Annotated in this window: 42 protein-coding genes, 3 tRNA genes and 1 pseudogene; 22 read left to right on the top strand and 24 right to left on the bottom strand. The window is 64.1% G+C overall.

All coding sequences use genetic code 11. The features are described from left to right. Window positions 1-150 precede the first annotated feature (150 nt). Window positions 151-1329: an IS1249 family transposase gene (locus ACX1NL_RS00230; protein ID WP_458898303.1), complete on the top strand. Its 1179-nt coding sequence runs from the start codon at window positions 151-153 to the stop codon at window positions 1327-1329. A 125-nt stretch (window positions 1330-1454) separates the two neighbouring features. Here the strand turns inward: ACX1NL_RS00230 and ACX1NL_RS00225 are convergent. Further along, window positions 1455-1538 (bottom strand) — tRNA-Leu (locus ACX1NL_RS00225). Between the two features lie 179 nt (window positions 1539-1717). Between ACX1NL_RS00225 and ACX1NL_RS00220 the strand changes: the two genes are divergently transcribed. The 9 genes from ACX1NL_RS00220 (at window position 1718) to ACX1NL_RS00180 (ending at window position 12976) form a co-directional block, all read left to right on the top strand. Then, a complete protein-coding gene (locus ACX1NL_RS00220; protein ID WP_458898302.1) occupies window positions 1718-2611 on the top strand; it encodes a DUF3662 and FHA domain-containing protein in 894 nt (297 codons plus the stop codon). Window positions 2612-2623: 12 nt separating this feature from the next. Beyond that, window positions 2624-3073, top strand: coding sequence for an FHA domain-containing protein FhaB/FipA (locus ACX1NL_RS00215; RefSeq protein WP_034996765.1), 450 nt, complete (start codon window positions 2624-2626; stop codon window positions 3071-3073). Next, window positions 3070-4425 carry a PP2C family protein-serine/threonine phosphatase gene (locus ACX1NL_RS00210; RefSeq protein ID WP_458898301.1) on the top strand — a complete coding sequence of 452 codons (1356 nt, stop codon included), beginning with the start codon at window positions 3070-3072 and terminating at the stop codon, window positions 4423-4425. Before ACX1NL_RS00215 ends, ACX1NL_RS00210 begins: the two co-directional genes overlap by 4 nt. Then, window positions 4422-5774, top strand: a complete 1353-nt coding sequence (locus ACX1NL_RS00205; RefSeq protein WP_458898300.1) for an FtsW/RodA/SpoVE family cell cycle protein — start codon at window positions 4422-4424, stop codon at window positions 5772-5774. Before ACX1NL_RS00210 ends, ACX1NL_RS00205 begins: the two co-directional genes overlap by 4 nt. Beyond that, a complete protein-coding gene (locus ACX1NL_RS00200) occupies window positions 5771-7225 on the top strand; it encodes a penicillin-binding transpeptidase domain-containing protein (protein ID WP_458898299.1) in 1455 nt (484 codons plus the stop codon). The genes ACX1NL_RS00205 and ACX1NL_RS00200 overlap by 4 nt, the downstream gene beginning before the upstream one ends. Then, on the top strand, window positions 7226-8773 hold the full coding sequence (locus ACX1NL_RS00195) for a serine/threonine-protein kinase (RefSeq protein WP_458898298.1): 1548 nt from the start codon (window positions 7226-7228) through the stop codon (window positions 8771-8773). Beyond that, a complete protein-coding gene (pknB, locus tag ACX1NL_RS00190) occupies window positions 8774-10849 on the top strand; it encodes a Stk1 family PASTA domain-containing Ser/Thr kinase (RefSeq protein WP_458898297.1) in 2076 nt (691 codons plus the stop codon). A 48-nt stretch (window positions 10850-10897) separates the two neighbouring features. Beyond that, a complete protein-coding gene (gene crgA, locus ACX1NL_RS00185; protein ID WP_269508860.1) occupies window positions 10898-11173 on the top strand; it encodes a cell division protein CrgA in 276 nt (91 codons plus the stop codon). Between the two features lie 393 nt (window positions 11174-11566). Further along, window positions 11567-12976, top strand: a complete 1410-nt coding sequence (locus tag ACX1NL_RS00180) for a hypothetical protein (RefSeq protein ID WP_239306516.1) — start codon at window positions 11567-11569, stop codon at window positions 12974-12976. 70 nt (window positions 12977-13046) lie between these two features. On the opposite strand, the gene ACX1NL_RS00175 is transcribed toward ACX1NL_RS00180, so the two are convergent. The 7 genes from ACX1NL_RS00175 to ACX1NL_RS00145 all read right to left on the bottom strand — a co-directional run bounded on the left by ACX1NL_RS00175 (window position 13047) and on the right by ACX1NL_RS00145 (window position 21281). Then, complete coding sequence (locus ACX1NL_RS00175) at window positions 13047-14612, bottom strand: catalase (protein WP_458898296.1); 1566 nt, start codon at window positions 14610-14612, stop codon at window positions 13047-13049. Window positions 14613-14698: 86 nt separating this feature from the next. Further along, window positions 14699-14905, bottom strand: coding sequence for a hypothetical protein (locus ACX1NL_RS00170; protein ID WP_181889433.1), 207 nt, complete (start codon window positions 14903-14905; stop codon window positions 14699-14701). A 578-nt stretch (window positions 14906-15483) separates the two neighbouring features. After that, entirely contained in the window at window positions 15484-16152 is a 669-nt protein-coding gene (locus ACX1NL_RS00165) for a rhomboid family intramembrane serine protease (RefSeq protein WP_458898295.1), read from the bottom strand. 67 nt (window positions 16153-16219) lie between these two features. Next, window positions 16220-16741, bottom strand: coding sequence for a peptidylprolyl isomerase (locus ACX1NL_RS00160; RefSeq protein WP_269508850.1), 522 nt, complete (start codon window positions 16739-16741; stop codon window positions 16220-16222). Between the two features lie 154 nt (window positions 16742-16895). Continuing rightward, a complete protein-coding gene (locus ACX1NL_RS00155; protein ID WP_458898294.1) occupies window positions 16896-17861 on the bottom strand; it encodes an endonuclease domain-containing protein in 966 nt (321 codons plus the stop codon). A 214-nt stretch (window positions 17862-18075) separates the two neighbouring features. Further along, window positions 18076-20334, bottom strand: a complete 2259-nt coding sequence (metE, locus tag ACX1NL_RS00150) for a 5-methyltetrahydropteroyltriglutamate--homocysteine S-methyltransferase (RefSeq protein ID WP_458898293.1) — start codon at window positions 20332-20334, stop codon at window positions 18076-18078. Next, entirely contained in the window at window positions 20331-21281 is a 951-nt protein-coding gene (locus tag ACX1NL_RS00145) for a methylenetetrahydrofolate reductase (RefSeq protein ID WP_458898292.1), read from the bottom strand. Before ACX1NL_RS00145 ends, metE begins: the two co-directional genes overlap by 4 nt. Window positions 21282-21583: 302 nt before the next feature. Here ACX1NL_RS00145 and ACX1NL_RS00140 point away from each other — a divergent pair, with 302 nt between their 5' ends. Continuing rightward, window positions 21584-22354 carry a hypothetical protein gene (locus ACX1NL_RS00140; RefSeq protein ID WP_458898291.1) on the top strand — a complete coding sequence of 257 codons (771 nt, stop codon included), beginning with the start codon at window positions 21584-21586 and terminating at the stop codon, window positions 22352-22354. Between the two features lies 1 nt (window position 22355). Here the strand turns inward: ACX1NL_RS00140 and ACX1NL_RS00135 are convergent, their stop codons facing one another. Further along, window positions 22356-22538, bottom strand: coding sequence for a hypothetical protein (locus ACX1NL_RS00135; protein ID WP_458898290.1), 183 nt, complete (start codon window positions 22536-22538; stop codon window positions 22356-22358). A gap of 62 nt (window positions 22539-22600) precedes the next feature. Here ACX1NL_RS00135 and ACX1NL_RS00130 point away from each other — a divergent pair, with 62 nt between their 5' ends. The 3 genes from ACX1NL_RS00130 to ACX1NL_RS00120 are packed head-to-tail and all read left to right on the top strand — an operon-like array spanning window position 22601 to window position 24923. After that, a complete protein-coding gene (locus tag ACX1NL_RS00130; RefSeq protein ID WP_181889425.1) occupies window positions 22601-22918 on the top strand; it encodes a hypothetical protein in 318 nt (105 codons plus the stop codon). A gap of 53 nt (window positions 22919-22971) precedes the next feature. Further along, window positions 22972-23409 (top strand): hypothetical protein, encoded by a 438-nt coding sequence (locus ACX1NL_RS00125; protein WP_181889424.1) that lies wholly within the window; start codon window positions 22972-22974, stop codon window positions 23407-23409. Window positions 23410-23411: 2 nt separating this feature from the next. Then, on the top strand, window positions 23412-24923 hold the full coding sequence (locus ACX1NL_RS00120; RefSeq protein WP_458898289.1) for a cutinase family protein: 1512 nt from the start codon (window positions 23412-23414) through the stop codon (window positions 24921-24923). A gap of 53 nt (window positions 24924-24976) precedes the next feature. Here ACX1NL_RS00120 and ACX1NL_RS00115 read toward each other — a convergent pair whose 3' ends face one another. The 7 genes from ACX1NL_RS00115 to ACX1NL_RS00085 form a co-directional block, all read right to left on the bottom strand. Continuing rightward, window positions 24977-29467 (bottom strand): hypothetical protein, encoded by a 4491-nt coding sequence (locus ACX1NL_RS00115; protein ID WP_458898288.1) that lies wholly within the window; start codon window positions 29465-29467, stop codon window positions 24977-24979. A 324-nt stretch (window positions 29468-29791) separates the two neighbouring features. Continuing rightward, window positions 29792-34201, bottom strand: coding sequence for a hypothetical protein (locus ACX1NL_RS00110; protein ID WP_458898287.1), 4410 nt, complete (start codon window positions 34199-34201; stop codon window positions 29792-29794). A 265-nt stretch (window positions 34202-34466) separates the two neighbouring features. Further along, complete coding sequence (gene crtI / locus ACX1NL_RS00105) at window positions 34467-35996, bottom strand: phytoene desaturase family protein (RefSeq protein ID WP_458898286.1); 1530 nt, start codon at window positions 35994-35996, stop codon at window positions 34467-34469. Continuing rightward, a complete protein-coding gene (locus ACX1NL_RS00100) occupies window positions 35993-36802 on the bottom strand; it encodes a phytoene/squalene synthase family protein (protein WP_458898938.1) in 810 nt (269 codons plus the stop codon). The genes crtI and ACX1NL_RS00100 overlap by 4 nt, the downstream gene beginning before the upstream one ends. A gap of 149 nt (window positions 36803-36951) precedes the next feature. Then, on the bottom strand, window positions 36952-38670 hold the full coding sequence (locus tag ACX1NL_RS00095; protein ID WP_458898285.1) for an ATP-binding protein: 1719 nt from the start codon (window positions 38668-38670) through the stop codon (window positions 36952-36954). A gap of 149 nt (window positions 38671-38819) precedes the next feature. Next, window positions 38820-38892, bottom strand: a tRNA-Ala gene (locus ACX1NL_RS00090). Between the two features lie 18 nt (window positions 38893-38910). Continuing rightward, window positions 38911-38984 (bottom strand) — tRNA-Ile (locus ACX1NL_RS00085). Between the two features lie 390 nt (window positions 38985-39374). Between ACX1NL_RS00085 and ACX1NL_RS00080 the strand changes: the two genes are divergently transcribed. Further along, on the top strand, window positions 39375-40499 hold the full coding sequence (locus tag ACX1NL_RS00080; RefSeq protein WP_269951722.1) for a zinc-dependent metalloprotease: 1125 nt from the start codon (window positions 39375-39377) through the stop codon (window positions 40497-40499). A 254-nt stretch (window positions 40500-40753) separates the two neighbouring features. Here the strand turns inward: ACX1NL_RS00080 and ACX1NL_RS00075 are convergent, their stop codons facing one another. Then, window positions 40754-41098, bottom strand: coding sequence for a DUF3566 domain-containing protein (locus ACX1NL_RS00075; RefSeq protein WP_181889417.1), 345 nt, complete (start codon window positions 41096-41098; stop codon window positions 40754-40756). Window positions 41099-41101: 3 nt separating this feature from the next. Next, window positions 41102-43669 (bottom strand): DNA gyrase subunit A, encoded by a 2568-nt coding sequence (gyrA, locus tag ACX1NL_RS00070; protein ID WP_458898284.1) that lies wholly within the window; start codon window positions 43667-43669, stop codon window positions 41102-41104. 60 nt (window positions 43670-43729) lie between these two features. Here gyrA and ACX1NL_RS00065 point away from each other — a divergent pair, with 60 nt between their 5' ends. Together ACX1NL_RS00065 and ACX1NL_RS00060 are read left to right on the top strand one after the other, a co-directional pair. Beyond that, window positions 43730-43942: a CopG family transcriptional regulator gene (locus ACX1NL_RS00065; protein WP_458898283.1), complete on the top strand. Its 213-nt coding sequence runs from the start codon at window positions 43730-43732 to the stop codon at window positions 43940-43942. Next, window positions 43939-44202 (top strand): TetR family transcriptional regulator, encoded by a 264-nt coding sequence (locus tag ACX1NL_RS00060; protein ID WP_239307563.1) that lies wholly within the window; start codon window positions 43939-43941, stop codon window positions 44200-44202. The genes ACX1NL_RS00065 and ACX1NL_RS00060 overlap by 4 nt, the downstream gene beginning before the upstream one ends. A gap of 84 nt (window positions 44203-44286) precedes the next feature. Here the strand turns inward: ACX1NL_RS00060 and ACX1NL_RS00055 are convergent, their stop codons facing one another. After that, window positions 44287-45255, bottom strand: a complete 969-nt coding sequence (locus ACX1NL_RS00055; RefSeq protein WP_181889413.1) for a hypothetical protein — start codon at window positions 45253-45255, stop codon at window positions 44287-44289. Between the two features lie 190 nt (window positions 45256-45445). Between ACX1NL_RS00055 and ACX1NL_RS00050 the strand changes: the two genes are divergently transcribed. Both ACX1NL_RS00050 and ACX1NL_RS00045 read left to right on the top strand, forming a co-directional pair. Next, window positions 45446-45862: a hypothetical protein gene (locus ACX1NL_RS00050; RefSeq protein ID WP_239356588.1), complete on the top strand. Its 417-nt coding sequence runs from the start codon at window positions 45446-45448 to the stop codon at window positions 45860-45862. 159 nt (window positions 45863-46021) lie between these two features. Next, entirely contained in the window at window positions 46022-46456 is a 435-nt protein-coding gene (locus ACX1NL_RS00045; RefSeq protein WP_239356587.1) for a DUF6918 family protein, read from the top strand. A 62-nt stretch (window positions 46457-46518) separates the two neighbouring features. Here the strand turns inward: ACX1NL_RS00045 and gyrB are convergent, their stop codons facing one another. The 4 genes from gyrB to dnaN form a co-directional block, all read right to left on the bottom strand. Next, a complete protein-coding gene (gene gyrB / locus ACX1NL_RS00040) occupies window positions 46519-48618 on the bottom strand; it encodes a DNA topoisomerase (ATP-hydrolyzing) subunit B (RefSeq protein WP_458898282.1) in 2100 nt (699 codons plus the stop codon). Window positions 48619-48764: 146 nt separating this feature from the next. Next, a complete protein-coding gene (locus tag ACX1NL_RS00035) occupies window positions 48765-49361 on the bottom strand; it encodes a DciA family protein (RefSeq protein ID WP_458898281.1) in 597 nt (198 codons plus the stop codon). Further along, window positions 49345-50526, bottom strand: coding sequence for a DNA replication/repair protein RecF (recF, locus tag ACX1NL_RS00030; RefSeq protein ID WP_458898280.1), 1182 nt, complete (start codon window positions 50524-50526; stop codon window positions 49345-49347). The genes ACX1NL_RS00035 and recF overlap by 17 nt, the downstream gene beginning before the upstream one ends. Before the next feature lie 3 nt (window positions 50527-50529). Continuing rightward, window positions 50530-51714: a DNA polymerase III subunit beta gene (gene dnaN, locus ACX1NL_RS00025; RefSeq protein WP_301614110.1), complete on the bottom strand. Its 1185-nt coding sequence runs from the start codon at window positions 51712-51714 to the stop codon at window positions 50530-50532. Window positions 51715-52304: 590 nt separating this feature from the next. Between dnaN and ACX1NL_RS00020 the strand changes: the two are divergent. From ACX1NL_RS00020 to ACX1NL_RS00010, 3 genes and pseudogenes are all read left to right on the top strand, one after another. Then, window positions 52305-52730, top strand: a pseudogene (locus ACX1NL_RS00020) (transposase); the annotation flags it as partial. A gap of 153 nt (window positions 52731-52883) precedes the next feature. After that, window positions 52884-53996 carry an IS30 family transposase gene (locus ACX1NL_RS00015; RefSeq protein WP_458898937.1) on the top strand — a complete coding sequence of 371 codons (1113 nt, stop codon included), beginning with the start codon at window positions 52884-52886 and terminating at the stop codon, window positions 53994-53996. A gap of 314 nt (window positions 53997-54310) precedes the next feature. Further along, the gene (locus tag ACX1NL_RS00010) at window positions 54311-55951 is read left to right on the top strand and encodes an IS3 family transposase (RefSeq protein ID WP_458898279.1); all 1641 of its coding nucleotides are present in this window, start codon (window positions 54311-54313) and stop codon (window positions 55949-55951) included. A 157-nt stretch (window positions 55952-56108) separates the two neighbouring features. On the opposite strand, the gene dnaA is transcribed toward ACX1NL_RS00010, so the two are convergent. Next, on the bottom strand, window positions 56109-57671 hold the full coding sequence (gene dnaA / locus ACX1NL_RS00005) for a chromosomal replication initiator protein DnaA (RefSeq protein WP_239356580.1): 1563 nt from the start codon (window positions 57669-57671) through the stop codon (window positions 56109-56111).

Below are 57671 nucleotides of genomic sequence, written 5' to 3'. Positions count from 1 at the left end.
AAAAAGTGTGTCCAGAATCGCGGATTTTTAGGGATTGACCTGTAGGTTTCAGGAAAGTATATGCTCCCGGGGCATATATCTGGGTCTCGAGCGTTCAATCCTCGGTGTGGCAGCGTTGGTGTGCTATGCGCGGCGTGGTGTGGTGTCGCAATGTCAAAGAACCAACCTCGCTGCTACTGCGGCGGTGAAATGAAACGCAACGGCACCACTAGCAAAGGCACCACCAGATGGCGCTGCAAACAATGCGGCGCCTCCAGCGTGAAACGCCGAAGCGACATCACCAACGCGGCGGCGTTCACCGTCTTCATCGACCACCTCACCACCGGTGCCAGCCTCGATACTGTCGCCCGCCGTGTGGGATGCTCACCACGCACGCTGCAGCGCCGCTTCGAACCGTTCTGGCTCGTTGATGTGCCTGACCCCACCGTCGGCCACGACAAACGGGTCTACGACCAGATCTTCCTTGACGGCACCTACACCGCCGGCGGCTGCTTGATCGTCGCAGCGACCATCGACCACGTCATCGCTTGGCACTGGTGCACACACGAAACTACCCGCGACTACCAACTGTTGCTTGAACGCATCGAAGCCCCACTTATCGCCGTCATCGACGGCGGCCAGGGAGCCTACAGCGCGATCAAAAAGTGCTGGCCCACCACGAAAATCCAACGCTGCCTCGTCCACGCCCAACGCGTGGTGCGCCGCTACACCACCAGCAACCCACGCACCGATGCCGGGCGCACCATCTACCGACTTGCGCTGAAACTGACCCGGATCACCACCCTGGACGAAGCAGCCGCATGGGGTGCGCAACTGCACGAATTCTCCACGATCTACCGGTCATGGATGGACGAGAAAACCCTGATCAAAGACCCCAAAACCGGTGCGCTCACCCGCGTGTGGACACACCACAACGTGCGCAAGGCCTACAACAGCCTCAACCACCTCTTCCGGTCCGAGATGCTGTTTGTCTACCTCACCCCACCAGCAGCAGTCCTTCAGCCTGACCGGATCAAATCCACCACCAACAGCCTGGAAGGCGGCATCAACGCCCAGCTCAAACTGCTCGCCAGAACCCACCGCGGCAGATCCGGCGAACGACAACGCCGCATGCTGGATTGGTGGCTCTACCTCAAAACGGAGCTGCCTGACGATTCAATACGAATCGCCAGGCAGTCCGACTGGGGCCAGGGCCAACTCGCCAAAGTATCCACCCTGACCCGAAACGAGAACCAAGCCGACCACGAAACTGGACGCCCAGCCCTCTACGACAACGCTATCGACACCGACTACACACACTCAATCGGCATCCAAAAAGGCCACATCTAACCCCGCGACACGCCGGAGCCAGACACACATTTTGTCGTTTAACCCGAAAACACCCCACCCCGTCCCACACCACAAAAGAAAAATCTCGAGACACCGTAGGAACGGTGCCTCGAGACAACACATTGTGCCCGGGGGGGGACTTGAACCCCCACGTTCTTGCGAACACTGGCACCTGAAGCCAGCGCGTCTGCCAATTCCGCCACCCGGGCGGGCGACTTGATTAATATAGAACGCAGCTCACAAAAACTACAAATCGCCAGCGCACACCGCCTTTTACCCCGCGTCTGCAACGGGGCCGACACGCTGCGCGGATAGGTGGTGTCGGGTGCGGCACCTATACTGTCCGGGTTACTTAAATTCTGATGTGAAGAAAGGAGGTACGCAGGAAATGGCAGTGATGGACAGGCTGGCAAAGCTGGACAGTTCTCTGCAGCGCGGCTTGGACAATTCCATGGCGGCGCTGTTCGGCGGCAAGGTTGTGCCTGAAGAAATTGAGGAGCTGGTCAAGCAGGAAGCCCAGGACTCGCTGGTGGTCACGGATAAGGACGAGTACGTCGCCCCGAACGTGTACGCGGTGGGTGTGTCTTCGAAGGACTTGGAGAACCTGTCGCAGAACCGCGATCTTCCTGTGGACCTCGCCGATCAACTCATGCGCTACGTGCGCAACAAACAATGGTTTTTGGATGGCCCTGTTGTTGTGCGTATCGCGGAGGAGTCGGGTCTGCGCACTGGCCAGCTCCGGGTGTCTTCATACATCGACACCATGCCGGATGTGGTCAGCGGCTTCGACGCCATTGTGGCGGAGCCGAAGAAGCGCAAGGCCTCGCGCTCGCAATTGAAGGAGGATGCAATGTCCGAACCTAACGCCAACCAGCCGCAGGACCCGCAGGCTGCCGCCAACCCTGAGGCAACCACGGTGAGCCTGCTGCTTCAGGACGGCTCGTCGCGCACGTACCTGGTCCACGAGGGCTCCAACATCCTGGGCCGCTCCAACGATTCGGACTTCCGCCTGCCGGACACCGGCGTGTCCCGCCAGCACGCGGAGATCACGTGGGATGGCCAGGTGGCGGTGCTGGTGGATTTGCAGTCCACCAACGGCACTACGGTCAACGACGAGCCGGTGGAGAACTGGATGCTGGCGGACGGCGACGTGATCACGCTGGGGCACTCCAATATTGAGGTGCGCATCGTCGGCGGCGAGGACAAGCCGCAGGCCAGCGCCAACCAGCCGGAGTTCACGGACTCGGTGGCGCACCCCAGCACCGAATACTTCCGCCCGTAAGAGGGGTTTGCCATGGATTCGACCATGATCCTCAGCGCCCGCTTTGGCCTTCTGGCCTTGCTCTGGGTGTTCATTTTCCTGGTGATGTGGACGCAGAGGAAGGATGTGGTGTCGGCGGGCGGCACGATGCGTCGTAAGGCAAGTGCGTCTGCTCCTGCCCCCAGGGAGAAAGCGCGCACCCTTGCGGTAGTTGAGGGGCCGCTGAAAGGCTCCCACATGGAAATTGCCAGCTTAGAAGACTTGACTGTCGGTAGAGCTGGAGACAACGATTTCCAGCTGGGCGACGACTTCGCCTCCTCGCGCCACGCGCGCCTGTTCCGCAGGGGCAGCGACTGGTTCGTGGAGGACTTGGATTCGCGCAACGGCACCTTCGTCAACGGGGTGCGTATTGATCAGCCTGAGCGGGTGACCGTGGGCACGGACATGAAGATGGGACGCACGATTGTGAGGCTGATGCCGTGAAGCTCGCGCTAGATTTCGTGGCCGTGTCCGACCGCGGCCTGGTCCGCGCCAACAACGAGGACTCCGCCTACGCAGGCCCCAACCTGCTGGTGCTTGCGGACGGCATGGGCGGCCACGCCGCCGGCGAGGTGGCCAGCCAGCTCATGGTCGAGCACCTCGAGCACCTGGACCGCGACCCCGAGGACGCGGACATGCTCGCTCTTTTGGGCGCGGCGGCCGAGGACGGCAACGCCTCCATCGAGGCGTCCGTGGCCGAGCACCCCGAGCAGGCCGGCATGGGCACCACCCTGACCGCGACGATGTTCAACGGCCGCGAGCTCGGCCTGATCCATGTGGGCGACTCCCGGGGCTATTTGCTTCGCGACGGCGAGCTCCGCCAGCTCACCGTCGACGACACCTTCGTCCAGTCGCTGGTCAACGACGGCAAACTCGCACCCGAGGACGTCTCGTCGCACCCGCAGAAGTCCCTGATTTTGAAGGCGTACACCGGCCGGGCCGTGGAGCCGCACCTGGAGCTGATCCAGGTCCAGCCGGGCGATCGGATCCTGCTGTGCTCCGACGGGTTGAGCGACCCGGTGACCCAGCAGACCATCCAACTCGCGCTCGGCGACGGCACCCCGGAGATGGCGGCGAACCGCCTGATCGAGCTGGCGCTGCGCTCCGGCGGGCCCGACAACGTCACCGTCGTGGTGGCGGAGGTCGTCGAGGCTGCGGAGAACAACGCCCGGGAAACCCGCGCCGTGGTCAGGGCCGGCGCGCTGGACCCGGGCTACGAGTCCTCCCACCCGGACTCGGCCGCCTCCCGCGCCGCAGCGCTGTTGCGCAAGTCCGAGACCATCACCCCGGACCACAACCGGGCGAAGCTCCAAGACGCGGACGCTTCTGACGACGAGGAGGGCCACACTAGCGCCGCCGGGAAGAAGCAGCCGTCGTCGGTGTGGCCTTGGGTCGTCGCAACGCTGGTGCTTCTGCTGGTGCTCGCGGTGGCAGGTGTGATTTGGTCGCAGTCCCGCGCCACCGACGAGTACACGCTGAAGGTGCAGGACTCCGGCGAGTTCGTGGTGCAGCACACCACCCGCGACAACCTGTTCGCGGACGCGAAAACCGAGGACATCCAGCGCGCCTGCCTGAACACCAAGGGCGACCTGCGCGTGATTTCCAAGGACAGCAAGCCGGGCGATTGCAGCATCTTCACCACCTCCGACCTGCCCAAGGACAAGCGCGAGGTCGAAGACGTCACCGGCTCCTACGACGACGTATTAGCCAAGCTGAATGAGTTGGCGGACCAGGCGCTGCCGGCCTGCACGGACAAGAAGAGCGCCGACGAGGGCAAGTGCCGGGAGGTGCGATGAGCCGCCTAGTATCCCGCAGCCGCGAGCTGCTCCTCCTGCTGTTCACCACAGGCCTGCTAGCCCTCATGCTCTTTGGCTTAGAGACGAGCCAAGGGCGCACCCTGTCCACCGAGATGCTCTACATCATCGGCGGGTTCATGGGCGTCTACGCCATCGCACACGTAGCCATCGCGTTCTTGGCACCGCACGCGGACCAGGTGATGCTGCCCGTGGTGGCGCTGCTCAACGCCGTGGGCCTGGTGGTGATCTACCGCCTCGACCTGGCTGAACGCCCCGGCTACGGGCCGCTGGCGGAGCGCCAGATGCTGTGGTCCTTAGTCGGCGTGGGCCTGATGGTGCTCACGCTCATTGTCATCCGCGACCACAAGTCCCTGTCGCGCTACTCCTACCTGCTGGGCCTGGTGGGCCTGATCCTGTTGGCCCTGCCCTTGGTCTGGCCGCAGCCCCCGGGCTACGAGGAAGCGCGCATCTGGCTGTGGCTCGGGCCGTTTTCCATCCAGCCCGGCGAGTTTTCCAAGATCCTGCTGTTGATCTTCTTCGCCCAGCTGCTGGCCCAGAAGCGCGCCCTGTTCACCGTCGCCGGCAAGCGCTTCTTGGGCATGACCTTCCCCCGCCTGCGCGACCTCGCGCCGATCCTCATGGTGTGGGCCATCGCCATTTTGATCATGGGCATCTCCAACGACTTCGGCCCGGCGCTGTTGCTGTTCGCCACCGTGCTGGGCATGGTCTACTTCGCCACCAGCCGCGCCTCCTGGCTGTTCATCGGCGTCGGCCTGGTGGCCGTCGGCGGCTACGCCGTCTACCAGGTCAGCTCCAAGATCCAGGAGCGCGTGTCCAACTTCATCGACCCGTTCGCGGACTTCGACGGCATTGGCAACCAGCCCGCCAACGCGCTGATCGGCCTGAGCTGGGGCGGCATCACCGGCACCGGCTTGGGCTACGGCCACCCGGAGCTGGTGCCGGTGGCGCACTCCGACTACATCCTGGCCGCCCTCGGCGAGGAGCTGGGGTTTGTGGGCATCGCCGCGGTGCTGTGCCTGTTCGCGGTGTTTATCACCCGCGGGTTCCGCACCGCCATGCAGGCGCGCGACTCCTACGGCAAGCTGCTCGCCTCCGGGTTGGCGCTGACGATCGTGATCCAGATCTTCGTGGTCGCCGGTGGAGTGTCCGCGATGATGCCCATGACGGGCCTGACCACGCCGTTCATGTCCGCCGGCGGCTCGTCCGTGATGGCCAACTACATCCTGCTGGGGCTGCTGCTGCGCATCTCCAACAGCGCGAACCGCCCCGCGGACTACGACGCCGTCGCCGCGGGCACCGCGCGCCCTGAGGTGGTGGGCGCCCGATGAACAAGTCCATCCGCTACGGCGCCGTGGTCGCGCTGCTGATGATCGCGGCGCTTCTAGTCAACTTCACCGTGGTCCAGGGCCTGCGCGAAGACGAGTACGCGCAGAACCAGCACAACTCGCGCATCCTCATGGACCTCAAGCGCACCAACCGCGGCGACATCGTCGCGGGCGAGACCGTGCTGGCGCAAAGCCACCGCAACGACGACACCGGCTTCTACCAGCGCTCGTACCCGAATATGCCGTGGTCGTTTGCTCCCATCGTGGGGTTTGTCTCCGACCAGTTCGGCACCTCCCAGCTGGAGGCCACCCACAACGGCGACCTCACCGGCGACTCCGGCACCGCCTCGCGCTTCCTGCGCACCGGGCTCGAGGACGGCAAGAAGGGCGACACCGTCGACCTGACGCTGGACCCGAACCTGCAGGCCTTCTCGTACGACCAGCTGGCCAAGCCGGGTTTTGATGGTGCGGTGGTGGCCGTGAGGCCGTCGACAGGCGAGGTGCTTTCCATGGCCTCGACCCCCAGCTACGACCCCAACGGCATCGCGGACCCGGCCACTGCCGAGGACGCCTGGGCCGAGGCCACCGGCAACCCGGCGAACCCGCTGCTGAACCACGCGGCGCAGGAGCAGCTGCCGCCGGGCTCGATCTTCAAGATCATCACCACCGCCGCGGGCCTGCGAAACGGCTTCACGCCGGAATCGCCGCTGACCGGCGAGGCGCAGACGATCCTGCCGGGCACGGACAACATCCCGCTGACCAACGACGGCGGCCAGCCCTGCGCCGGCGGCGGGCAGGTGCCGCTGCGCACCGCGTTCGCCCTGTCCTGCAACACCGCGTTCGTGCAGATGGGCCTCGCCATGGGCCCGGATGCGCTGCGCGACGCCGCCGCCCGCTTCGGCGTGGGCGAGCGCTACAACCTGGGCCTGCCGAATGCCGCCGGCTCGCTGGGCGATCTGCCCGGCGGCGCCGAGCTGGCGCAGTCCACCATCGGTCAGCGCGACGTGACCATGACCGCGCTGCAGGCGGCGATGATGTCTGCGACCATCGCAAATAAGGGCAAGCGCATGGAACCGCACGTGGTGCGGCAAGTGCGCAACGCCGACGGCAAGGTCCTGCACGAAACCGAGCCGGTGGAACTCAACGAGGCCGTAACGGAAGAGGAAGCCGCGACGATCACGGACTTGATGTTCGCGTCCGAGCGGTGGACCTTCGGCTACGACGGCAACGGATTCGCCTCCAAGACCGGCACGGCCGAGCACGCCGAAGGCGCCGCCCCGCACGTGTGGTACGTCGCCTTCGACCCGGCCAAGGACGTCGCCGTTGCCGTGGTGGTGAAAAACGGTGGCAACATGGGCGAGGCAGCCTACGGCGGCCAAGTCGCCGGGCCGATCGGACGCGCCGTGCTGCGCGCAGCACCCGCCGCCCCCGCACCCGTGGAAGGAGCACAGTAGATGAACACCGAAAACCGCGAGGACCTGCAACAGCTCGTCGGCGACGGCTACCAGCTGCAGTGGATCATCGGCCACGGCGGCATGTCCACCGTGTGGCTGGCAGACGACCTGGCCAACGAGCGCGAGGTGGCCATCAAGGTGCTGCGCCCCGAGTTCAGCTCCAACGCGGAGTTCCTAGCCCGCTTCCGCAACGAGGCGCTGAGTGCCCAGGGCATCAACTCCGACAACGTGGTGGCCCCCTACGACTACCGCGAAGCGGACACCGACGCGGGCTTCACCGTCTGCTACATCATCATGGAGTACATCCGCGGCGAGTCGCTGGCGGACCTCATCGCCCGCGAGGGCCAGCTGGACGAGGCACTGGCTCTCGACGTCCTGGAGCAGGCCGCCCACGGCCTCGCCGTGATCCACCGCATGGGGCTGGTGCACCGCGACATCAAGCCGGGCAACCTCATGCTCACCCAGCACGGGCAGGTGAAAATCACGGACTTCGGCATCGCCAAGGCCGCCGCGGCCGTGCCCCTGACCCGCACCGGCATGGTGGTGGGCACCGCCCAGTACGTCTCCCCCGAGCAGGCCCAGGGCATGAAGGTCACCGCGGCTTCCGACGTCTACTCGCTCGGCGTGGTGGGCTACGAGCTGCTCTCCGGCAAGCGCCCCTTCACCGGCGACTCGTCGGTGTCCGTGGCGCTCGCGCATGTGTCCGCCGAGCCGCCCGCGCTGCCCATTAGCGTCTCGGCCCCGGCGCGCGAGCTCATCGAGATCGCCCTGCGCAAGGACCCCGGCCAGCGCTTCCGCGACGGCAACGAGTTCCAGCTGGCCATCTCCCAGGTCCGCCAGGGCCTGCGCCCCGCCCAGCCGGGCGGCCACACCCAGGTGGTGGCCACCGAGCCGTCCGCGACCGCGTCCACCCAGATGCTCGCCAGCGTCGCCGAGGAGCGCACCTCCCGCCCGGAGGGCGCCTACCCGCCATCCGCAGCAAGAGCCGTTGCTTCTCGACGTCCTCCGGCTCCCCCCGCCCCCTCTCGCGCCGCGACACCAGCGCCGCGCGAACACGAACCGGAGAAGAAGTCCTCCAAGGCAGGGCCGATCATCTCGGTAATCCTGCTGCTCGCGCTGTTGGCCGGCGGCGCCGCCTGGGCGTACACCGAGGGCGTGTTCGGCCGCTTCACCGGCGGCGGCACCCCCACCACCCCGCGGCCGACCATGAGCGCGACCACGCCGACGCCGGAGGAAGAGACAGAAGAGCCGGTCACCGAGACCACCACGGAGCGCGAGCGCACCACGGTCACGGAGCCGCGCAACCCGGGCACCCTGCGCTTCGAGGAGTCCGAGGCCGACAACGCCCCGGCCCCGGCGGAACCGTCCGCTGAGGCGCCCGCCCCCGAAACTTCCGCGCCGGCACAGCCGTCCGCGGCGACTCCTACGCAGCAGGGTGGGGCGCCGGAGGGTGAGACGTCGATAGGCAATCAGCCCGAGGACACGAACTCACCGGCCCCTGCGGTAGAATTGCCCAACCTTGATAGCTTGCTCGGAGGTGGCAGGTAAATGCTGATCGCGGACCGGTACGAACTCGGCGACATCATCGGCACCGGCGGCATGTCGGACGTGTATGCCGCCACCGATGTGTCCCTCGGGCGCGAAGTCGCCGTGAAGATGTTGAAGATCGACATGGCGCGCGACGAAAACTTCCGCGAACGCTTCCGCCGCGAAGCGCAAAACTCCGCGCGCCTGAACCACCCCAACATCGTCTCGGTCTACGACACCGGCTCCGTGGAAACCTCCGGCGTGGACGTGCCCTACATCGTGATGGAGCTCGTCCACGGCATGAACCTGCGCGACATCGTGCGCAACGAAGGGCCGCTTTCCCCCGAGCGCGCCGCGAAGCTGCTGCTGCCGGTCACCCGGGCGCTGCAGGCCAGCCACGACGCCGGCATCATCCACCGCGACATCAAACCCGCCAACATCATGGTCACCAACACCGGTGCCGTGAAGGTGATGGACTTCGGCATCGCGCGCGCGTTGGATGATTCCACCTCCGCCATGACGCAAACCTCCGCCGTCATCGGCACCGCGCAGTACCTTTCCCCCGAGCAGGCCCGCGGCAAAGCCGCCGACGCGCGCAGCGACGTCTACGCACTTGGCTGCGTGATGTACGAATCCGTCACCGGCGTGCCGCCGTTTGAGGGCGAATCCCCCTTCGCCGTGGCCTACCAGCACGTGCAGGAAGACCCGGTGCCGCCGTCCGAGCGCATCGCCGCGCCGCTGTCGGACAACGAGGCGGTCAACGTCGACTCCGTCATCCTCACCGCGATGGCGAAACACCCCGCCGACAGGTACCAGACCGCCGACGAAATGGGCGCTGACCTCGCGCTTCTAGAGCGCGGCAACGTCACCACCGCCGCCCGCAACCACCTCGCCGCCGCCGAACAAGACGCAGGCTCCCACGCCGTGGACTCGCCGTCCCAGGACCACACCGTTGTGGTTGGGGACGTGGTGCGCGAACCCGTGGTGCGCAGAGAAGCATCCGCCTCCGGGCACACGCGCTACGCCGACCACCGCGCCGCCAACGAGAAAACCTCCTCCAACTGGCTCAAGTGGCTCTCCGCGCTGCTCGGCCTGCTGCTCGCGGTGGCCGTGTCCTGGTTCGTCTACGACTACTTCTCCGCGAACAACGACAGCGCTGAGGTGGTCAAAGAGGAAATGGTGCCCGTGCCCGAACTCGTGGACATGCCGCGCAACGACGCCGTCCGCGAACTCGAGCGCCTCGGCTTCGAAGTCTCCGTGATGGAAGAGCCCAGCCCCGAGATCAAACGCGGCAACGTCATCTCCACCAACCCCGCCGCGGGCTCCGAACTCAAGCGCGGCACCCAGATCACGCTGACCGTCTCCTCCGGCAAGGAAATGACGGACGTGCCGGACGTGACCAACCTGACGGCCGAAGAAGCCATCGAAGAGCTGAAGAAGGCCGGGCTGGAACTCAACCCCAACGTGCGCCGCGAATCCTCCGACAGCATCGAAGAAGGCGTCATCCTGTCGCAGCAGCCCGCCGGCGGCACCCAGATTGCCAAGGGCTCGCGCATCGCCATCACCGTCTCCTCCGGGCCGGAAATGGTGCAGGTGCCGTCCCTGGTGGGCCTCAACGTCGAGCAGGCCACCGCAACCCTGTCCTCCCTGCAGCTGCGCTCCACGGTCACCAGCGTGGACTCGATCAAGCCAGAGGGGCAGGTGCTCGCCGTCGCGGGCGAAAACACCGACGTGGAATCCGGCACCACCATCGAGCTGCGCGTGTCCAACGGCATGCTCATGAACATGCCGGAAATCACCCGCCAAAGCCCCGAGGAAGCCGAGAAGGCGCTCCGCGACGCCGGCTGGAACGGCCGCTTCGTACCCGGCCCGACGGTGCCCACCGGCGCGCTTGTGGACGACGGCCTGATCGGCCACCAGGAAGTCGCCGCCGGCGAAACCATCCGCAAGGACCAAGCCATCGGCTACAACCTGTGGAAGTTCGACGCTGGCAAACTCATCCCGCAGAATAACGCGGCCGCGCCGCAGGCTGATACAGTTCAACCCCAGAACGCGAACAACGCGCTGCGGAATGTGCAGCGCGGGCTCGGGCTTTAGACGTCGATAAGCACGACGCATTGGCCCGCACACACCAAGGGAGCGCACATGCCTAAAGCAAAAGTAACCAAAGACCCCATCCGCCCAGCTAGCAGCACCTCCGCCGGCACCACGCGCACGCCGGTGAAGGTCAACACCGGCGGCACCCCGATCTGGTACAAGGTGATCATGTTCGGGCTGATGATCTTCGGCTTGGCCTGGCTGATCCTCTACTACCTCGCTGGCGACCAGCTTGCGTGGCTCGGGCAGCTCGGGCCGTGGAACTACGCCATCGGCTTTTCGGGCATGATCCTCGGTCTGCTGATGACCATGGGTTGGCGGTAGTTCTTCTTCGGGGGTTTTGAGTTGGGGGTTGTGTGAAATCGGATTGTGGCAAATATTTGCCACAATCCGATTTTTGCGTTGGTGGAGGTTCGGCGGGCTGAGCAAAAGCCAAGAGCGGGATGAGGACGCCGATTTAGGCGACACATGACTGCATTTAAATAGCGCGATAGATTGCACCGGGGTTTTACCCACAAATAACAGTATTAATACTGGTGAGCTGGTTTTTGCGACATGTCAATTACTTTAGTTTGACCCCGGATTGGGTGGATTGTTCAACAATATTATGACGGTTCCTTGGCAAGTGACTAGGTCTTATATGAGAGCTCCTCGCTGAGAGGTTGAGAAGCCCGTCCCCTGAAGAATCCACAATTGTTTCCCCGAAAGGAACGCCAAATGCGCGCATTCCGCATCGCTGGTGCCGCCAAGGCCGCGATCGCAGCCGTCGCCGCTGTCGCAATCGCAGGCTCCGGCATCACCGCCACCGCCCAGACCTTCGAAGAGTCCTACCCGGAGACCCCGGCAACCAACTCCGCGCTGCCGATCATCCACACCTACCGCGGCTCGGATCACCTGAAGGCGAACATCCTCAACCCGCGCCCGGTGTGCAACTCCACCGAGGACTACCGCACCATCGTGTACAAGGTGAAGGACAACTTCCTGCCGGTGGGCACCATCTCCACCACCAACCTGTCCGACAGTGCCATCCCGCTGTCCCAGGACCTGTCCCGCACCCAGACCATCTCCGCCTCCGTCAACGGCTCCAAGACCGAGACTCTGACGCTCGGCGGCTCCGGCTCGAAGGACGGCCTTCAGGGCAACATCGGCTACTCCCTGGCCAAGTCCCTGGGCTGGGACGTCTCCGGCTCCCTGTCCTGGTCCGTCGGCCAGAAGATCGGCCCGTACGACGTGCCGGCCGGCAACACCGGCGAGGCCACCTACGGCTTCCGCACCGTCACCATGACCGGCACCCAGCAGCGCTGCCGCCCGAACGGCACCTGGGCTACCCCGACCGCCTGGATCGCCAACATGCCGATCAAGAACGAGGTCCGCGTCAAGAACTACTCCACCCCGGCCGGCTCCTGGGCGCCGAACAAGGGCGCACAGGTCACCGACACCGTGGAGAACCCGAACCCGGCGTACAACGAGGACGTCAAGAAGATCGAGACGGGTGCAAACCTTGACGACGTCACCGTGGTCGACAACGACGAAGCCACCGACGTGACCAACAACGACATCGCGAACGAGGGCGCAGAGGTCATCAACGAGGTCGAGGAAAAGGCTGCTGACGAGGTCAACGAAGTCGTCGATAAGCAGGCAGATGCCCAGCGCGACCTGGACCTCCAGCCGTACTTCACCACCTCCTCCTGGAAGGTGCCGGGCGCCGCTGGCTCCGTCGCACTGCGCGTGAAGAACACCGGCGCGAAGCGCTACTGGGGCGAATTCCCGGCCCTGACCTTCCGCGTCGAGGTCGGCACCGAGGCAGGCCCGGAGGGCGTTGACCGCCTGATCACCACCACCCAGTACAACGGCACCCACATCCGCGACCTGGGCTACGACTTCGACCGCGGCATCCGCACCTTCGAGGTCACCCTGTCCAACCCGATCCTCGCCGGCGACGAGATGCTGCTGGGCGCATTCTCCTTCGGCGACGGCAAGACCAAGGAAGGCCGCCTGTACAACTACATGAAAGTCACCCAGACCGGCCGCCTCGCAGGCGACACCTCGTTCTACAACGACCAGGACGTGGACTCCCGCGACGTGACCGTCTCCGACTTCGGCAAGAAGATCCGCGGCGTGTTCTAAAACACTGCTGAATAGCGCGAAAACCCGTTGAGTCTGTTGCGGACTCAACGGGCTTTTTTATGTGCGGGGACTAGTTGTCCTGCTCAGCGCGCTTCTTGGCGAAAGACTCGCGTACCTTCGTCTCCAGGTCGGCGTCGACCTTGCCCCAGTACTCGTAGACGCGCTCCTCGACGTCCTTGTGCTTAATCGCCATCATCTTGTTGGTGATGTTGTGGACGAAGCGCTCCTTCTCCGCGTCGTCGAACACGTCGCGGTAGAGCGTGCCAGCCTGGCCGAAGTCGTCGTCCTCGGCGTGCTTGACGTACGCCTCGCGCACCAGGTCAGTGCCCTCCGGATCCGGGTTGACGTAGAGGTTCTCCGCCTGGCCGTAGTCGGTGAAGTTGGAGGAGGAATCCTCGTTGTTGTCCAGGTAGCCGGCGCCCTTCTCGGTGCGGTTGGGCACGTAGTTCGGCTCGTTCTCCTCGTTGAAGAAGTAGGCCATGTTGCCACGCTCGGAGTAGGTGTTCACGTCGTTGAGCGGGCGGTTGACCGGCAGGTCCTTGTAGTTCGCACCGATGCGGTGGCGCTGCTGGTCCGAGTACGCGAACACGCGGGCCTGCAGCATGCGGTCCGGCGACAGGCCCACGCCCGGCACCAGGTTGGCCGGATCGAGCGCGAGCTGCTCAATCTGCGCGTGGTAGTTCTTCGGGTTGCGGTTGAGCACGAAGTAGCCCACCGGGATCAGCGGGTAGTCCTTCTGCGACCACGTCTTGGTCAGGTCGAACGGGTTGAAGCGGTAATCTTTCGCCTCCTCGAACGGCATGATCTGCACCTTGACGTCCCAAATCGGGTAGTCGCCGTCCGCGATGGCGTTGAACAGATCCGCACGCTGGAAGTCCGGGTCGGTGCCGGCCTTCTCGGTGGCCTCCTCATCGGTGAAGCACTCCCAGCCCTGGCGGGTCTTGAAGTGGTACTTCACCCACACCGGAGTGCCCTCCTCGTTGATCCACTGGAAAGTGTGGGAGCCGAAACCGTCCTGGTGGCGCGACGTCTTCGGGGTGCCACGGTCGCCCATCAGGTAGGTCACCTGGTGCGCGGACTCCGGCGTGCGGGTCCAGAAATCCCACTGCATCTCGTCATCGCGCAGGCCCGAGTTGGGCTGGCGCTTCTGGGAGTGGATGAAGTCCGGGAACTTAATGCCGTCGCGCAGGAAGAACGTCGGGGTGTTGTTACCCACGATGTCGTAGTTGCCGTCCTCCGTGTAAAAACGCAGCGCGAAACCGTGCACGTCGCGCCACGTATCCGGGGAACCAGCCTCGCCCGCCACGGTGGAAAAACGCGCCGCCATCGGGGTGACGGTGCCCGGCTGGAACAGCTTCGCCTTCGTGTACTTGGACACGTCCTCCGTGATGTGCAGCTCGCCGAAGGCGCCGTGGCCCTTCGCGTGCGGGATGCGCTCAGGCACGTTCTCCCTGTTGAAGTGCGCCAGTTTTTCCATCATGTGGACGTCGTTAAGCACATTGGCTCCCTGGCGCCCCTGAGTGACCGAAATGTGCTCCGAGGCGACCGGCTGCCCGCCCAGCTCAGTGGTGCGGCCCTTGCCCGCGGGGCGCTCGCCCCTGGAGACGATCTCTTCCGCCTTGCTCTGATCAGCCATTACTCACTCCTTGGATCTTTGCTGATGGTTCGCTTCCCACAGTAGAGATTTCCGCGGGCGCGCGAGTTTCCAGGATCTATCCACACCTACCGCTCCCCGAGAAGTGACTCCACCCTGCGCAATTCGTCGTAAACGTCCCGCTGGTCATAGGTGAAACCACCGGACCAGGCCAGCTCTTTCAACGCATCATCAGTTGGCTCCTCCATTCCCAAGGATTCCGCCAACTGTGCACGCAAGCTGCGTCGACGCTCTCGCAGCTCCGTATTGGTAAAGCGGCGCACCTGAAGCTTCATCAGACTCACCTTCCTTTCTTTGGCCTTGATCTTGGTTAACGAGCTCGACACCAACTCGCCGTTGTTCGAACGATATCTATCCACACCTGTGGATAACTCTGTGCACAACTCCACAGGGCAGTGGAATGTGCTGGTTTGCTTTCGAAAACGCCACGTTCCTTCGGCGTGTCATTTTCGCTGTTCGACGTGTCGTTCGACGAGTTACACGCGTGTAGTTATCCACACTGTGGACAACCGCTGTGGATAACTTGAAAGGTCTGGTTAAAGGTCAAAAAGTGTGTCTGGAATCGGCGATTTCTGGGGCTTGACCTCGGCGTTTCAGGAAAATATATGGTTCGGGAATTTCCGCCTTCCTTTCGGACTGTAAATTCTCGGTTTGCGGCGGCGATCTGGTAGAGCTTGATCACTCAGCCCGCGTGTAAACCCAAAAAGAAGACCCTAGCCGGGCTTTCGCTGGCTAGGGTCTCAATCAATCGTCCGAGAGGGAGGCTAGACGCCCACGATCCTCCGCGGCTCTGCGAGAGAAAGACTACCCCGCACCGTCTGGCAGATCTAGCCCTCCCCTTTGAGCGCCGTCCCTAGTACACCGGCACCGTCGACGGAATCGTCAGCGCCCAGATGGCCACGCACGCCGCCGCGGCCGCGACCCCCGCTGTGATCCAGCGGGTGCGCACGTTTTCCGAGGTCAACGGCCACGCCATCACCGCCCCCGCCGCCAGGCCGCCGAGGTGCCCCCACAGCGACACACCCGGGCTGAGCAGCGTGTACGCCACGTTCACAGCCACCAGGGCGAGTGGCGCGCGCAGGTCCGTGGAACGTCGAAAAGCAATGGCGATCAGAAGCGCCATCAGCATGTAGAGGGCGCCGGAAGCGCCGGCGGTGGGCGTCGTGAAGCTAAATGCGAGCACACTTGCCGACGCCCAAAGGACCCCCGCGACCCACGCCACCACAAACGGGCCAGAGCCAAGGAAGCGCTCCACCTCCGCACCCACCAGGACCAGCATGAACATGTTGAGGAAGAGGTGCGTGATGTCCAAGTGCATGAAGCCGGCCGTGAGCGCGCGGAGGTAGCCCGCGCCGTAAACCTCGGGGCCGTACAGGATGGTGTGGGTGCCCACCGGCGAATCCCACACCACGTCCGTGACCGAACGGGCCTGGAGCGCGGCGACGAAAAAGACGAGCGTGCAGATCGCCGTAATCGCCGTGGTGGCGGGGGCGGTGCGGGGCAGGTTGCGGAGAGTGGGCATGGGATCAGGGTACGAAAAAGCCCCCGCACGGTGGCGGGGGCGCGGCGCGTGTGTGGCGCTTTGTGGCTTACGCGATGTCGATGGACTCGATCACGACGTCCTCGACCGGGCGGTCCATGCGACCGGTCTTCACATTCGCGATCTCGTCGACGACCTTCTTCGACGCCTCGTCGGTGACCTCGCCGAAGATGGTGTGGCGGTTGTTCAGCCACGGGGTCGCGTCGACGGTGATGAAGAACTGGGAACCGTTCGTGCCCGGGCCGGCGTTAGCCATGGCCAGCAGGTACGGACGGTCGAACTGCAGCTCCGGATGGAACTCGTCGGCGAACTGGAAGCCCGGGCCGCCGGTGCCGGTGCCGGTCGGGTCGCCGCCCTGGATCATGAACCCCGGGATGATGCGGTGGAAAATCGCGCCGTCGTAGAACGGGCCCTCGGTGGTGCCCTTGGCGTTCTTGGCGGAGTAATCGGTGGTGCCCTGTGCCAGGCCCGTAATCGTCTCGACCGTCTTCGGCGCGTGGTTGCCGAACAGGTCGATCACGATGTCGCCGTGATTCGTGTGCAGAGTCATGGTCTGAGTCTTCTGAGTCATGCGCTCTAGGGTACGCGGGTTCCGGCGCGCGGGGTGCGGGCGGGTGCGGGGTTGGGCTCACGGCCCTAAAGGTCGAGTCCGGGAGGTCGAGTACGCCCGGTTTCGGTGCCGTACTCGACCTCCGCCGCTCGACTTTCGGCGGCGTATAGCGCCCCTACCTCCGCCAGTGTTCCCCGTGCACCGGTCTGAACACCGTGGCCGGTACTTTCGGCTCGCCGAGGAGACCGGACCGGGCTTTTAGCTCCAGGATCTCCCGGACGCAGGCCTCCTCGTCACGGAGAATCTCCGACGGCTCGAAGCGGGCGACCTCGTAGATCTGCTTCCGTAACCAGTTTTCACGCAGGAGCTGGTCGCGCGACACCTTCTTCGCCAATTCCTCGTCTTTCTTCGCCGTCTTGACCCGCCCGTCGATCTCGATCGCCACCTGCCCCCACAGCAGGTCCGGGCGCACGTAACGGCCAATCCACATCTGCTCGCGGACGACGATGTCGCGTTCGCGCAGGATCACGCGCAGGAGAGACTCGTACGGCGACTCGGACTTGGTCGACGACCAGCGCAACGCCTGCCGTGCCCGCCCGATCCCCTTCTTGCCTGCCAGCCGCTTGATCGTCGCGTGGAGTTCGGCCTGGATGCGTTCCTGCTCCAGCGGTGGCTTGCCCACAAATAGGGAATCCATCGCGACCACGCCTGCTCTTACCCCGTGCAGGCGCGCGACGTCGACGGCTGTGCGGACGGGGCTGGTTAACCGGAGGACGTCGCCAGGCGTCGCGCACTCGATGACCAGCACATCTTCTTCAGGGATGCGCAGGCTGCGGTACTCGACTCCGTTCGGCCAGCTTGCCCTGGCGGGCGGTTTTTGTCCTGGGATGGCCAGCAAGACGGGCCCGTTTGGAGCGGGCAGCGTCCACAGGCCGTGCACGACTGCGGCGGAGCGCCCCACCAGCACCGCTTTCCGGCTCGCGGCGCCGACGGCATAGCTGCTGAGAAATTCCCGCTCGTGGTGTTTCAGCCGCGACCATTCTGCCTGGGCGATGAATTTGTTCGCGGATAACTTGATGCACGTTTGACGGTCCGCCTGCCCCGGCCTGACCAGCAGCTGCGCTAGCTTTCTCCTGTCCATGATCCCCCCGATGTTTGTTTGTTTCGTTCAGAGTACCCGGCTACTCGCGAGAACGAAAGAGCCCCGCCAAAAGTCGAGCGGCGGAGGTCGAGTCCGGCCCAAATAGAGGGCGTACTCGACCTCCCGTACTCGACTTTCGCGGGGCGAGGAGGGCAGGGGCGAGCAGGGCGGGGCCGGGGGCGATTGCTTTACGACGTCAGCTCCGCCCGGCGCGCTAGAGCCCTTCGACGACCTCGTCGCGCGCGGCGACCAGGTTGCGCAGGGAGGGGTCGACCTCGGCGTACCCGCGGGTCTTCAGGCCGCAGTCCGGGTTGACCCAGAGGCGCTCGGTGGGCACGTGGTTCAGTGCCGCGCGCAGCAGGCCAGCGATCTCCTCGGCCGAAGGCACGCGCGGGGAGTGGATGTCCCACACGCCGGGGCCGATCTCGGAGTGGAAGGTCTCGTCGATGTCCTCGAGCAGCTCCATCTTGGAACGGGCTGCCTCGATGGAGGTGACATCCGCGTCGAGGCCTGCGACGGCGTCGATGATCTGGCCGAACTCGGAGTAGCACAGGTGCGTGTGGATCTGGGTCGAAGGCTGCGCCTCCAGGGAGACCAGGCGGAACGCGCGCTGGGCCCACTCCAGGTAGGCGGCGCGGTTGTCCTCGCGCAGCGGGAGCAGCTCGCGCAGGGCCGGCTCGTCGATCTGGATGACCTTGATGCCGGCCTTCTCCAGGTCCGCGACCTCGTCGGCAAGCGCGACGCCGATCTGATCCGCGGAGACCGAAAGCGGCACGTCGTCGCGCTTGAAGGACCAGGCCAGGATGGTCACCGGGCCGGTGAGCATGCCCTTGACCGGCTTGTCCGACAGGGACTGGGCGTAGGCCGACCACTCCACGGACATGGCCTCCGGGCGGGAGACGTCGCCGACCACGATCGGCGGGCGGGTGCAGCGGGAGCCGTACGACTGGACCCAGCCGTTTTCGGTGACCACGAAGCCGTCGAGAAGCTCGGCGAAGTACTGCACCATGTCGTTGCGCTCCGCCTCGCCGTGGACGAGGACGTCCAGGCCGATCTCCTCCTGCAGGTCGATGACGTGCTTGATCTCGGCCTTCAGCGCCTCGGTGTACTCGGCGTCGGTAAGGTTGCCCTCGCGGTGGTCCGCGCGGGCCTTGCGGATCTCGGTGGTCTGCGGGAAGGAGCCGATTGTGGTGATCGGCAGCGTCGGCAGGCCGAGCTCTTCACGCTGGACCTTGTTGCGCTCTTCGAACGCGGGCTCGCGCTTGACGACGCCCTCCGGCAGGGCCGCGACGCGGTCCACGACGGCGGAGTTGTGGATGGTGGTGGACTCTGCGCGGGTGCGCACGGCGCGGTCGGACTGGGCGAACGCCTCGACGGCCTCGTCCGAGCCGACGACAAGCGCCTGGATCTCGGCGAGCTTCTCGTCGGCGAACGCCAGCCACGGGGCGACCTCGACCGGGATGTTGCGCTCGGCCTTCAGGGTGTGCGGCACGTGCTGCAGGGAGGTGGAGGTGGACACGGACACGGCGTCGGCGCCGCGGCCGAGGGAGTTGAGCACGTCGGTGCGCTCGCGCAGGTTGGCGGTCCAGACGTTGCGGCCGTCGATAAGTCCTGCCACCAGGTGGGTGGAGTCAGGCACGGCGGCGCGCACGCGCTCCGGGTAGCCGGCGTCTGCCTCAAGCGTCCACGGGGACAGGTCCACGTGCAGCGCCTCCACGCCCAGCTCGCCGAGCACCGGCAGGGCCTCGCGGGCGGAGCCGTACGGGGTGGTCAGGTACACGTTCGGGCGGGTCTCGCGGCCCAAAAGCGCGGTCCAGGCCTCACGCAGGTAGGAAGCGATCTCCGCGTCCGGGGTGGACAGGTCGGCCACCACGGCGGGCTCGGAGATCTGGATCCACTCCACGCCGGCTTCCTTCAGCGCGGCGAAGACCTCGGCGTACGCCTCCACCAACGACGGCAGCAGCGACCACTCCGCCGGCTTCGACAGCGCGATCAGCGTGACCGGGCCGACCAAAAACGGGCGGACCTTGTGGCCGGCCTCGGCGGCCTCCTCCACGATGCGCAGGATGCGCTCCGGCACCGCCTTGATCACCTGACCAGCCTCGATCTCCGGCACGAGGTAGTGGTAGTTGGTGTCGAACCACTTGGTCATCTCCAGCGGCACGCGGGTGTCGTTGCCGCGGGCGAGCGCGAACTCCTCGTCTAGGTCAACGCCGCCCGGCACGAGGCCCACGGTCAGAGCGGTGTCGAGCACCTGGTCGTAGAGCGCGACGTCCGCCGGGATGGCGTAATCCTCGGTCAGGCCGAGGTCGCGCAGGTGGTTGTAGTTGTTCACGCGCAGGGCGCGTGCGGTGGAGCGGAACGTCTCAGCGTCGATGCGGCCCGCCCAGTAGCTCTCCAGCGCGCGCTTGAGCTCGCGGTTCGCGCCGATGCGGGGGTAGCCCTCGATGGTGGCCTTGGGGAAGGTGGTCATTGTTGTCCTTTATCTATTCCGATGCGGTCCAGAAAGTCCCGCGTGACGTCCAGGTTGTTGTGCGTGTACACGTGGAGCCCGCCCGCGCCGGCATCCAAAATCTCGCGCGCCAGGTTGGCGGTGAGCTGCATGCCGGCCTCGTACTCGTCGTCAGCTTCGAGCAATTGCTTCTCGACGCCTACCGGCACCTCCAGCCCCGACAATTCCCCCATGCGTCGGACCCTTTTCAGCGAGGTCATCGGCATGATGCCAGGGATGAGCGGGATACGCACACCCGCCAGCCGCGCCACCTCGACGAACTCCAGGAAATCCTGGGCCTCGAAGAACAGCTGGGTGATGGCGAAATCCGCGCCCAGGCGCTGCTTGGCTAGCAGCACGTCCAGGTCGTGGTCGAAGTTGCGCGACTCCGCGTGGCCCTTGGGGTAGCAGGCCACCGAAAGCGCGAGCTTGCCGGCGGCGAGGCGGAACGCCTCTTCCTCCTGCACGTCCTGGATCAGGTTGAGCAGATCCGTGGCGTACTGGAGGTGGTCCGCTGGCAGGCCGTCTTCCGGCAGGTCCCCGCGCAGGGCGAGGAACCCGCGGACGCCGGCGTCGATAAGCACCCGCACCCACTCCGCCATCTCATCGCGCGTGCCCGCGGTGCAGGCGAGATGCGCGATGGTGCGCAGGTCAGTGGTCTCCGCGATGCGGGAGATCACGGCGGCGGTGCCCTCCAGCCACTCGCTGCGGCGCGAGCTGGTCACGGAGACGTAGTCCGGCTTGTACTCGGCCAGGCCCGCGATGAGCCGGTCGATCTTCTCCGCGTCGTCCGTGGGGCGCGGCGGGATGATCTCGAAGCTTAAGGCGGTGCGCTGGCGTTTTGGGCGGGGGCGGCGGATCAGCGGCGCGCCCTCGCGGTCCAGCGGTGCCGAGGCGGAAAGCCTGGTCGAAGGAGAGGCTTCGAACATGGCAGGACCTTTCTCGGCTGGGTTGATGTGTTTCGTTGCACCGTGGTTAAACGGTGCCTTGAAACTTATTGACGCCACGTAACCGCCACAATGCGTTGCCAGTTTTGCGCAATGTTTGCGCTGCGCACGCGGTTTTTCTGCGTGAATGTTAATCGCGCAAAATGAACCAAGCTGTTCACTTTTGCGTAACGCTTGGTACGCGTGTGGGTGGCGCGGCGGCGGAAACGGCGAGCCCCGCGGATTTCGCTACCCTGGGCCGCGTAACCACCCGAAACTCACAAACGCAACACAAGGAGACACCCATGAACCTCAAGAACATCGGCTTCGCCGCCGCTTTTGCCAACCAGGCGTGGAAGTACCTGCGCGACCAGAACGACAAGCGCGAGCGCGACATCTACCAGTCCCTGCTGGACAACCTGAAGGACGGCAAGCTGGACGATATCCACGACAAGTTCGACATCGACGAGCTGGAGGAGCTGTACGGCGCCGCCCGCGCGCAGGCTGGCGAGATCACTCGCGACGCGCACGACCGGCTGGACCGCCGCCGCAAGCAGTTCGAGGCCGCCGCCCCGAGCCGCAAGGAGCGCCAGGAGTTCCTGGAGAAGCACGCGAAGAACGCAAAGAAGAGCGCGAAGAAAAAGAAGAAGGGCGGCGTTGGCAAGGTCATCGGCACCACCCTGGCCACCGCGGCGCTCGCGGGCGGCGCGTGGGCGGCCTGGGAGTTCTTCCTCAAGGACAAGCTCGCGGGCGAGGATGAGCCGGCGAAGACGTACCGCCCGGCGCCGACCCGCACGGAGACGGATACGCGCGGTTCCTCCACCATCGTGTACTCGACGCGTACGGAGGACGACCGGGATCGCACCCGTCGTGAGGAGGGCGTCGAGGGCGGCGTGTTCCCGAATGAGCCGGGCGAGGAGCAGCTGCTTACCGACGCCACCGGCTCCCAGGACCTCGGCGGGGAGGGCCTGACCACCCTGGACACCCTGGCGGACGACCAGCGCAAGGCCACCAACCCCCAGCACTCCGCGGAGGACGACATCGACGGTGGCCGCCACGAGCTGCGCGAGGACTAAATCACGCCGTGGTGCGCCAGCCCGCCATGAGGTGGCGCACCAGGCGGTCGCGCACGTCCGGGAGAATGCCGGCGAGCGGCCGCGTCGCCACGACGAGCTCGGTTGCCAGCTGCATGGGTGACTGGCCGGGGGCGATGATGCCGTGGGGGGCGGCGGCGTCGATAAGCAATTGCACCTTGCCCATGAAGACGTCGCGGCGAGGATGCCCACGCCCGATTCGACGAGCGCCCAGACGAAGGATTCGAAGTGCTCGACGGGGTTGTCCTCGAAGCCGTCGAGAGTGTCGTCGAGGAGTGCTTCGATGCGTTCGAGGAAGACGATCGCGCAGGCGTCGTAGAGCGCGGCGCGGGTGGGAAAGTGACGGTAGAGGGTGGCGATGCCCACTACTCGGTGGATTTAGTGCGCTACGCACTGTTTGGCACACAGTCGTACGACCCGCGCATGTGGACCGCCGTGACCGTGCTGCTGTTCGTCGGCGCGATGTCCGTAGCCATCTCGTGCGCGGCTCTGTACGCCCGCCGAACCTGGCGGATGAAGGATCTCCACCCCGAGCTGACGGTTTAGCCCTACCATGGGCGGGGCACAACATTTCCCCGATAGATCGAAGGACCCCGCCCATGTTTTTCAAGAAATCCAACAAGGACAAGATCAACCTGCGTCTGCCGTCTGCGGCGCTGCGCATCCCCACCGGCGCCCTGATCCTGAACTCCGGCCTGGGCAAGTTCCAGGTGGACAAGGAAGGCGCCGAGGGCCTGCGCGACATGGCCACCGACGGCATCCCGCAGCTCGGCCAGGTCGACGCCGAGACGTTCGCCACCGGCCTCGCCTCCGCCGAAACCGCCCTGGGTGCGGCGCTTCTGTGCCCGCTGATCCCGAACCGCCTCGCCGGCCTGGGCTTGACCGCGTTCGGCGCTGGCCTGCTCACCATGTACTTCGGCGGCGACCAGTACACCGAGGACGACGGCATCCGCCCGTCCAGCGCAGGCCTTGCCATTGCGAAGGACTCCTGGCTCGTGGGCATCGGCCTCGCGCTGGCTGCCCTGCCGCGTAAGTAGCCGTGAAGCGCGCCCTCGCCCTCACGCTCGCCGCCGCGCTGATCCCGGCGGCGGTGGCCGCGCCGAAGGCGGAGGCGGTGAGGCTGCGCTGCCACCCCGTGCACGTCATCCAGGCGGCTGGCACGGGGTTTTCGCATTCTTGGGATCCGTCCGCGCGCGAGACGCTTTTCGACGACGCGTCCTCCCCCGCCGACGACCTCCAGCGCCGCTTCGGCGCCCGCACCGTGTCCACCTACACCGTGAAGTATCCGGCCTCGCTGGGCAGGTTCAGCGCGCTGGGCAGCGCCGGCAACGGCCTGGAGGGCACGGAGGCCGCCACCTACGGCGAGTCCGTGCGCTACGGCCGCGACGTCGCCACCCTGGAGATGGAGACGGTGGCCCGGCACTGCCCCGGCACCCGCTTCATCCTCATCGGCTACTCCCAGGGCGCGCACCTGATCGGCGACGCCGCCGCGGAGGCCGCCGCCGGGCGCGTGCGCGGAGTGGGTGCGGATGACATCGCCGCGGTGCTGCTGTTCGCCGACCCCGCCCGCGCCCCCGTGCGCGATCCCGCCGAGCCCGCGCGCCACTCGCGTCTCTACGCACCCGCGCCTCAGGGCCTGCGGGGCGCCAACTTTGAGACAGTACAGACCGGCGGCACCACCCTCGACCCCACCCGCGTCGGCCTGGCCGGCACCCGCCGCGCCAGTTTCAACGGACTCGAGGGCATGCTCTCCCTGTGCAACGGCGCCGACATGGCGTGCGCGACGGACCCGGACTCCGTGCTGCGCGCAGTCGCGGACGTGGCCGGCCGCGACGTGTTGGTCGGCCCGTTCAACGCCTTCACCGGCATGCGCGTAGCGCGCTTCCAGCAGCTGCGGGCCGCGGGCATGCCCCCGCGCGAGGCGGTCAAGGAGTCGGGGCTTTCGCTTCTCGACGCCACCGTGGCCCCCCAAATCCTCTACGAACTCCACCTGATCCTCTCCGCCGCCAGCCGCCACGCGGATACCGCGAGCCCCACGCCTGTGGAGCAGCAGGCCGCCATCGCGCTGGCGGCCGCAGCGCCGGAGCTGGCGAAGGAGGGCGTGACCTGGACCTGGATGCTGCAGGGGCTCAACGGCCTGCGCGGCGCGATGGGTGATTCGCCGGCCGCCGCCTGGTTCGACGCCTTGCTCGAGGTGTTCCGGGCGATCCAGGCTGCGGAGCAGATGTACTGGTGGTTGGAGCGCTTCGGCGTGGTCCCCCGGACGCCCACGGGGACGGAGGGAAGGCAGGTGGTGGTGCGGGAGCTCGTCGCAAAGCTGAGTGCCCAGGCTATCGACGCCGCTGGGCTGCGCGCCGCCTACGACCACCCCGCCAACGCAAACCTGGTGGCATCCGCGAAGTTGGCGGGCGACTTCGGACCGCGGCACATGTCGTACTACAAACTGGGCTACACCGACATCCCCGGCGGGTACGCGGTGGAGGGTCGCACCGGCTACGACTACGCGCTGGGCTGGCTCGGCGAGGTGGTCGAGGGGGTTGCCGGGAAGTAGGCAAGAGAAATGCCCACCAGGGTGGACCTGGTGGGCATTAGCTCTTCGGGGGCTTACTTCTCCTTGTCGGAGGAGCCTTCAGCCTTGGACGAACCCTCAGCCTTGTCGGTGGACTTGTTGTCCTTGTTGTCCGACTTGCCGGAGGAACCGTTCATCAGCGTCTCGCTGCCGGTGGCCTTGCCGATCATGTAGGAGGAAGTGTACTCCTCCGCACCGCAGGCGCGCATGACGCCGTCGACTGCCAGCAGACCCAGGGAGATAGCGCCCAGGGCACCAGCTGCCATGCCGATCATCTCCGGGTTCTCGATGGAGAACGCGCCCTGGATGCCAGCTGCGCGCTGCGCACGATCGTCGTTGTAGATGCCCAGGCCCTGCTGGATACGGGTGTTCGCATCCTGGATAGCGCCGTTGATCTGCGCGGACACACCCTCCAGGCCCGGAATCTGGACCTGGGAGAGGATACCCAGCGGGATAGCCAGCAGCAGCGGAGCGGTCAGGCCCACGATGCCGGCGATGCACTTGCCGTCGAGCTCGCCAGAGGAGCCCTTCTGCTCGGTGCGGGTGTTGTTCTCAACGTTGACGTTGATCTCGATCTCGCGCTCGCCGTAGGACTGTCCATCCGGGCCGACCAGGAGGTAGGTCGCCTTGTAGGTGCCCGGCTTCAGATCCTTGCGCGGGACCAGGGTGACGCCCTCGTCGGTCTTCTTGACCTCTTCGAAGTACTCCTTGCCCTTGGTAAAGATGATGTCGTTCACGTTGTCCGGGAAGGTCACGTTGACCGGGGAGTGGTTGTTGATGCTGGTGTCGATCACGACCGGCAGATCGTGGTTCTCGCTGATCACATTGCCCTCGGCGGTGCGGGTGCCCTCCGGGTAGATGCCGTAGGCGATGACGCGGACCAGGTCGCCGTTGGAGTTGCGCTCCTCGACGCGGACCACCTTGTTGGCGGAGCCCTTCTTCGCGGTGAGCTCGACGGAGCCGCCGTTGTCCTTGAGGTCAACCAGGTCATTGCCGCTGACGACGACAACCTTGTTGCCCTCGTCCAGCTTCTTCAGCTCCTTGGCGTCGCCCTCGATGAGGAAGTCGGTCTGCTGACGTGCGCCGGTGGTCTTGGACTCGACGATCTCCAGCTTGTAGCGGTTGATCTCCTGACCGTTCTTGTTGAACTCCGCAACAATGCCGGTCTCGCCAACCTTGTCAGCCTTGGGACGCAGGACCCACTGGCCGTTCCTCTCCTCCGGAGCCTCGAACGCGTCAGCGCCCTTGACCACGCGGAAGCTGTTCTCCTCGTTGACCAGGGTCGCTTGGAACTCAGTGGAGGTGGAGATCTTGTAGGTGTACAGACCGCTGCGCTTCGGCTCGGTCAGGGTGATCTCGTACTGCGCGTACGCACCACGATCGTCGCTGACCTGGATCAGAGCCTTGCCAGCCTTCTCCTTGCCGGTGACGATGAGCTTGTCGCCCTCGCGCTTGACGTCGACGAACTCCTCGCCCTCGAGGACCTCGACCTTCTCGCCGTCCTCGGACTCGATAGTCGCGGGCTGGTTCCAGCCCATGGTGGTCTTTTCCGGGGACAGCTCAGCGCTGCGGCCCGGGGTGATCTCGAAGGTGTAGCGCTCGAAGACGTAGCCGTCCTCGGAAACGTTCTCAATGACCAGGGTGCCCTTGGCGTCGCGCTTCGGGGTCACCTTGATCTCGGAGGCGTCCTTCGCCGGCTCCTCAGCCAGCAGGTCACCGCCCTTGGCAACGCGGAACTTGGTGCCGTAGAGCTTCAGCTCGTTATCCGCGGTGATGGTGTAGTTCATCTCGCGGACCGGGGACGGCTTGACGGTGTAGGTGTAGGTCTTGACCGTGACCTCTTGTTCAACCTGCACCGGGTTGCCCTCGTCATCAAGCTCCGGCTGCTTGTTCTCGTCGAGCTTGTCGACCATGATCTTGGTCTTCTCAACGACTTTGACGGTGCGAGTCTCGCCTTCCGGAACCGGCTTAAACTTCAGCCTGAAATTCGCGTCCTTGCTGATCTCGGAGTCTTTATCAAGGTACTCGTCACCCTCGACAACCTCCAACCAGTTAAAGTCCTTCGTGCCGCGGGAGATCTCAACTGTCGCACGGTCATTAGCTTCGCGCTCGACCTTCTGGTTCTCCACCTCTTCGACATCACGCTTGGAAACGTCGACGACCCAGACGGCCACCAGACGGCCCTTCTCGTCCTTGATGTGGACGGTCGCCTGACCGCCCTCCGGGTTGGTCGGGGTGACGACCCAGTTGTCGCCCTTCTTCTCAATCTTCGCGACGTCGTCACCCGCGACGATCTCAGCAGTGTGGTTCTCGATGTACTTGATCTCGAGGGTGTCCGGAGTCTCGGACTTGTACTCCAGGTCGCGCTGGGTGACAGTCGGGCCTGCGTTCTTATCCTCGATCAGCTTCAGGGTGTACTTGTACTCGAAGCCGTTCTCGTCAGTGAAGACGATCTCAACGTCGCCAGTTGCGTTCTCCTTCGGGGTGACTACCCAGACGTCACCGTCACGCTCGATGGTGACCTTCTTGTCGCCGTCGCCCAGGATCTTGTAGTCGCCACCGCGGTACTCAATCTTCGCGGTGGAGGTGTTCAGGATCTCGCGGGTGACGTCGAACTTGGAGGTCTTGTTCTCCACGGTGACGATGTTCTCGCGAACCTCGCCGCTGTCCTCGGTGATACGGACGATGACGTTACCGGTGTAGTCCTCGCCAGCCTTGACGGTGACGGTGCCCTTTTCCTCGTCCTTGAGGATCTCAACCTCGCCGTGCTCCGGCTTGATGAGCTTGCCGTTCTTGTCGTAGCCCAGGCCCCAGTCGATCTCCTCGCCCGGCTTCCACGGGATGGTCGTGATGCGGTCTTCGCTACCAGCGTTCAAGGTGTAGAAGAAGTTGTTCACCTTGACGTTGACGGAATCCTTCACAGCCACGGTATCGGTGACCTTGACGCGGTAGATGTGCTGGTTGCCCTTGTCGTCGGTGATGAGGATCTCAACCTCACCCTCGCCCTCGAAGTCCTCGCGCGGGGTGATGACAAGCTTGCCGTCCTCAGAGCGCTCGACGACCACGATGTCGGAGCCCTTGATGATCTCGAAGGTCCACTTGTTGCCGATCTTCTCCGGCAGCTCGATGACCTTGGACTTCTCGCCGTAGGTGAAGCCTGCGAAGTAGTAGTACTCCGAAACTTCCTTCACGCGCTCGTAGTACTTCTCAACGAAGTACTTCTCCACGTCGGTGACCGTGGTGGTCACGGTGGTCTCCGGCTGCTTCACGGTGCTCGTGACCGTCTCAGTCACTGCCGGGTTGGTGGAGGTGACGGTGGTGACCGGCTGCGTGGTGACGGTCTCGGTGACAACCTCGCCTGGCTTGGTGGTGACAATCGGGGTGTCGGTGACAGTTTCGGTGACAACCTCAGAGTTGCCCGGCTCAGTCACGGTGGTGACGTGCGGCTCCGGGGTTACAGTCTTGGTGACAACCTTCGGCGGGTTGGAGTCGGTCTCGTTGACGGTGGTGACGTGCGGCTCCGGGGTGACGGTCGTAGTGACAACCTTGCCTGGTACCTCACGGGTGCTCACGGTGGTGTACGCCGTCGGCAGCGTGGAGCGCTCGGTCACGGTAGTGGCCGGTTTGGTCCGCGTCGTGGTGTAGGTCGTGTTCGGCAGAGTCTTCGTGGTGGTGATCTCCTGCGGGCGGGTCACCGTGGTGGTCACCTCGGGCGTGGTGGGGATCGTCTCCACGATGCTCGGCGGGGTCTTCGGCGGGTTCGGATCCAGACCCGGCTGCGGGACCGGGATCAGACGCTGGAAGGACTTACGCGGCACGATGTTGTAGTCGTACTCGAGCGGCACCAGGACGGTGACGTACTCGCCCGGCTTCACAGTCTTTGCAATCTCGTCGTGGCGGGGGAGCTTGGACAGGTAGTAGCTCGGCTGACCCTTCGGTGCCTGATGGTGCAGAATGCGGAAACCGGTCAGGTTCTCAAACGCGGACTGGCTCACCTTGCCGTTGACGACATCCTCGCGAGCCTGGTTCAGGTAACCCAGCTGGTTGGACAGCAGCGCGCGCAGAATGCCGTTCTTGGTCAAAATGGCGCCAGCCTTGGACTGATCGCCGTTTGCGTAGGCCTTGTAGTCCTTCTGCAGTTCCTTGACCACGTTGATGGCCGCGATACGGACATCCTCGCTAATGGCATCGCCGTTGCCGACGCGACCGGAAGCACCGGTGAGCTTGCGGACCTGGTAGTTGCCGGTATCCCACGGGTTACCGAGACCCCAGTCGATGCACCAGCCCGGGCCAGCGCTGGACGGCAGCAGGTCGATGGACTGGTCGTCCTTCGGGGCCTGCTTCAACATCTGGTCGTAGCGAGCCAGGTCTGCGCCGCTGAGCTTCTCGTAAGCACCGACGATCTGCTGGCTGGAAGTGTTCTCGTTTGCGGCTTCTGCGAGCGGAGCGGATACGACCGCGCCCGTAGCCATAACACCAGTGACCATTGCGGTCATGATGCGCTTTTTCAGGTTTGCGTTATGCAACGTCATAGTCCTTCAACGTCTAGGGAGATATTCGAAGCAGCCTGGAGAGTTCCTGAACACGGACCCCAAAACTGACAGACCCCTATTCAATCGCAATGAACCGACGAAAAGAAGTCCTTAACCTCACTGAAAGCCATAAAAGTCCAGATATTAAGACAAAACTCATAACTCCACCCCGCTGACCTCGACCTTTGTCCAGCTTTTCCACACAAAAAAATCGAGTGATCTTCACCACAAAACCCGCAATTGTTCAACAAACCGGCATTGAAACGCCGAAAACCCGGTGCCGTACTGGCACCGGGTTTCACAGGTTAAAGGCGGTTCTTACTTGGAGGAATCCTGCTTCTCAGAGGAGGAAGAGGAAGAGCTTTCGCCCTCGCCCTTATCAGCCTCAGCCTGGGACGGCTTGCCAGAGGAGCCGTACATCAGGAACTCGCTGTCAGTTGCCTTACCAAGCTGGTAGGAGGAGGTCACTTCCTCCTTGCCGCAGGCACGCATGACCTGATCAACGATGAGCAGACCGACGGTGATCGCTCCGAGTGCGCCGACAGCCATGCCGAGCTGCTCGGTGTTCACGCCCTGGAACGCACCCTGGAGGTCAGCGGCGCGCTGTGCACGATCCTCGTTGTAGATGCCCAGGCCCTGCTGGATGCGGTTGTTCGCATCCTGGATAGCGCCGTTGATCTGCGCGGAGACACCCTCCAGGCCCGGGATCTGGACCTGAGACAGGATGCCGACCGGGATAGCCAGCAGCAGCGGAGCGGACAGGCCAACCAGGGAAGCAATGCACTTGCCGTCAAGCTCGCTGGAGGAGCCCTTCTCCTGGACCGTCGTGTTCTGCTGGGTGATGTTGATGATCACCTTTTCCTTGTCGTTGAGCTTGCCGTTCTCAACCGGAACCACCATGAGCTTGACGCCGCCGTCCAGGTGAGCACCCGGCAGGACATGCAGCTTGCCGCCCTCGGAGACCTCAATCTCCTTGCCCGGCTCAAGGCGCTTCTTCTTGGAGCAGTCGTCGTTGTAGCAGACGTAGACCTCGACCGAGTTCTCGCCACCCTTGACGTTGATGTCAAAGCCCTTGTCGCGGGAACCATTAGCGTTGACGTCCGGCGGGGTAAGACCCTCAGCCGTACCCGGGATCTCCATCTCGACGAGGCGGACCGGGTTGCCCTCGGAATCACGCTCCTCGACAAGGATGGAACCAGACTTGTTCTCAGTCGGCTGGATGAACAGCTGACCCTTGGAGTCCGGCGCCGCGTTGGTGATCAGGTCCTTGCCACGGACCACGTGCAGAGTGTTGCCCTTGCCCGGAATGATCTTGTCGTTGAACTCGCGCTTGTAGACAACGCGCTCCTCGACGAACTTCAGCGGGGTCGGCTGCTCCACGATCTCAATCGTGTGGCGCTTGACTACCTTGCCGTTCTTGTCCACCTCGACGACGGTGACGGTCTTGTCGATGGAGTCCTTGTCCTTCGGGGTCAGGATCCACTTACCGGTCTTCTCGTCGAACTTAACGTTAACGTACTCCTCGCCCTCATCAACGCGAATCTCGTTCTTGTTGATGCGGGTGATAGTGAAGCTGCCGTCCTCGGTGATCTTGAAGTTCTGCTCGCGGGACTGGGAGTTACCACCCTTACCGTTCTTACCCGGGACCACTTCGATGTTGTAGATGACGAAGGTGCGACCGTTCATCTTTACCTTGAGCTGGGTCTTGCCTTCAGCACCATCTACCGGGGTGACGATGATGGTGTTGCCATCTTTCTTCACGTCAACCAGGGACTCGTCAGTGACCTCGTACTCGGTGCCCTCCGGGATCTCGAGGGTCAGCTTCCCGGTCGAGGTAAGGCGGACGTTCTCCTCGCGTGGCGCGGACGGAGTGACATCAATAATCCAGCGCGCGAACGGTAGATCACGGGAGTTCAGGTTCTCAATGATGACCTGACCCTCAGCGCCTTCCTTGAAGTAGACCTTTCCGTCCTCGAGGCGGTCGATGAGGTGTTCGCCCTTGACAATGCGCTGGTTCTTGACCGAGATGTTGAGTACTTTCTTGGACTCAGTCTTCAACGTGCTCTCCTCGACCTCACCCTTGGTGACGTTAAGGGTCCACTCGGCGACGGTCTTGCCGTTGGGGGACTTCTCGGCGACGACGATCTTGCCCTCGAAGCCCGGGTTCGGCATTACGCGGAACTTGCCGTCCTTGGTCTTGACCAGGGTGGCGTTGTCCTTGCCCTCAATGATTTCGAAGGTGTTGCCCTCATTACCCGGCTTGAATTCGGCGGTGTTGCGGTCGACGATATCCTGCGTGAACTTCGGGACCTCGTACTCAATTTGCTCCTCCGGCTTCGCCGAGATGGTGTAGACGCCGACCAGGACGCGGCCGTCCTTGGCGTTCTCGTCCGGAGCGTACAGGTTGAAGATGCCGGTGCCGTTGACCTTGTTGTGGATCTTGAAGCCGCTATCGGTTTCCTCGATCTTCCATTGGTTCTCGTCGCCGCCGGTCTGGATCAGCTTCCAGCCGTCGCCGGAGGTCTTGATGTCGACATCCGTGCCCTCTTGGATGAAGTGGGTTTCAACGTCGACCAGGACGTTGGTGCCCGGCCGGATGTCCAGGGTGTAGGTGTAGGTCTTGCCCTCAGCGTCCACAGCCTTGAGCACAACCTTGCCCTCGGCGTTCGGCTTCGGGGTGATGATCCAAAAGCCGTCGCGCTTCTCAATGGACTCGATGAGGTCCTCGCCGGAGACGATCTCCGGCTTGTTCGGGATGTCAGCCTCGATATCCAGCTTGTAGGAGTTGGCGTTACCGATCACGCGGGTCTGCGTGTACTTGTCGGAGGCGGCATCGATGATGAACTTGTAGACGTTCTTGTTGCCGGTCTTTTCGCCCTTGTCGTTCTTCTCGAACACCTCGATCTCGACATCGCCCCTCAGCACGCCGTCGTTGATCTTGACGTTGAGCTTGCCGTCCTTCTCCTCGGTGGTGACCAGGCCATTGCCCTCGACGATCTCGTAGTCCCAGCCGGCCGGGATGTCGATGTTCTGGTTCACACCGGAAACACCCACGTTGAAGTAGTGGTTGTTCACGGTGACCTCGCCGGTGGTTTCCACAGTGGTGGAATCGTTGACCACGTCGATGACGTACTCGTGGCGGTTGCCCTCGTTGTCCACGACAACGATGCGGACCTTGCCGCGGCCTTCCTTCTTCGGGGTGATCTTGAGGATGGCGGTGCCGTCCTCGCGGACCTCCTTGGTCACCTCGACCAGACCGTTGGAATCGTCGACGAAGTCGATGTCCCAGGAGCCGAGGTTCTTGACCTCGATCTCCTCGGTCTTCTCGCCGGTGCGGAAGTCGAAGGCGTAGTCGTAGTGGCGGAAGTAGCGCTCGACCTCCTTGGTGGTGGTCTTCTCTTCGCGCTGGGTGCTGGTGACAGTGGTAGCCACGTACTTCGTCTCCGGCGCAGCGGTGACGGTAGCGGTGGAGGTCACGGCCGGCTTGGTCTCCGTAACCGTCTCAACCTTCGGCTCGAGGGTGCGGGTGGCGTACTCGGTCTGCTTCGCGCCGGTGACGGTGGTCGTCGGGGTGACGGTCTTGGTCTCGGTGACGTACTCCGGCTCGCCCACGACGGTCTGGGTCACGGTCCGGGCCGGGGCGGTCTTGGTGATGGTGACGTCCGGTGCGGACTCCTTCTTGGTCTCAGTGACGGTGGAGACCTCCGGGCGGCGGGTGGTGGTGACCGTCTTCTCCGCCTGGGTGACGGTGGCGATCTCTTCCTGCACCGGCTGGACGTACTGCGTCTTAGTCACCGTCGGCTGGGCGGTTTCTTCCTTGATGTAGTCCGGGGAGCCGACCTCAACCGTCTTGGTCACGGTCGGGCGCTCGGTGACAGTCTTGGTCGTGGCCGGTGCGGTCACCCACTCGGTCTTGACCGTCTGGCCTTCCTTGACGCCCGGCTCGAAGCCCTCGAGGCCCGGCTGCGCAATGGTGATGATGCGCTGGTTGGTCGGCTCCTTGGACAGGTCCTCGTACACGTTGTAGGAACGCGGCAGCAGGATGGTGACGTACTCGCCATCCTTGACGTTCAGGCGGGAGGAAGCAGCGTCGTTCAGTGCGAGGTAGTAGTTGGCCTGGCCGCTCTGCTCGAAGTAGCTCTTGCGCACCTCAAAACCGGTCCACTGCAGGAACTGCTGTGCGGAGATCGGCTTCACGCCCGGAACCTGGACGTTGCGGGAGCCAGCAACCCAGCCGCGCAGGAGGTTCAGGGTCTCCTTGTTGTTGGACAGCAGCGCCTGCAGTGCCACGTTCTTGGACATTGCATCGGCGTTCTTGCCCTGCTTCACGTCCGTAAGCATGAGCTTGGTCAGGTTAATAGCGGCGCGCTCAATATCCTCGTCGATCTTGAGGTTGCCGCCCATGTCGCCGTTAAAGCCGTAGAAGCCGGAGGTGCCGTCGAGCTTGCGCACCTCATATGCAGTGTTAGTGCGCGGGACATCGAGGTGGCGGTCGATGCACCAGCCCGGGCCGAGCGGGGTCCAGTACTGGCCCGAGTCCCGGTTCCACTCCTGCTTCAAGTTGTAGTCGACAGCGACCTGCTCAACGGAGGAGTCGAGGGCGGAGTACTGGCTAGTAATACGCGAGTCTGCGTCTGCGGCGGGAGCGACAACGGCTGCACCACCGAATGCAACTGCACCGGAGACCAGGGTGGCCATGATGCGCTTTTTCAGGTTTGCGTTATGCAACGTCATAGTCCTTCAACGTCTAGGGAGATATTCGAAGCAGCCTGGAGAGTTCCTGAACACGGACCCCAAAACTGACAGACCCCTATTCAATCGCAATGAACCGACGAAAAGAAGTCCTTAACCCCACTGAAAGCCATAAAAGTCCAGATATTAAGACAAAACTCATAACTCCACCCCGCTGACCTCGACCTTTGTCCAACTTTTCCACACAAAAAAATCGAGTGATCTTCACCACAAAACCCGCAATTGTTCAACAAACCGACGGTCAGCGGTCCAGCGGAGCCGAGCTTCTGTCGCCGCGGACCCGCTTGAGCACATTCTCAGCGGATATCAAGCACATGGGTACGCCCACCCCAGGCGTCGTGGTCGCTCCAGCGTACATCAGCGACTCCACCTTCCGGCTTGTGTTGGAGCCGCGCAAGAACGCGGACTGCCGCAGCGTGTGCGCGGGCCCGATGGACCCGCCGGACCAGGCGTGGTAGCGCTCGGCAAAGTCCGCAGGCCCGAGCGTTTGCTTTACGACGATCCTCCGGCCCAGCCCCGCAACCCCACACCGTGACGCAATCTGCTCGATCGCCGCGTCCGCGATCCGCTGCACCTGCTCCGAGGCTTCGCCGCGGTACATGTCGCCGTGGCCCACCGACGGATCCGCGGGCACCGGCACCAGCACGAACAGGTTCTCGTGGCCGGCAGGCGCCACAGACGGATCCGTCGCCGACGGCTTGGACACGTAGATGGACTGCGACGCCCCCAGCGGGCGCCCAGAAACCGGTCCATTAAATACAGCATCGAAGTCGTCGGACCAGTCGTCGCTGAACAGGAAGTTGTGGTGGGCAAGCTCCGGGATCTCGCCTTGAACGCCCAGCATGACCAGCACGGTGCCCAAGCCCGGGTCGCGCGGGGCGAACCAGGACTCGTCGTAGGTGCGCTTACTCTTCGGCAGCAGGCGGGTTTCGGTGTGGTGGAGGTCCGCAGCGGAGATGGTGAGGTCGGCGGGGAGCCTTTGGCCGTCGATAAGCACAACGCCCTTGTCTTCGATGGCGGCGACCTCGGAGTTGAAGCGGAACTGTGCGCCCTGCTCGACGGCGAGGGCGTAAAGCGCGTCCATCACCGCTGCGAAACCGCCCTGCGGATACAACACGCCCTGGGTCAGGTCGGTGTGGCTGAGCAGGTGATACATGCTCGGCGTGCGGCTGGGGTGCGAGGAGAGGAACACGGACGGATACGTGAGCATCTGGCGCAGGCGCGTGTCCGTGAAACGCTTTGCCACGAACCTGTCCAAGGGTTCGGTGAGGTAGCGCGCCAGGCGGGTGTACTGGCCGCGGATGCGCTTCAGGGGCTCAAGCGAGCGGAAGTTGGTGTACAGGAAGTTCTGGATGGCCAGGTCGTAGGTTTCCTCAGCGCTGTCCAGGTACTCCATCAGCTTCGCGCCGGCGCCGGGTTCGATGCTTTCGAAAAGCTTCGCGGCGTTGTCGCGGCCGGAGTGGACGTCGATGGGCTCGCCCGACTCCGGGAAGAGGCGGTAGGCGGGGGCGAGGGGCTTCAGGTTGAGAAGGTCCTCGGTGCGCTTGCCAAAAAGGCTGAAGAAGTGGTCGAACGCATCCGGCATCAAATACCAACTCGGGCCGGTGTCGAAACGGAAGCCGTCGACGGTCTCGTTGCCGGCGCGGCCGCCGTGGGTGGGCAGCTTCTCCACCACGGTGGTGTCGATGCCCTCGCGGGCCAACAACGCTGCGGTGGCCATGCCGGCCACGCCGGCGCCGATCACGATGGCTGACTTCGGTTGCGGTTTCATTGGTTCCTTGCGTTTGCGAGTGCTCGTGCCGTGAGCGCGAGCTTTCTGTGGTTGGGCACGCTGACGCGGGTGGTGCGCAGCTCGGCCGCCGGGGTGGCGGCGATGCGGGCGTTGAGCTCCCGAAACAGCGCCTCGGCGGCGGCCACTCCCCCGCGGGCTGCGGGCGGCAGCAGCGGGATGGCCGTGTGGGCGCGGTCGAGCTCATCGGTGATTTGGCTGGTGAGGGTGGACTTTAGATCGTCGTCAAGCTTGGCGCCGAAGTACGCGCGGCCGAGCGCACGGCTGTCCTCCCCGAGGTCGCGCAGGAAGTTGACCTTCTGAAACGCGCTGCCGAGCGCGCGGGCGCCGTCCTCCAGCTCGCGGCGGTGCGGGGTGTCGCGGCCGCGCAGGAAAATGTCCAGGCACATCAAGCCGATCACCTCGGCGCTGCCATATATATAGGTATCCAGCTCTTTTTGCGTGAACGTGGTCTGGGTCAGATCCGCACGCATGGAGGCAAAGAAGGCGCGCACGTGGTCTTCGTTGAGGCGGCACTCGCTGAACGTACGCGCCCACGCGTGCAACACCGGATCAGTGTGGAAGCGGTGGTGTGGGGCGTGCAGGACCTGCTCTTCGTACAGTTCAAGGGCCGTTTCCGGGCATTCGTTGGCCTGGGCGGTGGTGCCGTCCACGATCTCGTCCGCGATGCGCACCACCGCGTACAGGTTCCGGATGTGGGTGCGCTCCGGCTTCGGCAGCGTGCGCACGGCCAGGGAAAAACTCGTGGAATACTGCGCGATCACCTGCGCCGCCGCCTTGTCCGCCATGGCGTCGAAGCGGGAGAGGTAGGTGTTCACGCCTTGGCAGCTTACCGTGGGCGGCGGGCGAGATTGGCCGCATGCCGATTCTCACTTTCGCACTTGTTCTACCAGCGGTTTCGCAGTTTGATTCGCAGTGTGGGGGTTGAAAGTGCGAATCAGGTGCGCCGGTAGGTGGTACTGCGCTGTCCCTGGCCACCGAGCATGACCACGTGGGCGTGGTCTAACAAAGGCTCCAACGCGTAACGCAGCTGAGCCGGCGACAGACCCGTGGTGGCTTGCAGTTCCTTGAGTGTGACAGCGCCGGCGGGCGGAATCGCCTGGTACACGGCAGGAACATTCTTACCCAGCGCAGCGAGGCTCTCTGCCCGGACGGTGAAATCCGAGTGCTCTCCCGTGGACTGCCCGGGCAAGGAGAACACCCCGTCCGACTCCACGATGGCGCCAGCGCCTACAAGTTTTCGCAGCATGTTTCTGCAGGACTGCGCTCCAAGTGGCGAGTAGCGCTGCGTTATTGCTTGGAAAGAGGCGGCTCCATGATTCTGCAGCTCTACAAGCAAATCCTCTTCTGTCGGCGTGAAATGTTCGCCAATGCTTTGCAACCCTTCCAGCCAGGAGTTTTGCTCTTCCGTGAAACGCGAACCGCGTGGGAAGAGCACTTTGAACTCCACGCCGTTGTCAATGAAACGCGGCTTTGGCAGGCGAGCTTCCCGCGTCGCAGCCAAGATTTCCTGGATGCCGCCGCCCTCGCCTTCGATGACGCGCTCACCATCTTCTGTTCGGAGGTAGCGCGCTATCTCGTACAGCCTCTTGTTCACCGGCGATTTTGTCAGAGCGGGGCTCTCTAGCTGTGACACAGACAGTCCGCGCAGCCCACCCGGGCTGACCACGATGAGCATCCGCTCCGTGATGCGAATTTCAACCTTCTTGCCCACATCCACCGAAGGACCCAAGTCCCGGTGCACCAGGGCATTCGCCAACACCTCGCGGATCGCACTGGGAGGAAACTCTGGTTCGTCCACCAGGTGCCCGCTGCTCGTGTACCGGCTGACGGTGTCTGAATTCTGCCGAATCCACTCCATAGCCTCCGTCAGCATCACCGGCAAAGGCCCTTCTATCTCTGTGAGATTCCTGTTCCGGCCCACGCCCTCACCGCGGGAAAGGCGCACCGCAGCCGTGGCGCCGAGTGCCGGCTCAACAGACTGTGGCAAGTACCCCAGTGCGTACAGGCCGCCGAAGCGGACGTTGCCCTCACTGTCGGTGACGTTGGTGACCTGCAGCAGCTGAGCATCGTCGTCGATTTTGGAGATGCGAGAGCGAGAGCCCCGCACAGCCTTCAAAAACCCCGTGAGCACCTCATTGTCCAGGACTCCAGCATCAGTTCCCGGCACGGACTCGAAATCGAAGTGCGACTGCTGCCTTTCGGCCAGCGCCGAGAGCTCCAGCATCTTCAGGTCGTTGGAGTTCATCACGTAATCGCCGTCTGCCTGCCGCAGATACGGTTTGCCGTCGTAGTTCGCAGGCTTCTCGGAGGGCAACAGTGGCGTGACTTCAACGACCACCACGTTCTTCCCCTCCAAGGACAGGTGCGTGAACTCCAACTGTGGCGCGGGTTTGACCGCCGCCCGGTTCACGCTGGTCACCTTCTTTTCCATCTGCGCTGGGTGGTCAACCCCGGTGACCTCAAAGCCCCTGCGCTCGCTCACCCCGAGGAGAATTGCGCCCGATTGCGGCATGTTGGCAAACGCGCACAGCGTTTCCCCAATGCTTTCTGGGACTCCCCCACCTGCGGTTTTGCACTCAACCAGCGTGGTGTCATCTCCAAACGCACGCAACTGGGAGAGCGTCTCGCGCAACTGCCCCTCAGTCCAAGTCATGGTTGTGAGTGTATTCTCACTTTCGCACTTTGTCTACCTGCGGTTTCACAGTTTGATTCGCAGTGTGGGGGTTGAAAGTGTGAAAGTGCTGCCACAGAGCAACCGTCGCAAAGCAAAAAGCTCCCTCCACAACCGGAGGGAGCAATCTGTGGAGCATAGGAGAATCGAACTCCTGACATCCTGCTTGCAAAGCAGGTGCTCTACCAACTGAGCTAATGCCCCGCGTACCCAAGGGTACCGTGGGCCTAGCAAGAATCGAACTTGCGACCTCATCGTTATCAGCGATGCGCTCTAACCGACTGAGCTATAGGCCCTTGGAACGAATAGGAATATTACAGAGCACCCATAACAGCTCCAAATCGCCAGCGTACGGCCCATAAAAGAGGCATTTGCTTATCGACGTTCCACCCTCCCGGTAAGCAGGGGTAATAGGCGGGGGTAGGCGTTGCGATAAGTGGTGAACAATCCGCGCTGTCCTGGGGTTTTGTGCGTCTTTGCAGGTGAGGGGGCTGCCCTCGGGTTCGTGGGGTGTTTTGGCAGGGGCTGATTGGTGAACAATCCGCGCCCGTGCGGGCCGCAAACGTTGAACAATCCGAACCAAGTGTTGAACGATCTTACCCCGGTTTACCTGCGCAAACTCCTTGCATAAAATCATGGACATCGAAGCAGCCCATGTCCACCACAACGCACAAAGGAGCAACGAGATGCGCGCACAGACCAAGGCCCTCGCCGCCGCGCTCGCAGCAGCACTGGCCTTCACCGGCCTCCAGCCGGCCGCCGCCGCGGATGCCTCCGCACTCGTTGGCCTCGAGGAAGCCGAATACGCCATCGACTCCGACAACGACGGCCTCCCCGACGACTGGGAGACCGAGGGCGTCGTGTTTCCCGACGGCACCGAGCTCGCCCTCCCCGAATGGGGCGTCGACCCCCACCGCCCCGACCTGTTCCTCCAGCTCAACTGGATGGAAGACCACAACGGCAGGTCCTTCGCGCCGTCCGCGCAGGCGCTGCAGGACATCGTCAAGCTTTTCGACGACCACGGCATCGCCCTCCACATCGACGCCGGCGAAACCTACACCAACATCCCCAACTACACCGAGTTCCACGGCGGCGAGACCGTGGGCTACTCCCAGTACTACTTCGCTGACCAGATCACCGGCGTGCGCCTTCTCCAGGACATCGACACCCACCTCGGCGACCGCTCCAACGTCTTCCGCCTGGGCATCATCGGCGACCAGATCGCCCCCGGCGACTACACCACCGGCGTCGCCCTCGTCGGCGACAGCGCCTTCTTCGTGGCCAACAACGGCCAAATCACCACCGACGAGCAGCTCCGCAACGCCATCCTCCACGAGTTCGGCCACACCCTCGGCCTGCGCCACAGCGGATCCGCGGACGTCACCCGCAAGCTGCCGCGCAGTCAGGCCACCCCGGCCGAATACCTCTCCGTGATGAACTACGACCACGAGTTCACCCACTTCAACTACTCCGAGGAGGCCTACATCGCCGAGGGCCCGAACGGCCCCGTCGAGGTGCCCGCCGACTGGGACTCCCTGGTCCTGGACACCCCGCGCATCGGCCACGACGCCCTCGAGCTCGGCGCCCGCACCGTCTCCCACGGCGCAGCGCCGGCGGTTGCGGCTTCACAGGCGCAGGCTTCTCAGGCGGCCACGGCCACGCCCGCTAAAGACTCGCCCGCCGAGGCCGCTCCGGCCAAGGCCGCAGACGTGAACGTCGCCGCGATCGTCGGCTCCGTGGTTGCGGCCCTGGCCGTCCTGGGCATCGCGGGTGCAGGTTTCGCCGCCATGAACGGCCTGCTCCCCTTCTAGCCCAACGCCCCGGTTCCGCCGGGGCTTTTTTCGTGGGTGCTGGCCAATAGTTGGGGTCGCCGGGGTTGTCCGCAATGCGGAGTCCGCGAGCGATGAAGGCGGGAATGGCGAAGTCGATACCTTGAGGTCGATAGTTGCAGGTCAGGGCCTTTCGACGAAAAGCCGCCGGAATAGGGCTCAAACCTGTGACCAGGAACTATCGACATCGAGGTATCGACATGGGGTTTTGAGGGGCCCGGCCCAGAGACTAGCCCCTACTTGGCTCGGTTGGACATGGTGAAGTTGATGCCGCCGACCAGGTCCGCGATGGCGTTGTACATGATCACCGTCAGCGGGGCCATGATCACCTGGAACAGGAAGCCCACCAGGCCGAACAGGCCCGCGGCGGACATGGCCAGTTTCATGTCCACCACCTGGTCGCCGCCGACGCCTCCGATCAGCGAATTCACTGAATCCACCACCCCGGCGCGCTCCAGCCCGTAGTAGACCAGCAGGCAGGCGGCCATCCAGGCGATGAAGCCCAGAAAGGCCAGCAGCGTTGCCACTTTGAAGGTGGAGCCAGCGCCGATGTGGCGCACGGTCACTTTGCGGACAGCCACGGGCTACTCCTTGTCCTCGTCGGCCTGGGAATCAGAGGAACCGGCGGAGCTGTCGTCGCTAAGCGCTTGCTCGAGGGTCTTCTGCCCGGTGGCGACTGCGGTGGCTTCCTCCTCGCCTTCGTCCTCGACGTTGCGGTCGATGGCGAGCAGCTCGACGCCGTCGGCGAGGTCTACCAGGCGCACGCCCATGGTCGCGCGCGAGGACGGGCGGATCTGGTCGACCTCGGTGCGGATCACGCCGCCGGCGGAGGTGATGGCGAAGATCTGGTCGTCCTCCGCGACAGAGAGCGCGCCGATGAGTTTGCCGCGCTTCGGGCTGTACTTGAAGGTCATCACGCCCATGCCGCCGCGGCCCTGCGCGTTGTACTCCTCGATGGCGGTGCGCTTGCCGTAGCCGCCGGAGGTGGCCACGAGCAGGTATTCGCCGTCCTTGGCCACGGTCATGGCGAGCAGCTGGTCGTCGCCCTTGAAGCGCATGCCTTTCACGCCGGCGGTGGCGCGGCCCATCGGGCGCAGCTGCTCGTCGTCGGCGGAGAAGCGGATGGACTGGCCCTGTTCGGACACCAGCAGCAGGTCGTCGTCCTCGCCGACAAGGGAGGCGCCGATGAGCGCGTCGCCTTCGTTGAGGTTGATGGCGATCAGGCCGGCGGAGCGAGCGGACTCGTAGTCGGTGAGGCGGGACTTCTTCACGCGGCCGTCGCGGGTGGCCAGGACCAGGTACGGGGCGTCCTCGTAGGTCTGGATCTGGATGATCTGGGCGATCTTCTCCTCCGGCTGGAACTCCAGCAGGTTGGCCACGTGCTGGCCGCGGGCGGTGCGGCCCGCCTCCGGCAGCTCGTAGGCCTTGAGGCGGTAGACGCGGCCGAAGTTGGTGAAGAACAGGATCCAGTCGTGGGTGGAGCAGATGAAGAAGTTCTTCACCACGTCGTCCTGCTTCAGCTCGGCGCCGCGCACGCCCTTGCCGCCGCGTTTCTGGCTCTTGTAGGCGTCGACCTTGGTGCGCTTGGCGTAGCCGGTGGAGGTGATGGTGACCACCACGTTTTCGCGGGCGATGAGGTCTTCCTCGGTGACGTCGCCGGTGGCGGCGACGATGCGGGTGCGGCGCTCATCGCCATACTTATCGACGATCTCCTTGAGCTCGTCGCCGACAATTGCACGCTGGCGCTCCGGCTTGGCCAGGATGTCCTTGTAGTCCGCGATCTGTTCTTCGATGGCGGCCAGGTCGTCGATGATCTTCTGGCGCTCCAGGGCCGCCAGGCGGCGCAGCTGCATGGCCAGGATCTCGTTGGCCTGGATCTCGTCGACGTCGAGCAGGTCGATCAGGCCGGCGCGGGCGTCGTCCACAGTCGGCGAGCGGCGGATCAGGGAGATGACCTCGTCCAACATGTCCAGCGCCTTGACCAGGCCGCGGAGGATGTGGGCGCGCTTTTCGGCCTCGTCCAGGCGGTACTGGGTGCGACGGACGATGACTTCGATCTGGTGCTTGACGTAGAAGCGCAGCATCTGGTCCAGGCGCAGGGTGCGCGGGACGCCGTCGACAATGCTGAGCATGTTGGCGGAGAAGTTCGTCTCCAGCGCCGAGTGCTTGTACAGGTTGTTCAGCACCACGCGCGGCACAGCGTCGCGCTTCAGCGTGACGACGATTCGCATGCCCACGCGGTCGGAGGACTCGTCCTCAATCTTGGAGATGCCTACCATCTTGCCGGCGGTGACCTGCTCGGCGATGTTGTGGATGAAGTTGTCCGGGTTGACCTGGTAGGGCAGCTCGGTGATCGTGATGACCTGGCGGTTGCCAATCTCCTCGATCTCGGTCACCCCGCGCATGCGGATGGAGCCGCGGCCGGTGGTGTAGGCGTCCTTGATGCCCTGGTCGCCCACGATCAGGCCCGCCGTGGGGAAGTCCGGGCCCTTCACTCGCTCCATCACGGCGTCGAGGGTTTCCTTCTCCTCGGCGTCGTGGTTCTCCAGGATCCAGTAGATCGCCTCCGCCAGCTCGTTCAGGTTGTGCGGCGGGATGTTGGTGGCCATGCCGACGGCGATGCCGTTGGAGCCGTTCATGAGCAGGTTCGGCACACGCGACGGCAGGACGGTCGGCTCCTGGGTCTTGCCGTCGTAGTTGGGCGTGAAGTCCACGGAGTTTTCGCGGATGTCCCGGACCATCTCCATAGCCAGCGGAGTCATCTTGCACTCCGTGTAACGCATGGCGGCCGGGCCGTCGTTGCCCGGGGAGCCGAAGTTGCCCTGGCCGTCCACAAGCGGGTAGCGCATGGCCCACGGCTGCGCCATGCGCACCAAGGTGTCGTAGATGGCGATGTCGCCGTGCGGGTGGTAGTTACCCATGGTGTCCGCGACCGGCTTCGCGCTCTTCACGTAGGAGCGCTCGGGGCGGTAGCCGTTGTCGTACATCGCGTAGATGATGCGGCGGTGCACGGGCTTCATGCCGTCGCGCACATCCGGGAGCGCGCGACCCACGATCACGCTCATGGCGTAATCGATGTAGCTGGTCTGCATCTCCTCGTTGATGTCGATTGGTTGAATGCGGTCCAAGCCGCCAGTGGTGTCATCAGCCATGTAGATGAGTCTAGCGGGCTTCTCCGGGTTTTCCCGGTTGCGGCGTGGTATCAAAGTGGTATGGCTATGACGCTCCGCTTGACCGCAGACGAGGACAAGGCGCTTGTGCTTTTGGCTTCAGCATGGGGGTGCTCGAAGCAGGAGGCGGCGCGCCGTGCGGTGGTTACCGCAGCATCGCGATTGCTTGACGACGCCCACGTCACCGACCTCGCCCGCACCCTCGTCCCCACCTACGCCAGCATGGAATCCCGGATCCGTCAGGCCCGGTCATGAGGGGTTTTTCCGGCGAGCAGCTCCTCGCCGTCGCCGACGAGTACTGCGCGTTCCACGGCTGCCACGTCCGTTCCTTCGCAGCCCTGGCGGCCAGCGCCGCCGTGCCCGGCGCACGGCTCCACGGCGTGCCGGTGTTCGACAGCGTGGAGGCGGCCGCCGCTGCGCTGGCCGAGACCATCCGGGCACTCGAGCCTCTGTCCGGGTCCAACACCGGATTCTCGGACGTCGCCGGCGAGGTGTACCGGCGCTGGGCTGAGTGAGGATTTGTAAAAGTCGGCCGATCGGGGTGCGCCGATGTCGATACCTGCAGGTCGCGCCTAGGCGCTTCGCCGAGTTTTACACAATCAGATGAAGCCGTCCCGCCGAAGTAGGTCTTCCGTCACCGCCGGGATTGAACACAGCGTGCCGGTGGCGAAGCGCAGCGGACGGATCTGCAACAACTGGAGTTCGATGTTGATCTCGGCATCCTTGACCCGCTGCTGCTTTGTCCAATGGTGGATGCCGTCGTACATGAACCCATAGCGGGGCTCCAGAAGTACGGCGTCCAGGGTGGTGACAAGCCTGTTTCCTCGGCGTACCGGCAACTGCTCCCGGAAAGTGAGGCCGTGTTTGTCCGCGAGCCTCTTCAGTATCAGGCGCATCTCTGTTTCTTTCGGGGAGTCTGCCAGGGCGCTTGAGGTGCTGATGACGGAGGCTAACCATCGGTCGTCGATAAGCTTGTGGCCTGCAAGAATCAGCGACTCTGGAGAGATGGCAAGAAACCGACGGACGCCGTCCACGAGCTGCACGGCCCTGACAAAGACAGGGTCGTCCTCGACCGTTTCGACCTCCCACACAGCTTCACCACGGCGGATCGCCTTCAGCGCCTGGATAGTCGCCAAAGGGGGTGTGGCCAGCTGCACCACCTCGCCGTTGAAGAACACCCGCCAAACGTCTTGGGGTTTGGGGCTGCCGCGAACCATCCCCGGCCTTGTGCTGGTGCCCAGGACTTTTCGGCCGACCTTGGGGTTGATCAGAACGGTGTCGCACGTATCAACCAAGGTTGGAAGGCCGTACAGCGCCAGCGCCCCGAAACCGGAGAGCGTTGTCCCCGGGTGAGACAGTGCGTGCGCGGCGGCGCGGCAACTCGCAGGCACACGGTAGACCACGCGCCTGGGATGGGAAAACGCTGCCGCTGTGGCAATGGGGCCCGGAATGAGCATGTCTGTTGGCACGGAAAAATGCTGGTTGACGGGGTGTGTCGGCATCCCAGGCAGAGGGTCCCGCATGATCGCGTGCCCAAATGTGATGTTCATACCGTTGTAAAGGCCCATGCCTTTTGGACGGTGAAAATGGCGGTTTGGATCCCTGGATGGGGAAAGTTTTCGCCAGTTTTGCAAAAGTCGGCGAGCGACCCTCCCCCGACCAGGCATTATGTACCTGACCGCCCGGAGAACGGACGAGTTTTACAAAAATCCCCCGGTACAAGGCCCGTGCAAACCCCCACCGCCTAACATGTTCCCCATGAAGAAAACTGTTGCGGCGCTGGCGGCCGCCGCCCTGCTCGCCGCCCCCTCCCCTGCCTTTGCGCAGGACACCGCCATTTCGCAGCTGTCCTCGACGAGTTCGAAGGGTTCGTCCAAGCCGAACTACTACCCGGACTACGACAAGGACGTGACCGCGCCCGAGAAGCGCCCGCTGGAGGGGTCCTACACGGGTTCGGCGCCGATTTCGCTGGCGATCGCGCTGGCCGCGACGGCGGTTGCCGTGCAGCTCATCGTGGATTTCGTGCCGCAGGCGCGCGAGGCGGTGGACAACCTGGCGGAGCAGTTTAATCTGACGCAGGTGCCGGGCTCGTCGGAAGGCAACCGCCTGATTCCGGCGAAGGAGATCACGGCGTTCGTGCAGTCCTACGTGGACCAGTACCTCCCCCAGCGTTAGCTCCGCCACACAGCCTGTGTTACGGTTGTGCGCGTTGTGGTTGCAGTGAACCCACGAGAGCCATGTGACTGATGTGGCAATAGAGGTGCTGCGGTGGAAGAGCTGCAACCGAAAACGGCCGGTCCCGCACCGGCCGTTTTTCCCGTTAAACTGGCCGGCATGACTGATCTTTCCCAGCTGCTCGACGCAGCCAAGCGCCCCCAGGTCGTCCAGGAGATCACCACTCTTGTCGACGACACCGTTGCCCGCCAGTCCGGCCTCACCGGCATGGCCCTGAAGTCCGCCGTCGCCGCGGGCAAGAAGGCCGACGCCGACGCAATCTCCAAGGGCGTGAACAAGTTCCTCCCGCAGATCGTGGACGAGCTGAACCCGCACTGGTCCGATTACAAGAACAGTGGCGAGCAGGACTTCGGCCAGTTCTTGGCGGGCCGTGAGGATGACGTCGTCAAGGCAATGCTCGACGCAGGCGACAAGCAGGCGGATTCCATGCCCGGCGCCATCAAGAAGGTGTACTCGACCCTGCGCGGCAAGGCCGCGAAGATCGTGGGGCCGTCGTTGCCGCAGCTCGGTGAGATCGTGGAGCGTTTTGCTTAACGACGTCTAAAGTCACCAACGCCCCAGCGAAACCATTCGCCGGGGCGTTGATTGTTTGGCGCTTACACGTCCAGGAAGCGCACGTCTTTGGCCTTGCGGGTGATGAAGCTGCGGCGGGCCGCAACGTCGTCCCCCATGAGGATGGAGAACAGCTCGTCGGCGCGTTGGGCGTCCTCGATATCCACGCGGCGCAGAATGCGGGTCTCCGGGTCGAGCGTGGTCTCCCACAGCTCCTTGGCGTTCATCTCGCCGAGGCCCTTGTAGCGCTGGATGCCGTCGTCGGTGTTGATCTTGCGGCCGGCCTCCAGGCCCTCCGCCAGCAGCGCGTCGCGCTCGCGGTCAGAGAAGGCGTAGCCCGGCTCGCCCTTGCCCCACTTCAGCTTGTACAGCGGCGGGTTAGCCAGGTAGACGTGGCCGTTTTCCACCAGCTCCGGCATGAAGCGGAACAGCAGGGTCAGAAGCAGGGTGGCAATGTGCTGGCCGTCCACATCCGCATCGGCCATGAGCACGATCTTGTGGTAGCGCAGCTTGGCGATGTCGAACTCGTCGTTAATGCCCGTGCCCAGCGCGGTGATGATGGCCTGGACCTCGGCGTTCTTCAGCACGCGGTCCATGCGGGCCTTCTCCACGTTCAGGATCTTGCCGCGCAGCGGAAGGATCGCCTGGTGCATGGAGTCGCGGCCGCCCTTGGCGGAGCCGCCCGCAGAGTCGCCCTCCACGATGAACAGCTCGGATTTTGTCGGGTCCTTGGAACGGCAGTCCGCGAGCTTGCCGGGCAGGCCGCCCAGGTCGGTGGCGGACTTGCGGCGCACCAGGTCGCGGGCCTTGCGGGCCGCCTGGCGGGCCTGGGAGGAAGACACCGCCTTGTTCACGATGACCTTGGCCTCGGCCGGGTTGGCGTCGAACCAGTCGGAGATGTTCTCGTTCACCGCGCGCTGGACAAAGCCCTTGACCTCGGTGTTGCCCAGCTTGGTCTTAGTCTGGCCCTCAAACTGCGGGTCGGCCACGCGCACGGAGACGACGGCGGCGAGGCCCTCGCGGCAGTCGTCGCCAGTAAGGTTGGGCTCCTTGTCCTTGAGCAGCTTGTGGTCGCGCGCGTAGCGGTTCATCAAGCTGGTCAGCGCGGCGCGGAAGCCCTCCTCGTGGGTGCCGCCCTCGTGGGTGTTAATCGTGTTGGCGAAGGTGTGCACGGACTCCTTGAAGGAGCCGTTCCACTGCATCGCCACCTCGGCCTCCAGGCCGTCGCCCTTCTGGTCGAAGCCGATGATGGTCGGGTGGATGGCCGTCTTCGACTTGTTCAGGTGCTTGACGTAGTCGACCAGGCCGTCCGGGTAGTAGAAGGTGACCTTCTTCTCGCGCTTCTTCTTCACGTCCGGCGCGACTTCGTCGCCCGGCTCCACCGTGTCGCCGTCGCCGTCCTGGTCCACCTCGGAAGCGTCGACGGTCTCGGTGGTGTCGTCGAACGAGTCGCCGTCGATAGCCGCCGCGGTGTCGCCCTCCTCGGCGATCGCCTCGAGCTCCAACTCCTCGTCCGTGACGCGCTGGTCCGTCAGCGTGATGGTCAGGCCCTTGTTCAGGAAGGCCATCTCCTGCAGGCGGCGCGAGATGGTGTCGTAGTTGAAGTCGACGGTCTCGAAGATCTCCGCGTCCGGCCAGAACCGGATGGTGGTGCCCGTGCCGCGGGCGTTGCCGCCCTCCTCCAGCTTCTCCGGCACGGCCATCTTGAAGCGCTGGTACCAGTGCTTGCCGTCGCGCTTGATGTCCGCCTCAACACGGGTGGATAGCGCGTTGACCACGGAAATGCCCACGCCGTGCAGGCCGCCGGAGACCGCGTAGGACTCCGAGTCGAACTTGCCGCCGGCGTGCAACTGGGTCATGACCACCTGCACCGTCGGGGCGCCGGACGGGTGCATCTCCACCGGGATGCCGCGGCCGTTGTCCACGACCTCGACACCGCCGTCCTCCAGCAGGGTGACGTCGACGCGGTCGGCGTAGCCTGCCATCGCCTCATCGACCGAGTTGTCCACGACCTCCCACACCAGGTGGTGCAGGCCGCGCACACCGGTCGAGCCGATGTACATGCCCGGGCGCTTGCGCACCGCCTCGAGGCCCTCGAGGATGGTGATCGATGACGCGTCGTAATGGGGTTGCTGCTCTGCCACTTTCGGGAAGCTCCTCCATGCGTGAATGTGGGCCGAATGTGTAATTCAGGCCCGTTGAACCTGTCCCATATTACACGGTGAGGGGGCCATAACGGGGAGGTGTCCAACGCGCGAGAGGGCGTTTCACGCGCGTTTTTCGCCTGCCCCTACCCGTACGTGTCGCGCGGGCCGCGGCCCTTCACGTGCAGGGGCCCGTACCGCCAGCTCTTCGTCTTCGGCCCGTACACGTGCAGCTTGGTCACCACGTCCGGCCCGACCTTCGCCGCAATCGCCGCGAGGACTTCGCGCTGCATGTACTTCATCTGCGTGGCCCAAGCGGTGGAATCGCAGGTGACGTGCACTTCGCCGCCCTTGATCATCTCCACGCGTGTGTGTTGGCCGATCTTCTCGCCCACCAGCTCGGCCCAGTGCCCCATGACCCAGCCGTGCGCCATCTTCTCGGTCCAGTCGCGTTTGCGGATTTCGGTGCCCAGCAGGTTGGAGAAAGAGGAAACTTTGTAGCTGCGCGGCAATGCGCGCCCGTCCAGGCCCGTGGGGATGCCTCGCACATTTGCTTTGCGACGTTCCTCCGGCACATCCAGACCAGGCACGGTGATGCCCGCCTTTGGTCCGTCGTGAAGCGATGGCTTATTGCGCCTGGGGATGGTGCTGGTGCCCTGGCGGGTGAGGTCCGGCAGCGGGCGGCCGCGTTTGCGGGCGGTGGCGCGGACGGTGTCGAAGCTGCGCTTAATCAGATCGCTCAATGGCGCTCACCCCGTCCTGCATGGTCACAGCGAAGCGCGCGGCGACGGCGTCGTCGAGGTTGCCGGGCAGGTCGTCGCCCACCGCGGCGGTGACCAGGACCTGCTCCGCGTCGGCGGCGACGTGCACGAGACGCTCGCGGCGCTTGGCGTCGAGCTCGGCGAAGACGTCGTCGAGGATCAGCACCGGGTCGGTGCCGTCGCTGACCAAAAGCTGGTATTCGGCGAGGTGGAGCGACAGCGCGTAGGACCAGGTTTCGCCGTGGGAGGCGTAGCCCTTCGCGGGTTGGTCGCCGAGCTTGAGCGCCAGGTCGTCGCGGTGGGGGCCGACGAGGGTGGCGCCGCGGTCGATCTCGTCCTTGCGGCGACGTCCCAGCTCAGCGAGCATGGCGGCCTCGAACACCGCCGGGTCTCTTGTCGGCCCGCCGTTGAGCTCGGTGACCGCCCGGTCCAGCGTGGAGCTGTACTCCACCGACGCAGGGCGAGACTCAGGGGCGACGGACTGGTACGCCTCGGTGATGCGCTCGGCCAGCTCGTCGACGAGGCTGAGCCTTCCCGCCACCACCTGCGCGCCGAGCGCCGCGAGCTGGCCGTCCCAAACGTCCAGCGTGCTCAGCGCGCTGGCGCCGTCCTCGTCCTGGTAGCCGCGGCGCAACGCCATGTTCGAGCTCTTCAGCAGCGCGTTTCGCTGCCGTAGCACCTTCTCGTAATCCGCGCGGGCGCCGCCGAGGCGGGGTGTTCTGAGTGCCGCGAGGTCGTCCAGGAACTTCCGGCGCTCCGCCGGCTCGCCCGTGATCAACCGCAGGTCCTCCGGGGAAAACATCACCACGCGCAGCACGCCCAACAGCTCGCGGGCGGATTTGAGCCGGGTGCGGTTGATCTGGGCCTGGTTCGCGCCGTGCGCCTTGATCAGCAGATGGGTGGTCAGCGCGCGGCCGTCGTTGACGGTGGTGGCGGACACGCGGGCGTTTTCGGCGCTGGCGTGGATGAGCGGAGCATCCGTCGATACGCGGTGGCTCGATAGCTTCGACGAATAGTGGACCGCCTCGACGATATTGGTCTTGCCGTGGCCGTTGCGGCCCGCGAAAACGGTCACGCCCGGCTCAAGCTTGAGATTCAGCTCGGGCCACGAGCGGAAATCACGCAGATCGAGCTCGCGGACGTGCATGGGCTAGCCCGGCAGGCGAACCGGCATGAGCAGGTAAGTGAAGTGCGTGTCCGGGGTCGGGAACGTGCCGTCCTCGCCGCGCTCCGGCAGCTCCTCCGGCTGCGGGATCATGATCGCCGGGCGGGAGGCCTCCGTGAAGCCGAAGACAACGCGGTCGGTGCCGATGACCGACAGGCCGTCGCGAAGATAGCCCGCGTTGAACGCGATGAGCAGCTCGTCCACGCCCGTGAACGCGGCCTGCAGCGTCTCCTGGGCGGCGCCCGAATCCGCGCCGGAGGAGAACAGCGTCAGCTCGCCCTCCTTGAAGTGCATGCGCAGCTGCGCGTTGCGGTCCGCGACCAGGCTCACGCGGCGGATGGACTCCAAAAGCGGCGCGACCTCCACCGACGCGATGGCCGTGTGCGTCTTCGGCAGCAGCGGCGCGACGTTCGGGAAATCGGCGTCGAGCATGCGGGTGGTGGTTTCGCGGTTGCCAGTGTGCAGGCCGAACAGGCCGTCGCCGCCGATGTTGTCGGCCGTGCCCGCCGCGAGCTCCACGGGGTCGTCGATGGACGTGTCCAGCGTGCGCGCGTTATCCAGCAGCGTCTTCGCCGGGACGAGCAGGTCGGCCTTGACGTCCGGGCTGGTCGGCTCCCAGGTCAGGTGGCGCTGCGCCAGGCGGAAGCGGTCCGTGGCGGTGAGGGTGACATTCTCGCCGTCGATCTCCACGTGGATACCGGTGAGCATCGGCAGCGTGTCGTCGCGGCCAGCGGCGGAGGCCACCTGGGTCACCGCGCCCGTGAGCGCCGCCGGGGAGATGCGGCCCGTGACCTCCGGCAGGTGCGGCAGCTGCGGGTAATCGTCCAGCGCAATGAGCGGCAGTTCGAAGCGGGAGGAACGCGCCTTCAGCGTCATCACCTTGGAGTCGGTGGAGACCTCGATGGCGTCGTTAGGCATGGTGCCCACGATGTCCGCGAGCAGCTTGCCGGCCACCGCGACGCGGCCCGGCTCGTTCACCTCGGCGCCGATGCGCACGCGCGTGGAGACCTCGTAGTCGAAGCCCGCGAATTCCAGGCCGTTGTCGTCGGCCGTAATCACAACCGCGCGCAGCACCGGCTGCGTCGACTTGGTGGGCAGGCTGCGCGCGACCCACGCAGCGGCGTCCGCGAGCTCATCCTTATGGACGCGAAACGACACATTGTTGTCCATGACTGCGCAGTCTCCTTTGGCATTTTCGGCATTTCGGGCAGAGCCAGATCGGACACCACTCTACATTTGTCATTCCCCCGCGCGCACTCTGCCTATCGACGTTCACCTCCCGGATCGCCGCCGTCATTTCGGGCCGGGCTCGGGGCTGCGCTTGAGGCCGCGCCGAGATTGCACACCCTCTCTTTCTCCAGATTGAATTACAAGAAGTAAAGAGGGGAACAACAGTAGGTGTTGGGGAAACTGTGGATCGGGCTGTCTCTGCGCCGGTCGCACGGCGTGTCGCGGCTGTGATTCGGGGTGTGGATAACTTGTGGATAGGTCGATTCGCCTGTGGATAGATTCTCGGGGCCGTTGAAATTACACAAACGGAACCGCGTTCTTCCACCAGTTATGCACACTCTATCCCCAGCTTCAGTGCGTGTGACTCCGTTCACACTGTGATCCACCTGGCCAACCTACATCGGTGTAATTACACAGGTGTGGATAGGGCTGTGGAGAGTGGTACAGAAGTGGTTGTTGCTTGTCCACGTGCCAAAACCACAAACCCTGGGACCCAAAGCCTGGGATCGTGCGGAGTTGTCAGTGGGTGAATGCGCCACCTCGACTTGGAGGTTGTTGTGGCTGGTCGTTGGACTCCGAAGGATGTGAAGGCTGCTTCTGTGGCGCGGCTTGTTGCAGGCGATGATGTCGGCGAGATTGCTCGTGATGCCGGAGTGGCAGAGGCCACGGTTTATGAATGGGTCAAGCAAGCTGGCGCGCTTTCGCCGAAGATGGCGTTGGCGCGTGCACGCGACCAACTTATCGGCGATGCGGTGGCGTTGGTGATGTCAGGGATGTCGGTACCGGATGTGGCTGCGACGTTGGGCACGTCACCAGGGGTGTTGTACCCGAGGTTGGCGAAAGTCGGTGTGCTGACCGAACTGCAGAAAAAGCCGCGCATCACCCCGCAGCAAAAGGAAGACGCGGTCGCACGGGTGTTGGATGGTGAGCCGGTGAAACGCGTTGCTGATGCATATGGCATGTCGACTAATTCGGTGTATCGCTGGGTGCAGCAAGCACGCCAGGAGAAAGCGGCGAAACACGTTGATACGCCACAGCGCGCGGACACGCCGGAGGCTTGCACGGTAAAACCACCTGCGCACAGCAAAGTTGATTCCGTGCCAGCACCAATGAAAACACAGGCAGGCCACGCGCCTGCCGACCATGCCGAGGACCGTGTGAACGTCGGCCGCGGGGTCCAACTGTCGTTTGAAGACCGCCTGACGATCCAACATGGGTGCAGCCAGGGATTGTCAGCCAGACAGATCGCCACACTTCTGGGGCGCCACCACAGCGTGATCAGCCGGGAGATTGCCCGCAACGGATGGGAAATCATCGACGATGACAGCGGTGAGGTCAAGGTGTTCTACAACGCCCGGCGTGCCCACACGGGTGCTCAGGCGCGTGCGTGCCGGCCGAAGGTGCGCAAGCTTGATGACAACCCGGTGCTTCGCGCTGTGGTGGTGGAATGTCTTGCCCGCCGGTGGTCACCCGGGCGCATCAGTGTGTGGCTTCAGCATGCTTTCGCCGATGATGAAAGCATGCGTATTTCCCACGAAGCGATCTACAGCGCCTTATACATCCAGGGCAAAGGCAGCCTGCGCGCCGAGCTTGAAGCGGTGATGAAGACCCAAGATGTGCTCATCCGCGGCGGGAAACGCCGAAAAACCCGGCCCCGCAATGCAGGTCTGCTCACCGGCAAGCCGTGGATCAAAGGCGCTGAAATCACCAAGCGCAGCCCAGAAGCCGACGACCGGGCAATCCCCGGGCACTGGGAAGGCGATCTTGTCATCGGCAAAGGCGGCAAAAGCGCGCTGATCACCCTAGTTGAGCGCACCAGCCGCTACACCCTGCTTGGACATCTGCCCACCGAACACACATCGATGACGGTGATTGCAACGATCCAGCAGATGGTCAAAGACCTCAACGCCGAACAGCTCAAGACCATCACCTGGGACCAAGGCGTGGAAATGGCTGAAACCGCACGTGTGCGCATCAAAGACGGCTGCGAGGTGTACTTTTGCGACCCGCACTCGCCGTGGCAGCGGCCCACCAACGAAAACACCAACGGTGAGATCCGCCGCCGGTTCTACAAGAAAGGCACCGACTTCGCCGAAGTAACCCCCGAGCACGTCGCCTGGGTACAAAACGAACTCAACGACACACCACGACAAGTCCTCGGCGGAGCAACACCACGTGAAATACTCGAGCAAATATTCAAACGTGGCGCATTAACCGCTTGATCCCGCCTGCGATTTTGGCGCATTCCCAGGCTCTGGATCCCAGGGTCTGGCGAAAATGTGGGTCCCGGGACCGTTCTTCCCCTCCTCTGCGGCCCCTTGGAGCCCCCAATCCACGGATCCAGCTAGTAGCACCTCGATTATCGCCCCCAGGGAGCGCGGACAAAAAGTTGGAGTGTTGGGGGCTGGAAGGTATTCCGATGCCCGCAGGGTTTCCATCTGATATCCGCGATGGTGCGGTTGAGAGGTTTTTGGCTGGGTCGTCTGCCCGTGAGGTCTGCGACTGGGCTGAAGACGTATGTGGTCGCCGACCGTCGGTGGCCACGGTCGGCAACTGGGTTGCAGCCAGACGTCGCGGCCAGTTGTTTGATGGCACGCGACGCGCCTACGACGCTGAGACCATCGCGAAGGTTGTCGCACGCAGGTTGACCTCGCAGGCGACGGTGCGTGATATTGCCGTGGAGTTCGATGTCAACGACACCGCGGCGCTGACCTGGACGAAGCGGTATTGGCCAGACGATGACGAACGTGATTCGGCAGCGTCGATGACGTTCGACGAGGCGTTTGCGGTGACAATGGAGCGTGTGAGCAAACACCGCAAAGTCCAACGCAACCATCAGCAGCAGCGAGTCGATGAGGCAGCCGATGCGAAAAGGCCACCCCGGCCGGTCAACGAGTGGCTGCCAGGGCCTGGGCCGATAGACGATATCGCTGATTTACCCAGTGACATGGACGAGCTGAAAAAGCTCGTTGTTGAGATGCGCGACCGGGAAACGGTCAAAGACGCCATTATCCAAGTGCTCATGAGCGACGGTGAGCCACGGGGAAAAGGCAACGTCCGCGACGGTGAGTCGCGGGGAAAAGACGACGTCCGTGACGGGGAGCTGTCCACCGCGGCGAAAGCCGCTGTGGTGGTTGCCCTCACGGACGCCCACGGGTTTTCCATCGCCAAAGCATGCGCGGTTGTCGGGATTGCGCAGTCGACGTTTTACTACCACCGACACACCCACACCAAGGTGGTGCACCAGCGCGAACAGCGCCGCGCTGCACTCAAACCGTTGATCTTGCAGGCGGCAGCCGAATCCGGGCAAAGCTACGGCTACCGGCGCATCCACGCCTGGCTGAAGATCATGGGGCATACGGTGTCGGAAAAGATCGTGCGCACTCTCATGCAAGAGCTTGGGTGCCGCCCGCCGGCGAAAGCGTCGGGCAAATACTCCTCCTACACCGGTGAAACCGACCACAAACCGGCAAACCTGCTGCTGATCACCCCAACCAGCAACAGCGACGATGACGGGGATGCGGATGTGGATGTGGCCCGGCCGGTTGTTGCACCGTCGCAGTACTTCATCGACCACGCCGACGCTCAGGGGCTGACCCACGATTTCCACGCGGATGCCCCGTGGGAGAAAATCGGCACCGACGTCACCGAAATCCACTGCCCAGACGGCAAACTATTCCTGTCGGCAGCGATCGATTTCTACGACGGGATGCCGATTGCGGTCACCATGTCGACGTCGCCGAATCACGACCTGGTCGCTGAAATGATCGCGCGAATCGACGAGGTCAAACCAGACGGTGCGCAACCGATTATCCATTCCGATCGTGGTGGGCTCTACCGCAGTGAACGCTGGGTCAGTCTGATTACCGACCACACCCACAACATCTTGGATTGCCCCGACTGCGAGGCCGATACATGGTGCGGCAACCGGTGGCGCTACATCCCGTCACTGTCACGCAAGGCCACCAGCGGCGACAACGCGCGCACCGAAGGCTTCTTCGGCACGATGAAACAAGAACTGCTCAAAGGCAGGCCTGTGGTGTCAACGATGACGGTGGCGCAGATGCGCGACTATATTGACACCTACATCGACTTCTACATCCACAGACGATTGAAGTCGACACTCGGCGACGGCTACACCACCATCGCCGAACACCGACAAGCACTGAGTGCATAACAACGAGACAAAGTCCCCCAAACGCACTCCAAAAATTTGTCCGCATCCCCCCAGAAGGCGATTAGCTGGATCCTTGTAGCTGGAAACCCGGGCGGGAGGACGAAACCGCGGCCGCGCGGCGGAAAGGCCCCGGAAACCCCCGAATCCCGACCCCGACCTACCGCGCGCGGGTGCGGGCGCGGTTCTTGATCACCTGCGTGAGCTCCTGGATCTCGTCGTAGGTGCCGCGGTTTTCCGTCATCTCCTTGCGGATCTTGCGGTCGGCGTACATGACGGTGGTGTGGTCCTTGCCGCCGAACTCGTCGCCGATCTTGGGCAGGGACAGTTCGGTCAATTCGCGGCACAGATACATGGCGATCTGGCGCGCGTGGGCGACCTGCCTGGTCTTTCCGGCGCCGACGAGCTGGTCCAGGGAGACCTGGAAGTACTCCGCGGCGGCGTCCTTGATGGCGTCGGCCGTGATGTTGACGTCGCCTTCGTCGGGAAGGATGTCGCGCAGTGCGACCTGGGCGACTTCCATGGTGATCGGCTCGTTGATCAGCGACGAGTAGGCCGACACGCGGATCAGCGCGCCCTCGAGCTCGCGGATGGAGGACTCGAACTGGGAGGCAATGAGCTCTAGCACGGAGTGGTCGACCTGGGTGCCGTCGGCGGCCGCCTTCTTCATAAGGATGGCGATGCGGGTTTCCAGGTCCGGCGGCTGCACGTCGGTGATCAGGCCGCCTTCGAAGCGCGTCCTCAAGCGGTCTTCGAGCGTGGTCAGCTGCTTGGGTGGCCGGTCGGAAGACAGGATGATCTGCTTGTTTGCCTGGTGCAGGGCGTTGAAGGTGTGGAAGAACTCTTCCTGGGTGCCTTCTTTGCCTTCGAGGAACTGGATGTCGTCGACCATCAGGATGTCCAGGTTGCGGTAGCGCCGCTTGAAGGATTCTTGGCGGTCGTCGCGCACGGAGTTGATGTAGTCGTTGGTGAATTCCTCGGAGGAGACGTATTTGATGCGCAGTCCCGGCTGCAGCACGCGCGCGTAGTTGCCGGCGGCGTGCAGGAGGTGGGTTTTGCCCAGGCCGGAGCCGCCCCAGATGAACAGGGGGTTGTAGGCCTTGGCGGGGTTTTCGGCGACGGCGACGGCGGCGCCGTTGGCGAAGCGGTTGGACGAGCCAATGACGAAGTTTTCGAAGGTGTACTTCGGGTTCAGGCTGGCTTCGCGGTCGGGGTCGTGCGCGGGTTTTTCGCGGGGGATGCGGCGGTCCACGGTGGGGTGCGCATTTGCTTCTCGACGGCTCCCTGCCACCTGGGCAGCATGCATCTGCGCCAATTCGTCCAGGCCCATGGGGATCTGCTCCCCCGCCGCCGGCGCTTCAACGTGGGATTGGGTGGGCTGCCAGCTGGGTTCCGGCGTCGGCGCCGGCTGCTGAACAGGTTCGGGCTCCGGCTCCGGTTCAGGTGCGGCGACGGAGACGGCCAGGGCGTAGGGCTGGCCGGTGTGGGAGGACAACAGTGCCGTGATGTGGGGAGACAGGGACTCCTCAATGACATTTTTGGCGGCTTGGTGGGGTGCGGAGAGTAAGGCGTAGCCGTCGACAAGCACGACCGGCTTCATCAGTCTCAGGTATGCGCGCTGCTGGGGGGTCAGCGTGGGTACGGACGAGGTGGCCTGCTCCGAGAGGCGCAGCAGTTCGTCGACGACGCCGCGCCACAGGTCCTCGAGGTGTTGGTCCGCCAA

The organism is Corynebacterium sp. CQ3829_602738, assembly GCF_054478435.1.
The sequence above is the reverse complement of the archived record's forward strand: the minus strand, read 5'-3'. Positions and strand labels throughout refer to the sequence as shown.

What these genes read in the sequence shown, in the direction of transcription:
- ACX1NL_RS00160 (WP_269508850.1), bottom strand. Translation starts at nt 16,741, where the DNA reads ATGACTCAGAAGACTCAGACCATGACTCTGCACACGAATCACGGCGAC.
- ACX1NL_RS00195 (WP_458898298.1), top strand. Translation starts at nt 7,226, where the DNA reads ATGAACACCGAAAACCGCGAGGACCTGCAACAGCTCGTCGGCGACGGC.
- metE (WP_458898293.1), bottom strand. Translation starts at nt 20,334, where the DNA reads ATGACCACCTTCCCCAAGGCCACCATCGAGGGCTACCCCCGCATCGGC.
- ACX1NL_RS00100 (WP_458898938.1), bottom strand. Translation starts at nt 36,802, where the DNA reads ATGGCGGACAAGGCGGCGGCGCAGGTGATCGCGCAGTATTCCACGAGT.
- ACX1NL_RS00140 (WP_458898291.1), top strand. Translation starts at nt 21,584, where the DNA reads ATGAACCTCAAGAACATCGGCTTCGCCGCCGCTTTTGCCAACCAGGCG.
- gyrA (WP_458898284.1), bottom strand. Translation starts at nt 43,669, where the DNA reads ATGGCTGATGACACCACTGGCGGCTTGGACCGCATTCAACCAATCGAC.
- ACX1NL_RS00050 (WP_239356588.1), top strand. Translation starts at nt 45,446, where the DNA reads ATGAAGAAAACTGTTGCGGCGCTGGCGGCCGCCGCCCTGCTCGCCGCC.
- ACX1NL_RS00220 (WP_458898302.1), top strand. Translation starts at nt 1,718, where the DNA reads ATGGCAGTGATGGACAGGCTGGCAAAGCTGGACAGTTCTCTGCAGCGC.
- pknB (WP_458898297.1), top strand. Translation starts at nt 8,774, where the DNA reads ATGCTGATCGCGGACCGGTACGAACTCGGCGACATCATCGGCACCGGC.
- ACX1NL_RS00045 (WP_239356587.1), top strand. Translation starts at nt 46,022, where the DNA reads ATGACTGATCTTTCCCAGCTGCTCGACGCAGCCAAGCGCCCCCAGGTC.
- ACX1NL_RS00170 (WP_181889433.1), bottom strand. Translation starts at nt 14,905, where the DNA reads ATGAAGCTTCAGGTGCGCCGCTTTACCAATACGGAGCTGCGAGAGCGT.
- ACX1NL_RS00215 (WP_034996765.1), top strand. Translation starts at nt 2,624, where the DNA reads ATGGATTCGACCATGATCCTCAGCGCCCGCTTTGGCCTTCTGGCCTTG.
- ACX1NL_RS00135 (WP_458898290.1), bottom strand. Translation starts at nt 22,538, where the DNA reads ATGGGCAAGGTGCAATTGCTTATCGACGCCGCCGCCCCCCACGGCATC.
- dnaN (WP_301614110.1), bottom strand. Translation starts at nt 51,714, where the DNA reads ATGGACAACAATGTGTCGTTTCGCGTCCATAAGGATGAGCTCGCGGAC.
- crgA (WP_269508860.1), top strand. Translation starts at nt 10,898, where the DNA reads ATGCCTAAAGCAAAAGTAACCAAAGACCCCATCCGCCCAGCTAGCAGC.
- ACX1NL_RS00080 (WP_269951722.1), top strand. Translation starts at nt 39,375, where the DNA reads ATGCGCGCACAGACCAAGGCCCTCGCCGCCGCGCTCGCAGCAGCACTG.
- ACX1NL_RS00015 (WP_458898937.1), top strand. Translation starts at nt 52,884, where the DNA reads ATGAAAACACAGGCAGGCCACGCGCCTGCCGACCATGCCGAGGACCGT.
- ACX1NL_RS00180 (WP_239306516.1), top strand. Translation starts at nt 11,567, where the DNA reads ATGCGCGCATTCCGCATCGCTGGTGCCGCCAAGGCCGCGATCGCAGCC.
- ACX1NL_RS00165 (WP_458898295.1), bottom strand. Translation starts at nt 16,152, where the DNA reads ATGCCCACTCTCCGCAACCTGCCCCGCACCGCCCCCGCCACCACGGCG.
- ACX1NL_RS00060 (WP_239307563.1), top strand. Translation starts at nt 43,939, where the DNA reads ATGAGGGGTTTTTCCGGCGAGCAGCTCCTCGCCGTCGCCGACGAGTAC.
- ACX1NL_RS00055 (WP_181889413.1), bottom strand. Translation starts at nt 45,255, where the DNA reads ATGGGCCTTTACAACGGTATGAACATCACATTTGGGCACGCGATCATG.
- ACX1NL_RS00145 (WP_458898292.1), bottom strand. Translation starts at nt 21,281, where the DNA reads ATGTTCGAAGCCTCTCCTTCGACCAGGCTTTCCGCCTCGGCACCGCTG.
- ACX1NL_RS00095 (WP_458898285.1), bottom strand. Translation starts at nt 38,670, where the DNA reads ATGACTTGGACTGAGGGGCAGTTGCGCGAGACGCTCTCCCAGTTGCGT.
- recF (WP_458898280.1), bottom strand. Translation starts at nt 50,526, where the DNA reads ATGCACGTCCGCGAGCTCGATCTGCGTGATTTCCGCTCGTGGCCCGAG.
- crtI (WP_458898286.1), bottom strand. Translation starts at nt 35,996, where the DNA reads ATGAAACCGCAACCGAAGTCAGCCATCGTGATCGGCGCCGGCGTGGCC.
- ACX1NL_RS00065 (WP_458898283.1), top strand. Translation starts at nt 43,730, where the DNA reads ATGGCTATGACGCTCCGCTTGACCGCAGACGAGGACAAGGCGCTTGTG.
- ACX1NL_RS00205 (WP_458898300.1), top strand. Translation starts at nt 4,422, where the DNA reads ATGAGCCGCCTAGTATCCCGCAGCCGCGAGCTGCTCCTCCTGCTGTTC.
- ACX1NL_RS00125 (WP_181889424.1), top strand. Translation starts at nt 22,972, where the DNA reads ATGTTTTTCAAGAAATCCAACAAGGACAAGATCAACCTGCGTCTGCCG.
- ACX1NL_RS00200 (WP_458898299.1), top strand. Translation starts at nt 5,771, where the DNA reads ATGAACAAGTCCATCCGCTACGGCGCCGTGGTCGCGCTGCTGATGATC.
- ACX1NL_RS00155 (WP_458898294.1), bottom strand. Translation starts at nt 17,861, where the DNA reads ATGGACAGGAGAAAGCTAGCGCAGCTGCTGGTCAGGCCGGGGCAGGCG.
- ACX1NL_RS00230 (WP_458898303.1), top strand. Translation starts at nt 151, where the DNA reads ATGTCAAAGAACCAACCTCGCTGCTACTGCGGCGGTGAAATGAAACGC.
- ACX1NL_RS00175 (WP_458898296.1), bottom strand. Translation starts at nt 14,612, where the DNA reads ATGGCTGATCAGAGCAAGGCGGAAGAGATCGTCTCCAGGGGCGAGCGC.